Source organism: Pseudomonas sp. yb_9 (assembly GCF_043103635.1).
GTDB classification, from domain to species: Bacteria; Pseudomonadota; Gammaproteobacteria; order Pseudomonadales; family Pseudomonadaceae; genus Aquipseudomonas; species Aquipseudomonas monteilii.
Genome location: NZ_JBICKA010000044.1, coordinates 1 through 56167 on the forward strand (window position 1 = coordinate 1; position 56167 = coordinate 56167).

52 protein-coding genes and 3 pseudogenes (1 of these 55 cut by a window edge) are annotated in these 56167 nt (G+C 62.9%); 27 read left to right on the forward strand and 28 right to left on the reverse strand.

What is annotated here, in order from left to right:
- Together ACF8MI_RS11710 and ACF8MI_RS11715 are read left to right on the forward strand one after the other, a co-directional pair.
- Positions 1-342 (forward strand): annotated as a pseudogene (locus ACF8MI_RS11710) (hypothetical protein); the annotation flags it as partial.
- A gap of 92 nt (positions 343-434) precedes the next feature.
- Complete coding sequence (locus tag ACF8MI_RS11715) at positions 435-1331, forward strand: formate/nitrite transporter family protein (protein ID WP_104833302.1); 897 nt, start codon at positions 435-437, stop codon at positions 1329-1331.
- A gap of 3 nt (positions 1332-1334) precedes the next feature.
- Here ACF8MI_RS11715 and ACF8MI_RS11720 read toward each other — a convergent pair.
- Positions 1335-2018: pseudogene (locus tag ACF8MI_RS11720) on the reverse strand (MBL fold metallo-hydrolase).
- A gap of 130 nt (positions 2019-2148) precedes the next feature.
- On the opposite strand from ACF8MI_RS11720, the gene ACF8MI_RS11725 reads away from it, so the two are divergent.
- Both ACF8MI_RS11725 and ACF8MI_RS11730 read left to right on the forward strand, forming a co-directional pair.
- Positions 2149-3222, forward strand: coding sequence for a diguanylate cyclase (locus tag ACF8MI_RS11725; RefSeq protein ID WP_156867762.1), 1074 nt, complete (start codon positions 2149-2151; stop codon positions 3220-3222).
- Between the two features lie 51 nt (positions 3223-3273).
- The gene (locus tag ACF8MI_RS11730; RefSeq protein ID WP_200929147.1) at positions 3274-5859 is read left to right on the forward strand and encodes an EAL domain-containing protein; all 2586 of its coding nucleotides are present in this window, start codon (positions 3274-3276) and stop codon (positions 5857-5859) included.
- A gap of 86 nt (positions 5860-5945) precedes the next feature.
- On the opposite strand, the gene ACF8MI_RS11735 is transcribed toward ACF8MI_RS11730, so the two are convergent.
- The 8 genes from ACF8MI_RS11735 to ACF8MI_RS11770 form a co-directional block, all read right to left on the reverse strand.
- Entirely contained in the window at positions 5946-6272 is a 327-nt protein-coding gene (locus tag ACF8MI_RS11735; protein ID WP_016713809.1) for a DUF2025 family protein, read from the reverse strand.
- A 150-nt stretch (positions 6273-6422) separates the two neighbouring features.
- Positions 6423-7292 (reverse strand): HlyD family secretion protein, encoded by an 870-nt coding sequence (locus ACF8MI_RS11740; protein WP_060497837.1) that lies wholly within the window; start codon positions 7290-7292, stop codon positions 6423-6425.
- Between the two features lie 12 nt (positions 7293-7304).
- Positions 7305-7511, reverse strand: coding sequence for a DUF1656 domain-containing protein (locus ACF8MI_RS11745; protein ID WP_016713807.1), 207 nt, complete (start codon positions 7509-7511; stop codon positions 7305-7307).
- Positions 7498-9486 carry an FUSC family protein gene (locus ACF8MI_RS11750; protein WP_060497838.1) on the reverse strand — a complete coding sequence of 663 codons (1989 nt, stop codon included), beginning with the start codon at positions 9484-9486 and terminating at the stop codon, positions 7498-7500. The genes ACF8MI_RS11745 and ACF8MI_RS11750 overlap by 14 nt, the downstream gene beginning before the upstream one ends.
- Before the next feature lie 183 nt (positions 9487-9669).
- On the reverse strand, positions 9670-9786 hold the full coding sequence (gene ccoM, locus ACF8MI_RS11755; protein ID WP_008097462.1) for a cytochrome c oxidase subunit CcoM: 117 nt from the start codon (positions 9784-9786) through the stop codon (positions 9670-9672).
- A gap of 135 nt (positions 9787-9921) precedes the next feature.
- Entirely contained in the window at positions 9922-10083 is a 162-nt protein-coding gene (locus ACF8MI_RS11760) for a hypothetical protein (protein WP_016713805.1), read from the reverse strand.
- Positions 10084-10150: 67 nt separating this feature from the next.
- Entirely contained in the window at positions 10151-10480 is a 330-nt protein-coding gene (locus ACF8MI_RS11765; protein ID WP_016713804.1) for a hypothetical protein, read from the reverse strand.
- A gap of 62 nt (positions 10481-10542) precedes the next feature.
- On the reverse strand, positions 10543-11238 hold the full coding sequence (locus ACF8MI_RS11770) for a M949_RS01915 family surface polysaccharide biosynthesis protein (protein ID WP_060497839.1): 696 nt from the start codon (positions 11236-11238) through the stop codon (positions 10543-10545).
- A gap of 162 nt (positions 11239-11400) precedes the next feature.
- Between ACF8MI_RS11770 and rapA the strand changes: the two genes are divergently transcribed.
- Together rapA and ACF8MI_RS11780 are read left to right on the forward strand one after the other, a co-directional pair.
- The gene (gene rapA / locus ACF8MI_RS11775) at positions 11401-14247 is read left to right on the forward strand and encodes an RNA polymerase-associated protein RapA (protein WP_200929146.1); all 2847 of its coding nucleotides are present in this window, start codon (positions 11401-11403) and stop codon (positions 14245-14247) included.
- A gap of 229 nt (positions 14248-14476) precedes the next feature.
- Positions 14477-16741, forward strand: coding sequence for a bifunctional diguanylate cyclase/phosphodiesterase (locus ACF8MI_RS11780; RefSeq protein ID WP_104833304.1), 2265 nt, complete (start codon positions 14477-14479; stop codon positions 16739-16741).
- Here the strand turns inward: ACF8MI_RS11780 and ACF8MI_RS11785 are convergent.
- The gene (locus ACF8MI_RS11785; protein ID WP_104833305.1) at positions 16641-17528 is read right to left on the reverse strand and encodes an NAD(P)-dependent oxidoreductase; all 888 of its coding nucleotides are present in this window, start codon (positions 17526-17528) and stop codon (positions 16641-16643) included. The genes ACF8MI_RS11780 and ACF8MI_RS11785 overlap by 101 nt on opposite strands.
- Positions 17529-17697: 169 nt before the next feature.
- Positions 17698-18009: a DUF2288 domain-containing protein gene (locus tag ACF8MI_RS11790; RefSeq protein ID WP_060497842.1), complete on the reverse strand. Its 312-nt coding sequence runs from the start codon at positions 18007-18009 to the stop codon at positions 17698-17700.
- A 359-nt stretch (positions 18010-18368) separates the two neighbouring features.
- On the opposite strand from ACF8MI_RS11790, the gene ACF8MI_RS11795 reads away from it, so the two are divergent.
- The 7 genes from ACF8MI_RS11795 to ACF8MI_RS11825 all read left to right on the forward strand — a co-directional run bounded on the left by ACF8MI_RS11795 (position 18369) and on the right by ACF8MI_RS11825 (position 25933).
- Entirely contained in the window at positions 18369-19484 is a 1116-nt protein-coding gene (locus ACF8MI_RS11795; RefSeq protein ID WP_104833306.1) for a branched-chain amino acid ABC transporter substrate-binding protein, read from the forward strand.
- Positions 19485-19669: 185 nt separating this feature from the next.
- Positions 19670-20593: a high-affinity branched-chain amino acid ABC transporter permease LivH gene (gene livH, locus ACF8MI_RS11800; protein ID WP_003254876.1), complete on the forward strand. Its 924-nt coding sequence runs from the start codon at positions 19670-19672 to the stop codon at positions 20591-20593.
- Complete coding sequence (locus ACF8MI_RS11805; RefSeq protein ID WP_200929145.1) at positions 20590-21846, forward strand: high-affinity branched-chain amino acid ABC transporter permease LivM; 1257 nt, start codon at positions 20590-20592, stop codon at positions 21844-21846. The genes livH and ACF8MI_RS11805 overlap by 4 nt, the downstream gene beginning before the upstream one ends.
- The gene (gene livG, locus ACF8MI_RS11810) at positions 21843-22610 is read left to right on the forward strand and encodes a high-affinity branched-chain amino acid ABC transporter ATP-binding protein LivG (protein ID WP_013973920.1); all 768 of its coding nucleotides are present in this window, start codon (positions 21843-21845) and stop codon (positions 22608-22610) included. Before ACF8MI_RS11805 ends, livG begins: the two co-directional genes overlap by 4 nt.
- Entirely contained in the window at positions 22611-23312 is a 702-nt protein-coding gene (locus ACF8MI_RS11815; protein ID WP_003254879.1) for an ABC transporter ATP-binding protein, read from the forward strand. It begins immediately after the preceding gene.
- A gap of 235 nt (positions 23313-23547) precedes the next feature.
- Positions 23548-24222: a COG3650 family protein gene (locus tag ACF8MI_RS11820; RefSeq protein ID WP_028698538.1), complete on the forward strand. Its 675-nt coding sequence runs from the start codon at positions 23548-23550 to the stop codon at positions 24220-24222.
- 103 nt (positions 24223-24325) lie between these two features.
- A complete protein-coding gene (locus ACF8MI_RS11825) occupies positions 24326-25933 on the forward strand; it encodes an NAD(P)/FAD-dependent oxidoreductase (protein ID WP_016713793.1) in 1608 nt (535 codons plus the stop codon).
- 117 nt (positions 25934-26050) lie between these two features.
- Here the strand turns inward: ACF8MI_RS11825 and ACF8MI_RS11830 are convergent, their stop codons facing one another.
- On the reverse strand, positions 26051-26515 hold the full coding sequence (locus tag ACF8MI_RS11830) for a glycine zipper 2TM domain-containing protein (protein WP_060497846.1): 465 nt from the start codon (positions 26513-26515) through the stop codon (positions 26051-26053).
- Positions 26516-26661: 146 nt separating this feature from the next.
- Here ACF8MI_RS11830 and ACF8MI_RS11835 point away from each other — a divergent pair, with 146 nt between their 5' ends.
- Positions 26662-26895 (forward strand): hypothetical protein, encoded by a 234-nt coding sequence (locus ACF8MI_RS11835; RefSeq protein ID WP_104833309.1) that lies wholly within the window; start codon positions 26662-26664, stop codon positions 26893-26895.
- A gap of 42 nt (positions 26896-26937) precedes the next feature.
- On the opposite strand, the gene pdxH is transcribed toward ACF8MI_RS11835, so the two are convergent.
- From pdxH to dinG, 5 genes are all read right to left on the reverse strand, one after another.
- Entirely contained in the window at positions 26938-27585 is a 648-nt protein-coding gene (gene pdxH / locus ACF8MI_RS11840; RefSeq protein ID WP_016713790.1) for a pyridoxamine 5'-phosphate oxidase, read from the reverse strand.
- Between the two features lie 18 nt (positions 27586-27603).
- Entirely contained in the window at positions 27604-28584 is a 981-nt protein-coding gene (locus ACF8MI_RS11845; RefSeq protein WP_164524183.1) for an OmpA family protein, read from the reverse strand.
- A 99-nt stretch (positions 28585-28683) separates the two neighbouring features.
- The gene (locus ACF8MI_RS11850) at positions 28684-29829 is read right to left on the reverse strand and encodes a serine hydrolase domain-containing protein (protein ID WP_060497849.1); all 1146 of its coding nucleotides are present in this window, start codon (positions 29827-29829) and stop codon (positions 28684-28686) included.
- A 109-nt stretch (positions 29830-29938) separates the two neighbouring features.
- Positions 29939-32173: a beta-galactosidase gene (locus ACF8MI_RS11855; RefSeq protein ID WP_164524181.1), complete on the reverse strand. Its 2235-nt coding sequence runs from the start codon at positions 32171-32173 to the stop codon at positions 29939-29941.
- Positions 32174-32252: 79 nt separating this feature from the next.
- Positions 32253-34397 carry an ATP-dependent DNA helicase DinG gene (dinG, locus tag ACF8MI_RS11860; protein WP_019096578.1) on the reverse strand — a complete coding sequence of 715 codons (2145 nt, stop codon included), beginning with the start codon at positions 34395-34397 and terminating at the stop codon, positions 32253-32255.
- A gap of 98 nt (positions 34398-34495) precedes the next feature.
- Here dinG and ACF8MI_RS11865 point away from each other — a divergent pair, with 98 nt between their 5' ends.
- Entirely contained in the window at positions 34496-34960 is a 465-nt protein-coding gene (locus ACF8MI_RS11865; protein WP_200929144.1) for a CopD family protein, read from the forward strand.
- Between the two features lie 308 nt (positions 34961-35268).
- Here the strand turns inward: ACF8MI_RS11865 and ACF8MI_RS11870 are convergent, their stop codons facing one another.
- The 4 genes from ACF8MI_RS11870 to ACF8MI_RS11885 all read right to left on the reverse strand — a co-directional run bounded on the left by ACF8MI_RS11870 (position 35269) and on the right by ACF8MI_RS11885 (position 37895).
- A complete protein-coding gene (locus ACF8MI_RS11870) occupies positions 35269-36027 on the reverse strand; it encodes a hypothetical protein (protein WP_060497852.1) in 759 nt (252 codons plus the stop codon).
- On the reverse strand, positions 36020-36295 hold the full coding sequence (locus tag ACF8MI_RS11875) for a DUF1145 domain-containing protein (protein ID WP_060497853.1): 276 nt from the start codon (positions 36293-36295) through the stop codon (positions 36020-36022). The genes ACF8MI_RS11870 and ACF8MI_RS11875 overlap by 8 nt, the downstream gene beginning before the upstream one ends.
- Positions 36296-36393: 98 nt before the next feature.
- Positions 36394-37113, reverse strand: a complete 720-nt coding sequence (locus tag ACF8MI_RS11880; RefSeq protein ID WP_060497854.1) for an OmpA family protein — start codon at positions 37111-37113, stop codon at positions 36394-36396.
- An 89-nt stretch (positions 37114-37202) separates the two neighbouring features.
- On the reverse strand, positions 37203-37895 hold the full coding sequence (locus ACF8MI_RS11885; protein ID WP_016713781.1) for an OmpA family protein: 693 nt from the start codon (positions 37893-37895) through the stop codon (positions 37203-37205).
- Between the two features lie 159 nt (positions 37896-38054).
- Between ACF8MI_RS11885 and ACF8MI_RS11890 the strand changes: the two genes are divergently transcribed.
- Genes ACF8MI_RS11890 through ACF8MI_RS11905 form a run of 4 tightly spaced genes read left to right on the forward strand, consistent with a single transcriptional unit; the run spans position 38055 to position 39712 of the window.
- Positions 38055-38549 carry a DUF6231 family protein gene (locus ACF8MI_RS11890; RefSeq protein WP_060497855.1) on the forward strand — a complete coding sequence of 165 codons (495 nt, stop codon included), beginning with the start codon at positions 38055-38057 and terminating at the stop codon, positions 38547-38549.
- A 2-nt stretch (positions 38550-38551) separates the two neighbouring features.
- Entirely contained in the window at positions 38552-39028 is a 477-nt protein-coding gene (locus ACF8MI_RS11895; RefSeq protein ID WP_060497856.1) for a YchJ family protein, read from the forward strand.
- Between the two features lie 2 nt (positions 39029-39030).
- On the forward strand, positions 39031-39507 hold the full coding sequence (locus ACF8MI_RS11900) for an LEA type 2 family protein (RefSeq protein WP_060497857.1): 477 nt from the start codon (positions 39031-39033) through the stop codon (positions 39505-39507).
- 7 nt (positions 39508-39514) lie between these two features.
- On the forward strand, positions 39515-39712 hold the full coding sequence (locus ACF8MI_RS11905) for an SEC-C metal-binding domain-containing protein (RefSeq protein ID WP_009684590.1): 198 nt from the start codon (positions 39515-39517) through the stop codon (positions 39710-39712).
- Positions 39713-39743: 31 nt separating this feature from the next.
- Here ACF8MI_RS11905 and ACF8MI_RS11910 read toward each other — a convergent pair whose 3' ends face one another.
- From ACF8MI_RS11910 to ACF8MI_RS11925, 4 genes are read right to left on the reverse strand one after another with little or no spacing between them, the layout of a single operon-like run.
- Positions 39744-40646: a pyridoxal-phosphate dependent enzyme gene (locus tag ACF8MI_RS11910; RefSeq protein ID WP_200929143.1), complete on the reverse strand. Its 903-nt coding sequence runs from the start codon at positions 40644-40646 to the stop codon at positions 39744-39746.
- On the reverse strand, positions 40643-41854 hold the full coding sequence (locus tag ACF8MI_RS11915; protein WP_104833314.1) for an MFS transporter: 1212 nt from the start codon (positions 41852-41854) through the stop codon (positions 40643-40645). Before ACF8MI_RS11915 ends, ACF8MI_RS11910 begins: the two co-directional genes overlap by 4 nt.
- Positions 41851-42639: an alanyl-tRNA editing protein gene (locus ACF8MI_RS11920; protein WP_060497860.1), complete on the reverse strand. Its 789-nt coding sequence runs from the start codon at positions 42637-42639 to the stop codon at positions 41851-41853. The genes ACF8MI_RS11915 and ACF8MI_RS11920 overlap by 4 nt, the downstream gene beginning before the upstream one ends.
- Positions 42636-43349, reverse strand: coding sequence for a serine O-acetyltransferase (locus ACF8MI_RS11925; protein WP_060497861.1), 714 nt, complete (start codon positions 43347-43349; stop codon positions 42636-42638). Before ACF8MI_RS11925 ends, ACF8MI_RS11920 begins: the two co-directional genes overlap by 4 nt.
- 171 nt (positions 43350-43520) lie before the next feature.
- Here ACF8MI_RS11925 and ACF8MI_RS11930 point away from each other — a divergent pair, with 171 nt between their 5' ends.
- The 7 genes and pseudogenes from ACF8MI_RS11930 (at position 43521) to pdeM (ending at position 54566) form a co-directional block, all read left to right on the forward strand.
- Positions 43521-44861: a PLP-dependent aminotransferase family protein gene (locus ACF8MI_RS11930; RefSeq protein WP_060497862.1), complete on the forward strand. Its 1341-nt coding sequence runs from the start codon at positions 43521-43523 to the stop codon at positions 44859-44861.
- Between the two features lie 103 nt (positions 44862-44964).
- Positions 44965-47406, forward strand: coding sequence for a penicillin acylase family protein (locus tag ACF8MI_RS11935; protein WP_164524175.1), 2442 nt, complete (start codon positions 44965-44967; stop codon positions 47404-47406).
- A gap of 107 nt (positions 47407-47513) precedes the next feature.
- Positions 47514-48530 carry a ligase-associated DNA damage response exonuclease gene (locus ACF8MI_RS11940; RefSeq protein ID WP_060497864.1) on the forward strand — a complete coding sequence of 339 codons (1017 nt, stop codon included), beginning with the start codon at positions 47514-47516 and terminating at the stop codon, positions 48528-48530.
- On the forward strand, positions 48527-50185 hold the full coding sequence (locus ACF8MI_RS11945; RefSeq protein WP_200929142.1) for an ATP-dependent DNA ligase: 1659 nt from the start codon (positions 48527-48529) through the stop codon (positions 50183-50185). The genes ACF8MI_RS11940 and ACF8MI_RS11945 overlap by 4 nt, the downstream gene beginning before the upstream one ends.
- Before the next feature lie 100 nt (positions 50186-50285).
- Positions 50286-51401 (forward strand): succinylglutamate desuccinylase/aspartoacylase family protein, encoded by a 1116-nt coding sequence (locus tag ACF8MI_RS11950; protein WP_060497866.1) that lies wholly within the window; start codon positions 50286-50288, stop codon positions 51399-51401.
- 67 nt (positions 51402-51468) lie between these two features.
- Positions 51469-53919 (forward strand): annotated as a pseudogene (locus ACF8MI_RS11955) (ligase-associated DNA damage response DEXH box helicase).
- Complete coding sequence (gene pdeM, locus ACF8MI_RS11960; RefSeq protein WP_060497868.1) at positions 53916-54566, forward strand: ligase-associated DNA damage response endonuclease PdeM; 651 nt, start codon at positions 53916-53918, stop codon at positions 54564-54566. Before ACF8MI_RS11955 ends, pdeM begins: the two are co-directional and overlap by 4 nt.
- A gap of 6 nt (positions 54567-54572) precedes the next feature.
- On the opposite strand, the gene ACF8MI_RS11965 is transcribed toward pdeM, so the two are convergent.
- Positions 54573-54800, reverse strand: coding sequence for a hypothetical protein (locus tag ACF8MI_RS11965; protein ID WP_200929141.1), 228 nt, complete (start codon positions 54798-54800; stop codon positions 54573-54575).
- 94 nt (positions 54801-54894) lie between these two features.
- On the reverse strand, positions 54895-55461 hold the full coding sequence (dcd, locus tag ACF8MI_RS11970; protein WP_003258001.1) for a dCTP deaminase: 567 nt from the start codon (positions 55459-55461) through the stop codon (positions 54895-54897).
- Positions 55462-55789: 328 nt separating this feature from the next.
- On the opposite strand from dcd, the gene ACF8MI_RS11975 reads away from it, so the two are divergent.
- Positions 55790-55999 (forward strand): cold-shock protein, encoded by a 210-nt coding sequence (locus ACF8MI_RS11975; protein ID WP_003254922.1) that lies wholly within the window; start codon positions 55790-55792, stop codon positions 55997-55999.
- A 104-nt stretch (positions 56000-56103) separates the two neighbouring features.
- On the opposite strand, the gene apbC is transcribed toward ACF8MI_RS11975, so the two are convergent.
- A protein-coding gene (gene apbC, locus ACF8MI_RS11980) for an iron-sulfur cluster carrier protein ApbC (protein ID WP_060497870.1) crosses the window boundary here: on the reverse strand, positions 56104-56167 show its end. Its footprint extends 1031 nt past the window's final position; 64 of the gene's 1095 nt are visible here — the last part of the coding sequence; its start codon lies off the right edge, out of view; the stop codon is at positions 56104-56106.

Here is a 56167-nt window from a genome sequence, read left to right on the forward strand (position 1 = left end):
CCTAAACTTGGCTCAGCAATCTCAAATGACTATGTGATTTCTCGCATGGCCACTTGTGATGCTGATAATCTTTTTGACTACCAGTCCTTACTCACAAGCACCCACACGAATTGCTTGATTCGATTTGTTAAAGAGCGTTTGGTTAAGAGCTTTTCGTCTCAACCGAGGCGCGCATTCTACGCCTTCCTCATTTGCTGTCAAGCGTTTATTTTGAAGTTTTTTACCACCGCTTTCTTTCGAAAGCCAACAACTTCAAACACTTACCGCTTGCCCCGAAGCGTTCATCGCTGCGAGGAGGCGAATAATACGCGCTTTGAAATCAGAGTCAACACCTTGATCTGAAAAAACTTTCCGCGCGTGTTTTACCCCCACCTGGCAACTAATGAGAGCGCCACGGATCTGTAGAGAAACACCCCCCACGGAGCGTAGCGGCCATGAGCGATGCGCAAAGCGAGAAAACCCCGGGCCTGTCTGCAGATGAAGAGCAGGAGGTCAGCCACAACCAACCGCCCCGGGCGGCAGTGCTGCACGAGATGATCCGCTACCAGGGCGATCAGGAACTCGAACGTACCCTAGCCGCGTTGTGGTGGTCGGCACTGGCCGCCGGCCTGTCCATGGGGCTGTCGCTGATGGCCATGGGGCTGTTCTACGCACGCCTGCCGGAAGGAGAGAGTGCCCAGGTGGTCGCCAGCATCGGCTACAGCGCCGGCTTCCTCGCCGTGATCCTGGCGCGCCAGCAACTGTTTACCGAGAACACCCTCACCGCCGTGCTGCCCGTCATGACCTCCCCCACCCTGGCCAACTTCGGTCGCCTGCTGCGCCTGTGGGGTGTGGTGTTGCTCGGCAACCTGGCCGGCACCCTGCTAGTGGCCTGGGTCATGCTGGAGCTGCCGATATTCGACAGCAAGACGGACGTGGCTTTTCTGGAGATTGGCCGCAAGGTCATGAAGAACGACCTGAGCCAGATGTTCGCCAAAGGCATCGTGTCAGGCTGGATGATCGCCACCATGGTTTGGATGATCCCGTCCATGGAGCACGCCAAGGTCTGGATCATCCTGATGATCACCTACCTGATGGCCCTCGGCGATTTCACCCATATAGTAGTGGGCTCCGTCGAGGTGTCCTATCTGGTGTGGGCCGGCGAAGAAACCTGGCGCAGCTTCTGGCTGGAATTCGCCTTGCCGACCCTGGCAGGCAACATTATTGGTGGCAGCTTCATTTTTGCCCTGATCAGCCATGCCCAGGTACGCAGCGACAGTGGCAAGCCACCCTCGCAACTGCTGAAAGACGACCAAGCCCCGCGCCGGCGCAGCAAGGATGACCACAACTGAAGCTCAGCGTGCCGCCATCGTGCGCTCTTTGGCGTGGCCCCGCTGACGCACAGGCCGTGGCTGCCACCAGTTCTGCCCGGCATGCGGTGAGTCAAGGCTGACCGCTCGCCCATCTGCGGCGTGCTCAAGCGCACCTGGACCTGGTTGGCCAGCGTCAGTATGCGTTCGAAAGGCTCCTGCCAGCCGTGGGTAGACAGGTCGAACGTACCGTTATGAATCGGCAGCATCCAGCGCCCGCGCAAATCCAGGTGGGCCTGCAGGCTCTGCTCCGGCTGCATGTGTACGTTGGGCCAGACGACGTTGTAGGCGCCGGTTTCGATCAAGGTCAGGTCGAACGGCCCGAAACGCTCGCCTATCTGCTTGAAACCGTCGAAGTACCCGGTATCGCCACTGAAGAACACCCGCACATCGTCATCGATGATCACCCAGGACGCCCACAGCGTCCGGTTGCTGTCCAGCAGCCCGCGCCCGGAAAAGTGCTGTGAGGCTGATCAGGGTGGCCGGTCGGGTTTGCGGGGGCTTGCGCACGAACAGGTACTTGAGCCCGATGCGCAGCTTTTTCAGCACCCCATCCTGCGGCAACGATGCCTGGTTGTGAAAACGCCCATCCCGCTGTGGCGCCGGCTCGCCGGCTGCGTTGGCCAAAGGGATCATCAGCAACACTCCGAGCAACAGAAAAGCCTTCATGCTACCCCACAGTGATCAGATCAACCGTGAATTGGCTTCTAAGGTCATTTTTCGCCGATGAAACACTGTTCAACAATATTCATGCGCGTTATGCGATAAACGGTACCCCGATAGAATAGCGATGAACACGATGGACAACCGCAGCGGCAAAGGCCTTTCATTCGTCAAGCGCATCTATCTGCCGCGTGTCATCGGCCTAGGCATCGGTCTGTTCAGTGTCATGGCGGCCATTGCGCCGCTGTCTCCCCCCACCTGGGCATGGCTGCTGGTGCTGTTCAACGGGTTGCTGTGGCCGCACATGGCCTACCTGTGGGCAAGCCGCTCGGCGATGCCCTACCAGGCAGAGCAGCGCAACCTGCTACTGGACTCGCTGATGTGCGGGTTCTGGACTGCCGCCATGCATTTCAACCCGCTCCCCAGCGTGACGGTCCTTTCCATGATGACCATGAACAACGTCGCAGCCGGCGGCAAGCGCATGGTTTTTCGTGGGCTGCTGGCCCAGTTGGCCGGCATGCTTGTCTCCATCCTGCTGCTTGGCCCCGGCCTGCAGCTGACCGCCACCCCCCTGCAGGTGTACGCCTGCCTGCCAATGCTGACGCTGTACCCGCTGGTCCTGGGCTGGGTGTGCTACCAGTTGGCGATCAAACTGGCTGACCACAAGCGCCGGCTGAGCGCCCTGAGCCTCACCGACAGCCTGACCGGGCTGCTTAACCATGGCGCGTGGAAAGACCTGCTACTGCTGAAGTTCCAGGGCTGTAAACAACAGCAGGGGCACGCGGTCATCGCCCTGATCGACATCGACCATTTCAAGACCATCAACGATACCTTCGGCCACGTGGTCGGCGACTGTGTGCTGCGCCAGCTGAGCGCAGAGCTGCGCCGTAATCTGCGCGAAGGCGACCAGGCCGGGCGTTATGGCGGCGACGAGTTTTGTGTGATGCTGCCGGACACCAGCGAGGCCCAGGCTTGCCAGGCCATGGAGCGCCTGCGCGAACGGGTCGCCAACTACCGCAACCCACAGTTGCCGCACCTGCGCATCAGCCTGAGCATCGGCCTGTCCCCCTTCGAAGCCACCCTGGAGTCACCCGAGCACTGGCTCGACCAGGCAGACAAGGCGCTTTACACCGCCAAGCACGCAGGCCGCGACCAGGTCAATTTTGCCCGTGGCGAGGCTTCTACGCTCAAGCTGGCCTATCCTGATTGAACCTCCTTCCTGACTGCCTGGCGGGAGGCTGCCTGAAGGAGCCGCTGACGCATGGCCAGGACTGCCAAACTCCACCCCGCCAGCCCCACACCGCGCTTTCACGTGCGCCGCCTGATTGCCGGTTTCAGTGCAATTTTCGGCTTGGCCTGCCTGGTTACGCTGGGCGCACTGTTCAACATCGCCGCCACCCTTGATCACCAGGAACGTCAGCGTAGCGCCTTCCATGCGAACCAGGCGCTGCAGCAGCGACTGATCGCCTCGCGCCAGTTCTTGTCCAGCTATGCCGTGTGGGATGCTGCCTTCGAACACCTGGCGGGCCAGGTAGACTGGAAATGGGCCTATGAAGAAAAGAATGTAGGCGAGTCGCTGTACAGCGCCAGCGGCTACGAAGGGGTGTTCGTTGTAGAGGACAGCCGCACCACCTACGCGCTATTCAAGGGACAGCCCAGCCAGGCAGGTGCCAACACCTATATAGACGCGCCCCTGCAGCCGATCATCGACCAGGCCCGCGCCGCGGCCGTGCCACGGAAACAGACCACCCGTTACGTGCTGTTCAACGGCTGGCCGGCCGTGCTGACTGCCGCCGCTGTTCGACCGGACCGCGATGTCACTGAAAGTGAGGTACGCCAGGCCCCGGTGATGCTGTTCATCGACCAGCTTACCGAAGACAAGCTGACGCGGCTGGGCACCGGCGCCGGCCTTACCGGCATGCATGTGGACAAGGACAACAGGGGTGAGCACGGCCACTTGCGCATCGAGCTGGGCGATACCGGCTACCACTTGGCCTGGAACAGCCCGCTGCCCGGGCGCCAGCTGCTGTGGGCGGTCTTGCCGCCACTGGTAGGCGCGCTGCTGATGCTTGGCTTGATCATGCTGTACCTGTTCCGCCTCACCCTGCGCAGCTCGCGGGCAATCGGCCTTACACTCACTCACCTGCAACAGAGCAACCAGGCGCTGGAAGCCAGCGAGCAGCGTTTTCGCGCGGTGGCCGAATCGGCATCTGACTGGATCTGGGAAACCGACCGGCAACAACGCCTGACCTACCTGTCGCAACGCTTTGCCAACGTCACCGGCTACCCCGTGGACGACTGGCTGGGCCAACCGCTCAACCAGTTGCTGGCCTGCGATACCACCCCGCTCTCGCCTTGGCTGGACGCCCTGACCAGCGCCGACCCACAACAGTTGGCCAATTTGCGCTGTACCTACCGCGACCAGAATGGCCAAAACCGCTACTGCAGGATTTCGGCCCGCGCCATCTGGTATGACGACAAGCCCAGCGGCTTTCGCGGCACCGCCAGCGACATCACCGACGAAGTCGACGCCCACGCGCGCATTCAGCACCTGTCGTTGCACGACCCACTGACCGGCCTGGCCAACCGCAACAAGCTCGCCAGGCACCTGGAGCAAGCCCTGCTGCGTGGCACCGACTCGCCACCCTTGAGCCTGCTGCTGCTGGACCTCGACAACTTCAAACCGATCAACGACTCGCTCGGCCATGCTGCCGGGGATGCCGTGCTGCAAGAGGTGGCGACGCGGCTGCGCGATACCACCCGCGACGGTGACCTGGTAGCGCGTCTGGGCGGCGACGAGTTCATCGTGGTGCTAAGCGGCATGGACAACCGCAACGAAATCGACCGTTTCTGCGCGCGCCTGATCAGCCTGCTGCAACAACCCATCACCTTCGACAGCCAACCCCTGCATGTCGGTGCCAGTATTGGCGTCGCCCAAACCCGCACCCAGGGTTTCGATGCGGGCGAATTGATCCGTTGCGCCGACATTGCCCTGTACCAGGCCAAAGCCGATGGCAAGAATACCTGGCGCTACTTCGCTGCCGAGATGAACCAGCAGATCCAGTACCGCCGCCAGTTGGAAAACGACCTGCGCCGGGCCCTGCGCAATCAGGAGTTCGAGCTGCATTATCAGCCGCGCTACCGCCTCAGCGACCGACGTATCGTAGCGGTCGAAGCCTTGCTTCGCTGGCAGCACCCGCAGGAAGGGTTGCTGGGGCCGGACACGTTCATCCCGTTGGCCGAGCAAAGCGACATCATCGTCGCGCTGGGCCGCTGGGTGCTACGCGAGGCTTGCCGCACAGCCCATGACTGGCCAGCCGACATTCTGGTTTCGGTGAATCTGTCGCCCGCGCAGTTCCTGCGCAGCGACGTGGTAGCCGACGTGCGTGAAATCCTGCTGGAAACCGCCTTCCCGGCCCAGCGCCTGGAGCTGGAAATTACCGAGAACGTGATGCTCAACGACATCGAAGGCGCGCTGGGCACCATGCTGTCGCTCAAGGAGCTGGGCGTGCGCCTGAACATGGATGATTTCGGCACGGGTTACTCATCGCTGGGCTACCTGCGCACCTACCCGTTCGACAGCATCAAGATAGACAAGCGCTTCATCAGTGGCCTGAACAACAACGGCGGCAGCGACCGAGCGGTGGTTCAGGCCATCATCAACCTGGGCGAAGCGATGGGGTTGACGGTGACTGCCGAAGGCGTCGAAAGCGAACAGCAGCTCAAAGCCTTGGAGAACGACCGGTGTCACGAAGTGCAGGGCTACTACATGAGCCGGCCAGTGGACAGGGCCGAGCTGGAGGCGTTGCTACACCCTACATCCCAAGGCAACACACAGTCTCTGTAGGCGCGGGTTTACCCGCGAACACCGGCAAAGCCGGTGCCATACACCGGGTTGGGTTCTCGTGGGCAAGCCAGCTCCTGCAGGGGGCATCAGGGCTGTTGCAGGCTGCGCTCGGCCACGATCTCTGGCAGGTCCTGGCGGCGCAGGTAAGCACGCAGAGGCTCACCAATATTCAAGCGGTCATCCACATGCTGCTCCAGCAACAGCGCCAGCCGCTCACGACACAACGCCATGCGCTGCCCTTGCTCGGGCCGCCAGACAAACTCGTTGCACGGAGTAATGCTGTCGTCGGCCACGTCCATGCCGAACGAATCCTCGGAAAAACGCACAATATGGACACCACGCTTGCCATGAAAACCGACAAAGCCCTTGAGCTGGTCGGCAGCGTTGCAGATGTCCTGGGAAGTGATGGCCATGACGTAACCTCGCAATGATATCGGAAGATACGCACGCCTGGCGGGGGATGGGTCGCCTCTACCGGGCAACTCGCAAGCCGCAGCCTAACGCAGGTGCGCATGAACGCGCCATGGTTTTCAGCGCTCACCGCTCAGGGTGTAGGGTTGGAGCTACTGCCGACCCCGGTCCTCATGCACCTGCACACTGGCCGTCATCCCCGCACTCAGGGTCACCCCTTCCGGCACCTGGTCCAGACGAATCCTTACCGGTATGCGCTGGGCCAGGCGCACCCAGTTGAAGGTAGGCTCCACTTCCGGCAGCAGTTGGCTGTCCGGGTTGCTGTTGCGGTCGGTAATACCGCGGCTGATGCTCTCCACCTGCCCTTGCATCGGCTCACCCGCCCCCATCAGCCAGACTTTCACGTTATCCCCCACACGAATACGTGGCAGCTTGGTTTCCTCGAAGTACGCCTGGATATAGAAGGTTGAATCATCCACCAGGGCCATGACCGCTTCCCCGGTGTTCACATAGTTGCCTTCGGCCAGACGCAGGTTGGTGATATGCCCGCTGCGCGGCGCCCGCACTTCACTGCGCGCGAGGTTGATCCTGGCCACCTGCAACTGCGCCTCGGCTTCGTGCAACTCGCCACGGGCGATGGCCGCATTGATCTGGGCGTTTTCACGCAACTCGGCACTGATCGCCTCGGGCCCCAAGGCCGTGCGCCGGGCGGCTTCGCGTTCGCGCAGGCGCAACTGCTGGGCGCGGGTCTCGGTCACGGCGCTGGCCTGGTCGAACGCGGCCTGGAAGCGCTCACGGTCGATACTCATCAACAGGTCGCCCGCCTTGACCTGCTGGTTGTCATGGACCTTGAGTCCGCGTACCCAGCCGGACACGTCAGGCGCAATCACCACCACATCGGCGCGCACACGGGCGTCGCGGGTCCAGGGGGTAAGCATGTAGTACTGCCACAGCTGGTAGCCGGCCAACACGGCCAAGGCCACCACACACAGCGTCACCAAGGTACGTACGGCCGCACGCATCGAAACACTCCTTCATAAAGGCCCCAGCAGGCGTACCACCAGGAACAACACACAAACGAACAGCGCCGCATCAAACAGCGCCTCATGCCAGATCCAGCGCCCCAGCGGCGTGGCCTGCACCACCAGGCGCAACAGGCCGGTGAGCAGCAGCGCCAGCAACACATAAAGCAGAAACGGGCTGAGCAGCACGCCGCCCACTTCCCATTCACGTAACCCCATGGGCTTCCTCCTGCCAGCGGCACCACTTGCCCCAGCTTTTTTGCAGTTGCAGCACCGCACCTTCAGCCAGCCGCAACGGGTCGCTGGCAGGCAGCCGGCGCAGGGCAGCGATGAATTGCTCACTGGCGGTGTCCAGGCGCTGCCCGCGCCCGGCGGCAGGCCCTTTGGCCAGTACCGCCTCTACCTGTTGCAGGTACTCGCGCTCGGCACGCCCCAAGGGGGCCTGGGCGACCGCCAGGCACATGCGCAGGTGTACCAGTTCATCACCAATGTCCAGCCCATGCAGGCCGTCGTCCCAGCGCTTGCGCTCGTCTTCCGGTAATTCACTGGCATGCCGCGCCAGTTGCATCAGGCGGTCAGCCATCCGCCCGCCAAACCAGCTGTCGGCCCCACGCAGGTCGCGCCGGGTCAGGCGCACCAGGTCGCTCTGGGTGGCTGCGCGCAGTCGCCGGCCCAGCCAGGCCGGGTGGCGGAACACCAGCAAACGAAAGGCCATGACCGCTGCAGACACCCCCACCAACATGGCCAACGCACTGTTCAGCATGGACGCCACACCGAACTGCATGGCGTTGAGCGGCGACACCAACACGATGAAGTGCAGGCAATAGGAGGTGGCCGTGGCCCCGGTACGGGGGTGGGCCATGCCCAGCGCGCCAAGAAACAGCGGCACACCCATGGCAAGGCACAGCATGGCGAAGCTGCTCCATTGCGGCAGCACAATTTGCCCGACCAGAAACGCAGCAGGTATGGCCAGGAAAATCCCGCGCAAAAAACTCAAGCCAATCTGCGCGCCGTTCTCACGGCTGGCGAACAGGCTACAGACTACGCAGGTCAGCACCAGGCCACCCGGCGCCGAAGGCCAGGCCGTGGCCAGCCAGAACCCGCTCATTACCAGAAAGGCCAGCGCACTGCGCGAACCAAACAGCAAGGCCAGCGACCAGTCGCGGTGCGCAGCCAGGCCTTGGGACACATCCTTGGGCGCCCTGCCCGCCTCCACATCCTCCAGCGCCTGGCCGGCAGCCATAGCGTAATCCAGCAGCAGGGCCATGCGCGCCAGGCAGAAGTGCTCCGCCGAACTGATCTGCTCATCGTGTGCGGCATCCCAGATACGTTGGCGCAACAGCAACAGGCCGGGCGTGTCGGGTTTGCCCAACAGTGTGCGCACGTCGTGCAACCAGGGCGCCAGGTGCTCAGCCTCCCGCTCATCCAGTTGCCGCCACTGACGGCGCACCGAACGGGAGATGCGCAACAGCACCATCAGCTTCTGGCTGAGCCCACGAATGGCACGGGCACGCTGCCGGCCACGGTTGCCTTCGAACCAGGCATGTTCGCGCTGGCTGTCGATGGCCACGATACGTCCCAGGCTTTCCAGCAAGCCTTTGCGCGCCTCGTCCTCGCCACCCAGCATGGCACTGGCGGCTTGCAGACCGTTCTGCCAGGCCTGTCGGGCCTGCCCGCCCAGTTGCTGTTCCACGCGCATGGGCCAGAGCAAGGCACTGCTGGCGGTGGCGCAGAAAATACCCAGGCAGATCTCGGTGCAGCGCGCCACCGCCTGGTCGAACACCTGCAGTGGGTGGTCGATGGCCGGCAAGGCGATGATGGCGGCGGTGTAGCCGGCCAGCACGAAGGCATAGGCCCAGGCGCTACGCAGTTGGGTAGAGGCGGCGGTGCACAGGGCCAGCCAAAGGGCCAGGGTGAGCAGAAACAAACCTGGGGTCTGCGAAAACAGGCCAATGAACAGCACCGACATGACGGTGCCAACCAAGGTACCCGCCAGCCGCGCCAGGCCCTTCTGCACCACCATGCCCGACAGCGGCTGGGCGACGATGAAAGCGGTCATCAGTGCCCATGCCGGTTGCTCCAGGCCCCAACGCATCGCCAGCCACAACGCCAGGCCACCCCCGAGCAGGGTCTTGAGGGCGAACTTGAGGGCGAGGCTGCTGGGGGCGAACAGGGCCTGGAAGGTAATGGGCACGAAGCGGACCTTGCGGGGATGGTCTTGTAGAAAAGATAGACAATGGCGAGCAGGATAAAGCGGAAATGAATAATTAGCTAGCTAATCATCTTTATCGACGTGCAGCCAAAGCACACATCCCAGGCAAAAAAATGGGCGACCGAAGTCGCCCTAAATGCCTTGCGTGCTCGTGTACCCGGAAGGTCAGCGCGGCTTGCGCTTGTTCGAGTCCTTCCAGATGAAAATGCCCAGACCGGCAAAGAAGGCAAACATCAACCCGACCGTTACCACACCGGCGATAACCACGTTGTCGAAGAACATGCTGGTCTCCCCATTCGTTTGCCGTTGTCCGATGGGTGCAAGGTAACCAATGTGGCGGGGGGAAAAATTGATCGGGATCAATGGTGCCCGAGGCCGGGCACGCGAGGCGGGTGCAGGGTTGACCTGCGTCAAATTTCAGCGCTTCTTCGGCTTGCTCTTGGGTTTCTTTTTCTTGCTGCTGTTCAACGGCAGGGCCTGCTCGAATGCGTTGCGCATGTCGTTCAGGCGCTTTTCCTTGAGGTCGTGGACGCGCTTGGCGCGTTCGGCATCGAAATCGATGAGGTTGTCTTGGCTCATGGGTGGGCTCGACGATCAACTGAGACTTGCATGATGAGGCCAGCCGCAGGTGCTGACCAGCCCCCTGTCAGACTTCGATGTCCACCAGCAGCCCCTGGCGTACGTGTTCGCCCATCAACGGGGCCACCGGCACGGTGTTGTCGGCGTTGACCTCATCACCGGGCATGGCACTGTAGCGTTCCTGATCGCCCTTCTGCCTGCGTTGCTGCTGGCGACGCTGCTCATCGCGCAGCAACAGTGCCTGCTCTTGCGGGTCACGCTGGTGCTTGAGGTCGATGGCACTTTCGCCGGACGCAGGCTGCGTCGGCACCACCGGTTTGATGTCGGGGGTGGGTTTGACCGGGTCCTGTTGCGAGGTCACCGGGGCGGCACTGAGCGGAATGATCGGCGGCAGCATGGACGTTCTCCTGTGCCCCTGTATCGGCAGGTGCGGGTTTACCTTGATGTCATGGACAACATTTACTCGGTTTCGTCGCCAGGCTCGTCGTCATCTGGCGGGCTGGCTTCGCTCCAGGGCCGCTTGTAAACCTGCTGCCAGACTGCGTCCATATGGTCGCGCAATACCTGCGGCGCGGTTTTCAGCGACGCACTGTCCTCGCGCTCGCCACCGACCGGTTCCTCGCCCGCCGGGGTGATCAGCGACTGGCCGGTAATGGTGTAGCTGGCCTGCCCTTCGCGCATCTCGATGGCGATGTCGTGGGGGTCGATACCGCCGCCACAGAAGGCATGACTGGCTACCGTCACCTCGGCGACACCGTCCTTGTTCAAGTCGCTGACATCACTGACGTCGGTGTAGAAGTCGACGTCCAGGTCCAGCCCCGGGCAGGTGGTTTCCTGTTCGATCTGCCAACGCGCCTTGAATGCATCGCTTTCGGCAGTGCGCCCGTACAAGGTGGCCTTGAGTACCACCTTGTCCACTTCCTGTTCGCTTTCCGGGTCACTGGCCTGGCCATCGCTGCGGCTCAGTACCAGCAGGCCTTCACCGTCGCGGTCACGGTAGTGCACGCTCTTGATCGGTGTCTGGACGCCTAGCACTTCAAGCTGTTCCATCGGAATGGGGGGCAAGGTCTCGAAATTCTTCTGCTCGCAGGCACTCAGCAGCAGCAGGCTGCCCACGGCCATGGAAGCGCTCATCCAGCGGTGCTTGGCAGACATATAGAAGCGGTGCCCTCGTCGGCTGCGCAGTGCGAGGCGATGAAACAGCTAGACTGACTTACTTCCTGTTGTCGTTCGACACCTTTCGGTGCGTTCGCACTTTGGTCTGACCGGCCGATCCGTTAACATAATCGGCTTTTTCATCGCGGGAGTTCAGGCAGTATGGCGCAGCAGTATCAACCGGGGCAACGCTGGATCAGCGACAGCGAAGCCGAGCTCGGCCTGGGTACCATCCTGGCGCAGGATGGCCGCCTGTTGACCGTGCTTTACCCGGCCACTGGCGACACCCGCCAGTATTCCCTGCGCAATGCGCCGTTGACCCGCGTGCGTTTCTCGCCCGGTGACCAGATCACCCACTTCGAGGGCTGGAAGCTGACCGTGCGCGAGGTCGAGGACATCGACGGGCTCATGGTGTACCACGGCCTGGACGGGCAGAACCAGCCGCGTACCCTGCCAGAAACCCAGCTGTCGAACTTCATCCAGTTCCGCCTGGCCAGCGACCGCCTGTTCGCCGGGCAGATCGACCCACTGTCTTGGTTCAGCCTGCGCTACAACACCCTGCAGCACACCAGCAAGCAGATGCAGTCGGCACTGTGGGGCCTGGGCGGCTGCCGCGCGCAACCGATCGCCCACCAATTGCACATCGCCCGCGAAGTCGCCGACCGCAGCGCCCCGCGCGTATTGCTGGCCGACGAAGTGGGCCTGGGCAAAACCATCGAGGCTGGCCTGGTGATTCACCGCCAGTTGCTGTCGGGCCGTGCCAGCCGCGTACTGATCCTGGTACCGGAAAACCTCCAGCACCAGTGGCTGGTGGAAATGCGCCGCCGCTTCAACCTGCAGGTAGCCCTGTTCGATGCTGAACGTTTCATCGAGAGCGACGCCAGCAACCCGTTCGAGGACGCCCAGCTGGCGCTGGTTGCCCTGGAGTGGCTGGTCGACGACGAAAAGGCCCAGGATGCGCTGTTTGCTGCCGGTTGGGACCTGATGGTGGTCGACGAAGCGCACCACCTGGTCTGGCACGAAGATCAGGTCAGCGCCGAATATGGCCTGGTCGAGCAACTGGCCCAGGTGATCCCGGGCGTGCTGCTGCTCACCGCCACCCCAGAGCAGCTTGGCCAGGACAGCCACTTTGCCCGCTTGCGCCTGCTCGACCCCAACCGTTTCCACGACCTGGCCGCCTTCCGTGCCGAGAGCGAGCACTATCGCCCGGTCGCCGAAGCCGTACAGGAACTGCTCGACGAGGGCCGCCTGTCGCCCAAGGCGCACGCCACCATCCAGGGCTTCCTGGGTGCCGAAGGCGAAGCCCTGCTGGCCGCAGTCAGCGACGGCGATACCCAGGCCAGCGCGCGCCTGATCCGTGAGCTGCTCGACCGCCACGGCACCGGCCGCGTGCTGTTCCGTAACACCCGCGCGGCGATCCAGGGCTTCCCTGAGCGCCAGCTGCACCCCTACCCACTGGCCACGCCCGAGCAATACCGCGAGCTGCCGGCTGGCGAACACGCCGAGCTGTACCCGGAAGTGGCCTTCCAGGCCCAGGGTGAGGTAGCCGACGACGAACGCTGGTGGCGTTTCGATCCGCGCGTCGACTGGCTGATCGATACCCTGAAGATGCTCAAGCGCACCAAAGTGCTGGTGATCTGCGCCCACGCCGAGACCGCCATGGACCTGGAAGACGCCCTGCGCGTGCGCTCCGGCATCCCGGCGTCGGTGTTCCATGAAGGCATGAGCATTCTCGAACGCGACCGTGCCGCCGCCTACTTCGCCGACGAAGAATTCGGTGCTCAGGTGCTGATCTGCTCCGAGATCGGCAGCGAAGGCCGTAACTTCCAGTTCGCCCACCATCTGGTGATGTTCGACCTGCCAGCGCACCCCGACCTGCTCGAACAGCGCATCGGCCGCCTGGACCGGATCGGCCAGAAGCACACGATCCAGCTGCACATCCCGTACCTGCAGGACAGCCCGCAAGAGCGCCTGTTCCAGTGGTACCACGAAGGCCTCAACGCCTTCCTCAACACCTGCCCGACCGGCAACGCCCTGCAACACCAGTTTGGCCCGCGCCTGTTGCCGCTGCTCGAAAGTGGCGAGAGCAAGGCCTGGGATACGCTGGTGGCCGATGCCCGCAGCGAGCGCGAACGCCTGGAAGCCGAACTGCATACTGGCCGCGACCGCCTGCTGGAGCTCAACTCTGGCGGCGATGGCGAGGGCCAGGCGCTGGTCGAGGCCATTCTTGAACAGGACGACCAGTTCGCCCTGCCGATCTACATGGAAACCCTGTTCGACGCCTTTGGCATCGACAGCGAAGACCATTCCGAGAATGCCCTGATCCTCAAGCCAAGCGAGAAGATGCTCGACGCCAGCTTCCCGCTGGGCGACGACGAAGGTGTGACCATCACCTACGACCGTGGCCAGGCGCTGTCGCGCGAGGACATGCAGTTCCTCACCTGGGAACACCCAATGGTCCAGGGCGGCATGGACCTGGTGCTGTCCGGCTCGATGGGCAACACCGCCGTGGCGCTGATCAAGAACAAGGCGCTCAAACCGGGCACCGTGCTACTCGAACTGCTGTTCGTCAGCGAAGTGGTGGCACCGCGCAGCCTGCAACTGGGCCGCTACCTGCCGCCGGCGGCACTGCGCTGCCTGCTCGACGCCAACGGCAACGACCTGGCATCGCGCGTGGCCTTCGAAACCCTCAACGACCAGCTCGAAAGCGTGCCACGCGCCAGCGCCAACAAGTTCGTCCAGGCCCAGCGCGATGTGCTGGCCAAGCGTATCAGTGGTGGTGAAGAGAAAATCTTGCCGACCCACATCGAGCGCGTCGCCGAAGCCCAGCGCCGCCTGGCGGCAGAGGCCGACGAAGAGCTGGCCCGCCTGCTAGCACTGCAAGCGGTCAATCCGAGTGTGCGTGACAGCGAAATCAACGCCCTGCGCAAGCAGCGTGAAGATGGCCTGGCAATGCTGGAAAAGGCCGCCCTGCGCCTGGAAGCCATTCGCGTGCTGGTAGCCGGCTGATCACATCGGTCTCTTGTAGGAGCAGCCCATCGCGACACAAGGCCGCTCCTACAGAGATAGCACAAGGGCTAAATCCGTTATTCCTAGCTGCAATCACATTGATAACCAAATCATTGGAATCAATGTGCCATTAGTCAGGAAGGCTTAAATACTCCTTCCTATACTGCCTCTGGACAGTCTGCACAGGGTTGTAGCGCAGACGAGTGAAAACTCGATCAAGAGGCATTCCATGGAGTGGCTAGGGCTGCAACTGTTCGCCGACTTGCCGGCAACCGGGCGTATCGTCATTGATTGCCGCCATGAACCGTTCCTGGTTCTGCTCGCCTACTTCGTTGCCTGCGCGGCCTGCTTCGCCACGCTCGACATGGCCGAGCGACAATGCCACAGCCCCGAGCCCACTGCCCACCGCCAATGGAACATGCTCGGCGCGTGCTGCCTGGCCGGTGGCATCTGGGCCATGCACTTCATCAGCATGCTAGCGTTCCAGGCGCCGGTGGAAGTGCACTACGACGTTTCCCTGACCATTATTTCGCTGCTCATCGCCCTGGGCGTAGCCTGGCTGGCCATGCACAGCCTGGAACGCACACAAATGCGCACGCGTCACTTTGTGCAAAGCGCAGTGTTGATTGGCTTGGGCATCGTCCTCATGCACTTTGTCGGCATGGCTGCCATGGAAACCGGCGCCGTGCAGTATTACCAGACCGCCCTGCTGCTCGCCTCAGCTGCCATTGCCCTGCTCACCAGCCTGGCCGCGTTGTACCTCGCCCGTTACTTCCGTAATGGCAGCGGCACCCTGTACCAGGCCATGAAGTACGGCGCCAGCCTGCTGATGGCGACCGGTATCGTCGCTACCCATTTCACTGCGATGTCGGCCATGACACTGGTCATCCCGGCCGATACCGCACTGCGCCTGCCTTCTGGCGACAACAGCCTGCAACTTGGGCTGGGTATCGGCTTCATCACCCTGCTCATCAGTGGTGCCAGTATCAGTGCCGCATTGGCCGACAAGAAGTTGCAGAGTAAAGAGCACGACCTGCGCCGGGTCAGCGTGCTACTCAGCCAGCTGGACCAGGCCCGCGCCTCGCTGCAACAAGCGGCGCATTACGACGCGCTCACCAATCTGGTCAACCGCCGTGGCTTCAACCAGGTGTTCGCCGAGCGGCTGGCCGAACACCAGGCCAGTGAAAGCCGCCTGGCAGTGATGTTCCTCGACATCGACCATTTCAAGCGCATCAACGACAGCCTCGGCCATGCCGCCGGTGACGAGCTGCTCAAGGTGATCGCCAACCACATCAAGGCCGCCACCCGCAGCCAGGACCTGGTCGCGCGCTTCGGGGGCGACGAATTCTGCATCGTCACCAGCCTCAATAACCGCGACGAAGCCCGTCATCTGGCTCAGCGCATCATGCAACGAATGAAAGAGCCCATCGACCTGGGTGGCCGGCGCATGGTCATGACCACCAGCATCGGTATCAGCATCTTCCCTGACGACGGCACCAGCGTCGAAGAGCTGCTCAAACATGCCGACCTGGCCCTGTATCAGTCAAAGGACAACGGGCGCAACAGCCTGAACTTCTTCAACGACAACTTGAAGACCCAGGCCACCATGGCATTGCAACTGGAAGAAGAACTGCGCATGGCCCTGCTCGAAGAGCGCGGGCTCTGCGTCCATTACCAGCCCATCTTCGACATGCGCAGCGGGCAACTGGCCAAGCTGGAAGCCCTGGTGCGCTGGCAGCACCCGCAACATGGCCTGCTTGGCCCCGAACGCTTTATCGGCATTGCCGAAGCCAACGGCCTGATCATCGACCTCGACCTGTGGGTACTGCGCCACGCCTGCAGCGATCTGGCCCACCTGCAGCGCTATGGCTACGGCGACGTCAAGGTCACGGTCAACTGCTCGGCCGTGACCCTCAGCCATGACGAGCTACCCAACGAAGTGGAGAAAGCACTGTTTCACGCCGGGCTCTGCGCCCGGCAACTCGAGCTGGAAGTGACCGAGAACGCCCTCATGGGTGATCTCCAGCGCACGGTGAACCTGCTCAAGCGCGTTCGCGCCCTGGGTGTGGCGCTGTCGATCGACGACTTCGGCACCGGTTACTCATCTCTGGCCTACCTCAAACGCCTGCCGCTGGATGTACTGAAGATCGACCGCACGTTCCTGCAGGATGTGCCGGGTAGCCAAAAAGATCGGGAAATCGTCCAGGCGATTATCGTCATGGCACACACGCTGCACTTGCAGGTGGTCAGTGAGGGCGTAGAGACCACGGAGCAACAGGCGTTCCTCAAAGCCCACGGCTGCGACTATCTGCAGGGTTACCTGCTGGGTCGCCCGGTACCACTGGCCGAGCTGCGACCACTGCTGGAGCGGTTGCAGCGTCAGGACGGCATGCTCACCCCTTGTTACGGTAAAGTTCTACCAGGGTCGCCGGATCTTTATGCAGGTAACCCTGGCTACCGTGCAGGCGCATCAATTGCGCGGCGAGGCCACTGAGCGGCGTCGCCGAACCCTGCTCGCGGGAGAATTTGACCGCGCCATCAAGGTCCTTGAGCAGCGTGCGCACATGCCACTTGATCGGTTCGAAGCGGCTTTCGGCCATTTGCGGCGTCAGGATCTGCAGGGGCCTGGAGTCAGCAAAGCCACCGGCCAACGCTTCGGCGATCAACGTCGCATCCACCCCGGACTGCTCGGCCAACGCCACGACTTCGGCAATGACCAAGGCGTTGCACGCCACGATCATCTGGTTACAGGCCTTGGTCACCTGGCCTGCGCCCACCGCCCCCATATGCGTCACCCGCTGGCCAAGTACCTGCAACACCGGCCGGGCACGCTCAAGGTCAACCGCCTCGCCACCGACCATGATCGCCAGGGTACCGGCTTCGGCACCAGGTGTGCCGCCGGACACCGGGGCATCCAGCCAGGCCATGCCACACAGTGCGGCCAGCTCGGCAGCCATTTCACGGGTGGCGGTGGGCTCCAGGCTGGAGAAATCGATCAGCAACTGGCCACTGCGTCCACCCTGGGCAATGCCGTGTTCGCCGAACACTACCTCGCGCACCACAGCGGTATCGGCCAGGCACAGCAGTACCATGTCGCTGCCCTGGCACAGTTCGGCAGGGCTGTTGGCCAGGCGCGCACCGGCCTCGACCAGCGCCTCACACTTGTCCGGGCTGCGGTTCCACACGGTCAGCGGGTATCCCGCTGCCAACAGGCGTCGGCACATGGGCAGGCCCATCAGGCCGATGCCGGCGAATCCAAGCGAAGGTAGTGCAGTGCTCATCAATGACTCCCGACTATTCGAATTGTTTTACAGGTTGGCAGAGGGGTAGACACATTACGCATCCCGTAAACTGTTACCGCCACGCCGAATTGTTACTTCCCTCTACCCGCCTTGAATGCTTTCAAGCACCAATAAGGGGCCGCTGCGCATTTTTGCGCACCAAAAACGATCACGCCACGTCCGGGCCCTTCACCTGAATCACGATGAACGGCGAAACCACTACCGCCCAGATCTCTGGATCGCGGCTTTGCAGGTCCAGCGCTTGTTCGGCCGACACCGGCCCAACAGTGCCATCACTACGCCACTTGGCGAAGATCTCGCTGCGATTCTCGGCCATCGCCTCGGCAACGGTGATCAGGTCCAGGCTGGGATCGACCCAAATCAGGTCACCCTTGGCCCAGAAACGCTCCAGCGCTTTCCACTCGATGATTGCCGTCTCGCCAAGCAATTTGGCATAGAGGGTGCTTGTTTGATCAGTCATGGGTGGTATCCGCAAAAATCGGCCAATAAAAAAGGCCGGCATTTTTGCAGAAAAACCCGGTTTCAAATATGTAATTTGGTCGATTGACCCCGAAGTTGTGGGGTGGGGTCACAGATACAGGCAGTTTGATGGCGCCTTTCTGTATCTTTCTGTCGATCAAGCGACAACCCAGGAAACAGGCACTTTTCGACCGCTTTTCAAGCGCTCGAACAGCGCTCTACACTGTACCGGTACAGTTCCGGGACATGTTCCGGGGGAAGGTGGGCTTGCGCGTTGGCATGGCCACGCCGCAAATCCCGCCCGGTCTGTAGCCCTGGCCGCCAGGACTATAAGAATTACAACAGAATGAGTGGAGCACTATGATCAAGATTTCCAAGCTGTTCGCCGCAATGGTACTGGCCGGGGTAGCCAGCCATTCGTTTGCCGCCGATACCATCAAGATCGGGATTGCAGGCCCTAAAACCGGCCCTGTGACCCAGTACGGCGACATGCAGTTCATCGGCGCCAAGCAAGCCATCAAGGATATCAACGCCGCGGGCGGCGTCGATGGCAAGATGCTCGAAGCCAAGGAATACGACGACGCTTGCGACCCTAAACAGGCCGTGGCAGTCGCCAACAAAGTGGTCAACGACGGCGTCAAGTTCGTCATCGGCCACCTGTGCTCCAGCTCCACCCAGCCAGCGTCCGACATCTATGAAGACGAAGGCGTGATCATGATCACCCCGGCCGCCACCTCGCCGGAAATCACCGCCCGTGGCTACAAGCTGATCTTCCGCACCATCGGCTTGGACAGCGCCCAGGGCCCGGCCGCCGGCAACTACATTGCCGACCACGTCAAACCGAAAGTGGTTGCAGTACTGCACGACAAGCAGCAGTACGGTGAAGGTATCGCCACCGCGGTCAAGCAAACCCTCGAAAGCAAGGGCACCAAGGTTGCCGTGTTCGAAGGCCTGAACGCCGGTGACAAGGACTTCTCCTCGATCATCCAGAAGCTCAAGCAGAACAACGTCGACTTCGTCTACTACGGCGGCTACCACCCAGAGCTGGGCCTGATCCTGCGCCAGGCGCAGGAAAAGGGCCTGAAAGCCAAGTTCATGGGCCCAGAGGGCGTGGGTAATGACTCGATCTCGCAGATCGCCCAGAACGCCTCCGAAGGCCTGCTGGTGACCCTGCCGAAGTCGTTCGATGCCGACCCGGAGAACAAGAAGATCGTCGACGCCATCAAGGCTGACGGCAAGGACCCAAGCGGCCCGTTCGTGTTCCCTGCCTACTCGGCTGTCGAGCTGATCGCCCAGGGCATCAAGGCCGCCAAGTCCGAAGACACCGACAAGGTGGCCGCCGCCATCCACGCCGGCTCCTTCAAGACCCCGACCGGCACCCTGTCGTACGACGAGAAGGGCGACCTGAAAGACTTCAAGTTCGTCGTCTACGAATGGCACTTCGGCAAGCCGAAGACCGAAGTCTCCCCTCAGTAACTGCGTGACTAATAGCTGACCGAAGAAGCCCACTGTGCGAGCAGTGGGCTTTGTTTTACGAGGTTCATGGGCCCGATCCCCGCGATCCGGGGGCAGGCTCACCTGAAAATCTTAAAACCGTCACCCGCGGTTTCCTGGCCTACCCCCGCCAGCGAAATGCAAATCAGGTTTTTAGGAGCGCTGTAATGCCTGAGATCTACCATTTCTTCCAACAACTGGTTAATGGATTGACCATCGGCAGCACCTATGCCTTGATCGCCATCGGCTACACGATGGTGTACGGCATCATTGGCATGATCAACTTCGCCCACGGCGAGGTGTACATGATCGGTTCCTATGTGGCCTTCATCGCCTTGGCGGGCCTGGCCATGATGGGTATCCATTCGCTGCCTATCCTGATGACCGTCGCCTTCGTCGCGACGATCTTCGTCACCAGTGCCTATGGCTACAGTATCGAGCGCGTTGCCTACCGCCCCCTGCGCAACAGCAACCGTTTGATCCCGCTGATTTCCGCCATCGGCATGTCGATCTTCCTGCAGAACACCGTCTTGCTGTCGCAAGACTCCAAGGACAAGTCCATCCCCAACCTGATCCCCGGCAGTTTCTCCTTCGGGCCAGGTGGTGCTGAAGAAGTACTGATCAGCTACATGCAGGTCCTGGTGTTCGTGGTCACCCTGGTGGCCATGACCCTGCTTACCCTGTTCATCTCCCGTTCCCGCCTGGGCCGCGCCTGCCGCGCCTGCGCCGAGGACATCAAGATGGCCAACCTGCTGGGCATTAACACCAACAACATCATCGCCCTCACCTTCGTCATCGGTGCCGCCCTGGCCGCCGTGGCGGCCGTGCTGCTGAGCATGCAGTACGGGGTGATCAACCCCAACGCCGGTTTCTTGGTGGGCCTGAAAGCCTTCACTGCGGCGGTACTGGGTGGCATCGGCAGCATCCCGGGCGCCATGCTCGGCGGGCTGGTGCTGGGTGTGGCCGAAGCGTTCGGCGCCGACATCTTCGGCGACCAGTACAAGGACGTGGTGGCATTCGGCTTGTTGGTTCTTGTCCTGCTATTCCGGCCGACCGGCATCCTGGGCCGCCCGGAGGTTGAAAAAGTATGAACAGAAATCTCAAACAGGCGTTCTTCAGCGCCTTGCTGGTATGGGCCGTGGCCTTCCCGGTACTGGGCCTGAAACTGAGCATCGACGGCATCAGCCTGGTCGTGCACAGCCAGGGCTCGTTCACCATCAGCATCATTGCCGTGTGTTCGGTACTGATGTTCCTGCGCGTGCTGTTCGACAAGCAGTGGAGTGTGGTGATGGGCAGCCGTTCGGATCGCAAACTGATCCCGCCGGCCGTCAGCAACTACCTCACCCTGCCCAAGACCCAGCGCTATGTGATCATCGGTTTGATCGTTGCAGCACTGGTATGGCCGTTCTTCGGCTCGCGCGGTGCGGTCGACATTGCCACACTGATCCTGATCTACGTGTTGCTGGGCCTGGGCCTGAACATCGTGGTCGGCCTGGCGGGCCTGCTCGACCTGGGTTACGTGGGCTTCTACGCCGTCGGCGCCTACAGCTACGCCATGCTCTCGCATTATCTGGGCTGGAGCTTCTGGGTGTGCCTGCCGATCGCCGGCCTGATGGCCGCCACCTTCGGCTTCCTGCTTGGCTTCCCGGTGCTGCGCCTGCGTGGTGACTACCTGGCGATCGTGACCCTCGGCTTTGGTGAGATCATCCGCCTGTTCCTGCGTAACCTCACCGACTGGACCGGCGGCCCCAACGGCATCAGCAACATCCCCAAGCCGGAGTTCTTCGGCCTCACCTTCGAACGCCGCGCCGCCGAGGGCATGCAGACCTTCCACGAGTTCTTCGGGCTGGAATACAACTCGATCAACAAGGTGATCTTCCTGTACCTGGTGGCGCTGTTGCTGGCCCTGATGGCGCTGTTCGTCATCAATCGCCTGCTGCGCATGCCGATCGGCCGCGCCTGGGAAGCCCTGCGTGAAGACGAGATTGCCTGCCGTGCGCTGGGTCTGAACCCGACCGTGATCAAGCTCTCGGCATTCACCCTGGGTGCCTGCTTCGCCGGTTTCGCCGGCAGCTTCTTCGCGGCGCGCCAAGGCCTGGTGACGCCGGAGTCGTTCACCTTCATCGAGTCGGCGATCATCCTCGCCATCGTCGTGCTCGGCGGCATGGGCTCACAACTGGGCGTGATCCTCGCGGCCATCGTGATGATCCTGCTGCCCGAGCTGATGCGTGAGTTCAGCGAATACCGGATGCTGATGTTCGGTGCGCTGATGGTGTTGATGATGATCTGGCGTCCGCAAGGCCTGCTGCCTATGCAACGTCCACACATGGAGCTGCGTCGATGAGCCGCGAAATTCTGCAAGTCAGCGGCCTGAGCATGCGCTTCGGCGGCTTGTTGGCGGTGAACGGCGTAGGCCTGACCGTCAAGGAAAAACAGGTGGTGGCGTTGATCGGCCCGAACGGCGCCGGCAAGACCACCGTGTTCAACTGCCTGACCGGCTTCTACAAGCCCAGCGGTGGCACCATCCTGCTCGATGGCCAGCCGATCCAGGGCTTGGCCGGCCACCAGATCGCCCGCAAGGGCGTGGTGCGGACCTTCCAGAACGTGCGCCTGTTCAAGGAAATGACTGCGCTGGAAAACCTGCTGATCGCCCAGCACCGTCACCTCAATACCAACTTCTTCGCCGGCCTGTTCAAGACCCCGAGCTTCCGCCGCAGCGAGAAAGAGGCCATGGAGCGCGCGCAGTACTGGCTGGAGAAGGTCAACCTGACCGAGTTTGCCAACCGTACTGCGGGCACCCTCGCCTACGGCCAGCAGCGCCGCCTGGAAATCGCCCGCTGCATGATGACCCAGCCGCGCATCATCATGCTCGACGAGCCGGCTGCGGGCCTGAACCCGAAAGAAACCGAAGACCTCAAGGCACTGATCGCCTACCTGCGTGAGTCGCACAACGTCACCGTGCTGCTGATCGAGCACGACATGAAGCTGGTGATGAGCATCTCCGACCACATCGTGGTGATCAACCAGGGCACCCCCCTGGCCCACGGCACGCCGGAAGAGATCCGCGACAACCCTGATGTGATCAAAGCCTACCTGGGGGAAGCGTAAATGCTGAAGTTCGAAAACGTTTCCACCTTCTACGGCAAGATCCAGGCGTTGCACAGCGTCAACGTGGAGATCAACCAGGGCGAGATCGTCACTCTGATCGGCGCCAACGGCGCTGGCAAGTCGACCTTGCTGATGACTCTGTGCGGCTCGCCGCAGGCGCACAGTGGCAGCATCAAGTACCTGGGCGAAGAACTGGTCGGCCAGCCGTCCTCGCACATCATGCGCAAGAGCATTGCCGTCGTGCCGGAAGGCCGCCGCGTGTTCGCCCGCCTGACCGTCGAAGAAAACCTGGCGATGGGAGGTTTCTTCACCGACAAGGGCGACTACCAGGAGCAGCTGGACAAGGTGCTGCAGCTGTTCCCGCGCCTGAAGGAACGCTACATCCAGCGTGGCGGCACCATGTCCGGTGGTGAACAGCAGATGCTCGCCATTGGCCGGGCACTGATGAGCAAGCCCAAGCTGCTGCTGCTCGACGAGCCGTCGCTGGGCCTGGCACCGATCATCATCCAGCAGATCTTCGACATCATTGAACAGCTGCGCCGTGATGGCGTGACGGTGTTCCTGGTGGAGCAGAATGCCAACCAGGCGCTGAAGATTGCTGACCGGGCGTATGTGCTGGAAAACGGCCGGGTGGTGATGCAGGGCACGGGTGAAGCATTGTTGACTGACCCGAAGGTGCGCGACGCGTACCTCGGCGGTTGATGGACAAGGGCCTTCGGGCCCTTTTCTCTGCCTGCCAGAAATGTATCGCCAGTGCGGGCCTCTTCGCGGGCAAGCCCGCTCCCACAGGTACTGCACAGGCTCTGAATACTATGCAGAACCTGTGGGAGCGGGCTTGCCCGCGAAGAGGCCCGCACTGGTAACCATTAACTTGAGATCCGTCGCCAGCCTGCGTAACGTGACCAGCTCTTTGAAAAAGATCGCCGGAGCCCGCCCCATGCGCCTCACCCCCACCCTGCTGCTCACCGCCCTGCTGCCCCTGTTCGCAGGCTGCCAACTGATGGCTAGCCCGCCAAGCGACCCGAACATCGGCACCACGCGCATGCAGGGCGAACTGCGTGCCGCCGGTGGCCAGTTGCTGTTCAAGCCATGCAGCGAAAACCGCACCTTCGTGATCAACGATGTCGGTGCGACTGGCATCCTGCAAGAGGCCGCCAACCTCGCCAAGGACGCCAACGACAAGCTGTTCGCCGACGTGCGCGGGCGCCTTACCGGGAGCAAGCAGGCCAACAATGATGGCCAGCTGGAAGTGCGCCGCCTGTACCGCCTGGAACCTTCAACCCGCGCTTGTGACGACCCCAACTTCAAGCAGCTGACCCTGCGCGCCAATGGCCACGAACCGGAGTGGGACATCAAGGCCAGTGGCAAGGGCATGGTGCTCAACCGCGTCGGCCAGGAGCCCCTGCCCCTACCCTTCCTGGAAGAAGAAGTACCCGGCGGCGGCCTGACCCTGACCAGCGAAGCCAACAACCAGCATGTGGAACTGTGGGTCGCACCGCAGCGCTGTGTAGACAACGCCACCGGTGCCATCCACCACCTGCGTGCCGAGTTGCGCATCGACGGCAAGACCCTGCAGGGCTGCGGTTACTACGGCGGCGCACGCGACAACTGATCGCCGGGCGCTTTTATCCTGCCAGTCAGGGCGGCGAACAGCTTATACTTGGCGGTTTGTGTAAAGCCGCCGGCCGCCCATGGCCGGGATACTGGACCCTGCCATGCTACGAATCACCGAACTGAAGCTGCCCCTGGACCATCCCGACGAAGCCCTGCGTGAAGCCATCGTCCAGCGCCTGGGCATCCGCGACGAGCAACTGCTCAGCTTCAACCTGTTCAAGCGCAGCTACGATGCGCGCAAGAAGAACAGCGAACTGCTGTTCATCTACACCATCGACCTGGAAGCCAGCAACGAAGCCGAATTGCTCAGCAAGTTCGCCGACGATCGCAACATCGGCCCGGCGCCGGACGTCACCTACAAGTTCGTCGGCCAGGCCCCGGCAGGCCTGCAGGAGCGCCCGATCGTGGTCGGTTTCGGCCCCTGCGGCATCTTCGCCGGCCTGCTGCTGGCACAGATGGGCTTCAAGCCGATCATCCTTGAACGTGGCAAGGAAGTACGCCAGCGCACCAAGGACACCTGGGGCTTGTGGCGCAAAAGCGTACTCAACCCCGAGTCCAATGTGCAGTTCGGCGAAGGCGGCGCCGGCACCTTCTCTGACGGCAAGCTGTACAGCCAGATCAAGGACCCGCAGCACCACGGCCGCAAAGTGCTGGAAGAGTTCGTCAAGGCCGGTGCGCCCGACGAGATCCTGTACATCAACAAACCACACATCGGTACCTTCCGCCTCACCGGCATGGTCGAGCAGATGCGTCAGGACATGATCGCCCTAGGTGCCGAAGTACGCTTCCAGCAGAAGGTGACCGACCTGTTGGTCGAAGACGGCCAGCTGACCGGCGTGGTGCTGGAGAGCGGCGAGCAGCTGCATTCGCGCCATGTGGTCCTGGCGCTGGGCCACAGCGCCCGCGACACCTTCCGCATGCTGCACGCCAAAGGCGTGTACATGGAAGCCAAGCCATTCTCGGTCGGTTTCCGTATCGAACACCCGCAAACGCTGATCGACAAGGCGCGCCTGGGCAAGTACGCCGGCCACCCGAAACTGGGCGCGGCCGACTACAAGCTGGTGTACCACGCCAAGAACGGCCGTTCGGTGTACAGCTTCTGCATGTGCCCGGGCGGCACCGTGGTTGCGGCTACCAGCGAGCCGGGCCGGGTGGTGACCAACGGCATGAGCCAGTACTCGCGGAACGAACGCAACGCCAACTCCGGCATCGTCGTCGGCATCGACCCGGAGCGAGACTACCCGGGTGGCCCGCTGGCCGGTATCGAGCTGCAAGAGCGCCTGGAAGCCCATGCTTATGTGATGGGGGGCAGCAACTACCAGGCGCCTGCGCAATTGGTAGGCGACTTTGTAGCGGGTCGGCCCTCGACCGCGCTGGGCAGTGTCGAGCCATCCTACAAGCCGGGCGTGACCCTGGGCGACCTTGCGCCGAGCCTGCCGGACTTCGCCATCGAGGCAATCCGTGAGGCATTGCCGGCATTCGACCGGCAGATCAAGGGTTACAACCTGCATGACGCGGTGTTGACCGGGATCGAGACACGTACCTCGTCGCCATTGCGGATTACCCGGGGTGAGGATTACCAGAGCCTGAACCTGAAAGGCCTGTTCCCGGCAGGTGAAGGGGCCGGCTACGCGGGCGGGATCCTGTCGGCGGGTGTCGATGGCATTCGCATTGCCGAGGCAGTGGCACGGGATATGCTCGGCCTTTGAATCTGAATGGCCTGTGAGAGCCTCTTCGCGGGCAAGCCCGCGAAGAGGCCAACTGCAAGCATCAAAAAACCCCGACTGGCATGCGCCAGGTCGGGGTTTTGTTTTACTGCGCTACGGTCAGTGCGAAACGCGGCTGGTACCGTCAACGGTCATGATGCGTACACGGTCGCCCACGCGGAAGATTTCGTTCTCCTGCACGGCCTGAACGTAGGCGCGCATGCTGCCATCGTCCTCACGTACGGTGATCTCGACGCCTTGGGTGCGCGTCAGGCCTTCCTCGGCAGCGGACCCGGCCAGGCCGCCGGCAACAGCACCGATAACAGCTGCCACGATACTGCCACGACCACCGCCTACGGCACTACCGGCAACGCCACCCACGATGGCGCCAGCGCCACCACCGATCGGGGTCTTGGTACCCTCGATCTTGACCGGGCGCAGGGATTCGATGGTGCCCATGCGCACGGTTTGCACGCGGCGGGCTTCGTCACGGGAGTAGCTATCACCGGTCAGGCTTGAGGCACAGCCCCCCAGCAGCAGCGACAGGGTGGTAAAAGTCGCCATCAGCAAAGCGGATTTACGCATAGGTAAAGTCTCCATAAGTCAGGTGCTCATTAGACGCTGCACATTGACGGCTGTCACGGTACAAACGTAATAAAATTGTTTTCATTCAGCCAGGGTACAGCCGCCGGGCTGTGTCGAAGGCCTTTCAAGTGAGACCAAGGATAGCCATGGATTACTTCATCGTCGTGGTCACCACCGTTGCAGGGCTGTATTTTCACGGGTGGTTGTATGTGCGCATGCGCCGCTGGATGGACCGTGACCTGGCGTTGTCATTGGCGGGGGCGGATGCGGGGAAGCGCGCGTATATGCTGCAGCGGCTGGAGCAAGCACGGGTGGAAAAGGTGGGGCGCAAACAGTTGCCAGGATGGTTGGAGCGGGAGGCTGCGGGGTATGTGGGGTAGCCTCCGGTCAAGTATTGGGGCCGCTTTGCGGCCCCAACGTTTTCAGGGTGCCAGACGCTCGCGCTGCCATTGCCCATCGACCAGCCGATAGTTCAGCCGGTCATGCAGGCGGCTCGCCCGGCCCTGCCAGAACTCGATGCGCTCAGGCAGCAAACGGTACCCCCCCCAATGCTCAGGGCAATGTGGCTGGGTGTCCGAGAAGCGCGCCTCAGTTGCCTTGACCAGCCCCTCCAGTTCTTCACGCCCGGCAATCACCCGGCTCTGCGGCGAAGCCCAGGCCCCCAGGCGGCTGCCCAGCGGGCGCACCTGGTAGTAGTCGTCCGACTCCTTGGCCGTGACCTTTTCCACCCGCCCCTCAATGCGCACCTGGCGCTCCAGCGCCGGCCAGAAGAAGGTCATGGCTGCAAAGGGGTTGGCTTGCAGCTGCTGGCCCTTGGCGCTGTCGTAGTTGGTGAAGAAGGTAAAGCCACGCGTGTCGAGCCCCTTCAGCAGCAGCACACGGCAATGCGGGCGGCCTTCGCCGTCGACAGTGGCCAGGGTCATGGCGTTGGCTTCCACCGGTACCTGCTCGGTTTTCACCGCATCGGCAAACCACTGGTGAAACAGGGCGAACGGCTCCCCCGGAGCCTGGGCTTCGGCCAGGCCATCACGGGTATAGTCGCGGCGCATATCGGCCAGGGATTGGGTCATTGCTGCGTTCCTTGACGATCAGTTGGTCTTCGCAGGGCTGTTGGCAGCTACTTTCTTGTCAGTGGTAGCTTTCTTGGCGGCTGGCTTGGCCGGCGCGGCTTTTTTCTTAGCGGTGGTCTTGGCTGGAGCCTTGGCCTTGGCTGCTGTTTTTTTCGCCACTGGCTTCTTCGCGGCTGGCTTGCTGTCGGCGGCCTTGGCAGCCGGTGCCTTGGCATCCTGAACCGCAACCATCGAAGCCGGCGCAGGTGCCGGGCCGGCCTGCTGATATTTGGCCAGCAGTGCGACCATGGTGTTCTGCGGGGTCAGCAACATCTCAACGCGGCGGTTCAGGGAACGGCCTTCGGCGCTGTCGTTGGCGGCACGTGGCATCACCGAGCCCATGCCCTTGAGGGTCAGGCGGTCACGCTGCAGGCCGCTGAGGCGGAAAATGGCCGATACCGACGCGGCGCGCTCCAAGCTGAGCTTCTGGTTGGCAGCTGCAACACCGCTGCTGTCGGCGTGGCCGAGCACCAGCACGGCAGTTTTCGGGTCACCCTCGACGGCCTTGGCCACTCGGGTGATCGGGCCGAGTGTCATGGGCAGCAGCATGTTCGGGCGGTCAGGGTTGTACGAGCTGTCTACCGGCAGAGTTACCGCCAACACATTGTCGCGACGCTCCAGCTCCAGCTTGCTGTCCTTGATGGCTTCGCGCAGCTTGGGCTCGTACTCGTCCAGCCAGGCCTGAGTGGCCTTCTGGTCGATCTTCGGCACCACAGGCCCTTTGGCTTGCTTGTCATCACCACCGAACGGCCACCACCAGCGGCTGGCGCTTTCAGACTTGGCATCGGCTTTGGCCACGTTCTCAGTGACGGCTGCCTTCACTTCCTGCTCGGAGACCTTGTCCGAACCGAAAGGCCACCAGCTGGAGCCACCTGCCTTGGAGCCTTCCGGGGAGTGGCTGGCACAGCCGGTAACGGCGGTCAGGCACAGGGCGAGTGCTAAGGTTTTATGTGAAGACATCAGCGATACACCATGAAATTAAAAGAAATTTTGCCCACACACAAAGGGCGTTGGCATTGAGGATAGTCAAAGGGCTGGGGCAATACCCGCATTACCCGATCAAAGGCAACTGGCAAGGACACGCACCAGCTTCTGGGCTCGTGGGTCCATCAGCACATAAGGGCCGAGGGTATTGACCACGAAGCCGAACGCCACATCGTGCTCCGGGTCGGCAAAACCGACCGAGCCACCGGCACCGGGGTGGCCAAAGGCACGTGCGCCGAGGCCGAAGGTGGCATTGGCCACATCGGGCTGGTCGAGCATACAGCCGAGGCCGAAACGGGTCTGGGTGAGCAAGGTACGGTCCTGGCCCAGGCTGTGTTCACGGGTCAGTTCATCGAGCAGTTCGGACTCGAGCAGGCTGCCGTCCAGCAGCCCGGCATAGAAACCCGCCAGGCTGCGTGCATTGCCATGGCCATTGGCCGCCGGCTGCTGCATACGCCGCCATTCCGGCTTGTTGGTGCTGGTCAGGATGGCTGGCGGGTTGGTGAAGGCACGGGTCGACAACGCCTCGGGCTCACGCATGGTCACCTGCAACAGGCGCTGCGCGGCGGCATCCCCGGGGTTGCCCTTGCCACGGGCGATATGCGCCACGCGGTGGAACGCTTCATCTGCCAGGCCAACATGGAAGTCCAGCCCAAGCGGGCGGGCGGTGCGGGCCACGATCGAGTCGCCAGGACCACGGCCATCGGCACGACGAATCAGTTCGCCGATCAGCCAGCCGTAGGTGATGGCGGCATAGCCGTGTTCCGTACCTGGAGCCCACCAAGGTGTCTCGGCGGCCAGGGCATCCACCATGGTCTGCCAGTCATACAGGGCTTCGGCTGGCAGCAGTTCACGGATGGCAGGCAGGCCGGCACGGTGGCTAAGCAGTTGGCGCAGGGTGATCGACTGCTTACCCGCTTGGGCAAACTCGGGCCAGTAGTTGGCCACTGGCGCATCGAGGGCCAACTTGCCCTCGCCCACCAGTTGCAGGGCAGTGACGGCGGTGAAGGTCTTGGTACAGGAAAACAGGTTGGCGATGGTGTCGCTGTGCCAAGCCTGTTGCCCGTCCTTGTCGGCGCTGCCGGCCCACAGGTCGATGACGGTTTCGCCACCCACCTGGATGCACAGCGCGGCGCCACGCTCCTGGGGATCATCGAACAGCGCGGCAAAGGCTTCGCGCACGGCTTCGAACTTCAGCTCATAGTGACCCTGGATCTGCACCCGCTGTACCCCGTACGACCATGTTCAAAAAAGGTGTGCATTGTTTCAGTAGTTGGGTGTTTTGCAAACTGGCTTGGGCCAAATGGTCGCGACGAACGGTAACCTGCACTCAAGGCGCCGGCTTTTCCAGCTGGGTACGCAGTTGGCTCACGGCCTGCAGGTTGCTCTTGCGCACAGCGTCGACAAACCCTGGGTAGGGCATATCCGTAATCGCGACCAATCCCAGGTGCCCATTCTCGCCGTCGAGCAGGCGGCCGCTAGCTGGCTGATCGAGGTACTGGAACCAGTGGACACCCACGATCATCGGCTGCGCCAGGGCCGCCTTGAGGAAGTTGCCATAGGCCGGGCCACGGTCCTCTTCCCGCGCCACCTCCAGCGGCCCTGGCCAGAACGGCCCGCGATCGCGCGAACCGAACTGGAACTCGGACACCAGCACCGGCTTGTCGAGCTCGGCCAGGCGGGCGAAGTCGTAGCCGTCCTGCGGCTTGAGGGTATAGAAGTTGAAGCTGAGCACATCGCAGAATTCGGCACAGGCCTTGACCGCCTCCGGCGTGCTGACCGCATAGCGGCCACCCAGCAGCAGGTGATTGGGGGCATGCCATTTCAACGAGTCGGCAATGGTCTTGAAGTAAGTCTCGGCGAACACCTGCTGGAAGTGCTGGTAGTCGCGCTCGATTTCCGGGTATTGCGGGTTGGGTAGCGGTGCCTCGAAGCCCGGGTCTTCCATCAGCTCCCAGGCGGTCAGTTCGATGCCCCAGGCCTTGGACAGCCCCTCCTGGTTACGGTACTTGTCGCGCAACTGCTTGAGGAAGGCGCGTTTGGCCGGTACGTCGGTGGTCAGGCGCAAGGTGCCATAGGCCAGGCCATAGCGGGCTTTGGGGTCGTTACCGGGGGCAGCCCACGCCAACTCGTTGTCGGCAAAGTAGCCGATCAGCCAAGGGTCGTCGCGGTGATCGCGGGCGGCAATGGCCACGGCGCGCTCTGTAGCCATGGCAAAACGTGGGTCGAACGGGTCGGGCATACTGCCCCACCAGTCCATGCCGGTGCTGATGCTGGCGTAGTCTCCCACGATCGACAGCGGCAAGGTGTAGGGCATCCGCTTGGCCTGGCCCAGGGCAGGCTCGCTCCAGTTGCCGATCGTGTTGAACCCCCAGGCCTGCAATCGGTCGAGCGCATGCGCCTGCCAGCGGGCAGCATCCAGTACCAGCGGCGGGCAGTTGGCTGGCTGCCCTTCCAGGGCCGGTGGGCAGGGTTTACCGTAGGTACGCTGCAGGTTGGCAGCATAGAAGTCGAACCAGCGCCCTTGCTTGAAATTGCGCCCTTGCGACGAGGCATTGCCATCGTCGTTGTTGCCTTCGCCATAGAATGCCGCCAATGCCTCGCCCTCACCCGGCAATGCCTTGAACATGCCTTCACGGCCGGCGACGTAAGTACGCCCGCCGTCTGCAGCTATCGCATTTACCCCCAGGGAGTAGAACGGGTGCCCCTCGGGCGTTACCAGGTACCAGCGGCCATCACGCTTTTCGGTACGGAAAAACCCTTTGGCCTCGAACGCCGGCCCGGCAACAAGCCCGCCGTAGCTGTCCAGTTGCTGCTTGTCACGCTCAGCCAGCCAGCCCTTGAGCTGTTGCTGCTCGCGCTTATCGGCCGCCTTGAGTTGATCGTCATTGGCGACCTTCTCTGGCCAGCTGGCGCGGGTGGACTGGCCGTAGGCATCGATCAACTCGTGGTAAGCCGCCTGGTAGGCCTGGTCGTCATCCTGGATGCCCACCCGTTCGATCAGCAGGTTCTGCGCCACCTTGGGGTTGGGGATGCTCAGGCTGACCGAGGTCACCTGCTTGAGGTCAACCGCGCCAGCGCTGCTGGTCAGTAGCAGCCGCTGGCCGCCATGGTTCCAGGGCATGGGAGGGCCGGCGCGCATGCCCTGGCTCAACGGCGAGCTGGCCGTCAGTGGCACCATCACCGTTTGCGCAGGGCCGGCCGGCAGGTCGATGCGGCTGGTCAAGGTGCGGCCATCGCTGCCTTGCACCGTAACATCAACAGTCAGTGCCCAGTCCATGGCACTTTGCAGGCGCAAGGTGAGGAACTGCCCGGCCGACCAGTCCCACACCCCGCCTTGCGGGCTCAGACGCAAGGTCGGTCGCGGGGCCGGGTTGAACACCACACGGCGCAGCACCTCGCCCTCGGCCGTTTGCTCCGCGTTGTACTGCGGCATGCCTGCATCTTCGGTCGCCACGTTGACCACCGAGGCCGGGCGCACGAAGCTGAACAGCGTCTGTTGCCCGGCCAGCAAGGGCGAGCTGAACAACAGGGCGAAAACGGCGGGCAGGGTACGGCGGACCATAAGGCTGGGGCTCTCCTTCAGGGCCGTCATGGCCCAAGACTGAGTAATGGACAACGCGCCGGAGCAAGTGCTCCGGCGGTCAGGAAATCTCCCGCCGGAACGGCGGCAGCGCATTGAGAATAGCCTTGCCGTAGCGCTGGGTGACCAGGCGCCGGTCGAGCAAGGTGATGACGCCGCGATCCTGCTCGGTACGCAGCAGGCGGCCGCAGGCCTGGATCAACTTCAACGAGGCGTCGGGCACGGCAATTTCCATGAACGGGTTACCACCACGAGCCTCGATCCACTCCGACAAAGCGGCTTCCACCGGATCGTCGGGCACGGAGAAAGGTATTTTGGCGATGACCACATGCTCGCAGTACGCACCTGGCAGGTCGACACCTTCGGCAAAGCTGGCCAGGCCGAACAACACGCTGTGCTGGCCATCATCGACCCGCGCCTTGTGCTTGTTCAGGGTTTCCTGCTTGGAGAGGTTGCCCTGGATCAGCACCAGCTTGCGCCAATCACGATCCAGGCCGTCGAACACATCCTGCATTTGCTTGCGTGACGAGAACAGCACCAGCGCGCCACGGGCATCCTCGACGATGTTTGGCAGTTCACGGATGATCGCCGCCGTATGCGCCGCCGCATCGCGGGGGTCGGCCTGCAGGTCGGGAACCCGCAGCAGGCCGGCATCACCATGCACGAACGGGCTGGGCACCACGCAGGTGACGGCATCGCGCGGCAACCCCGAGCGCATGCGGAAACGATCGAACTTGCCCAGCGCGGTCAACGTCGCCGACGTGACCAGTGCACCGTGAGCAACACTCCACAGGCTACGGCGGAGCATTTCGGCGGCGAGGATGGGGCTGGCGTTAACTTCGATGTCGAACAGTGCGCCACTCTCGGCCAGCGTCAGCCAGCGAGCCATGGGCGGGCTGTCTTCCGGGTCCTCGGCGGTAAAGGCCGTCCACAGTTCCCAGTTGCCTTGGGCACGGGTGACCAGGCTGCCAAACAGCGGATACCACTCTTCGGCCTGATGGCTGGCGATGCCGATATTGACCTCGCCGTCCATGCCCTCCTTGAGCAGGTCGGCCAGGCGGGTGAACAGGTCGTTGAGACGGGCAAAGCCCTTTTTCAGTTCGATGCCCACTTCGCGGATCTGCTCTGGCACCACACCGCCCTCGAAGCGGTAACGCGGGCGTTCGCGGCCTTCGGTATCCTCGCTGGGGCGGAAGTCTGCCACCTGCTCGCACAGGGTGAACATGAACTGCTGTTGGGTGCGCACTTCCCGCGCCAGCTCCGGCACCTGCTCGATGTACTTGCCAAGGTCACCGGGCAGCGGGTGCTGAGCCAACAGTTTGGTCAGGTTCTTGGCGGTCTGTTCCAGCCAGTCGGCGGTGGAGCGCAGGCGCGAATAATGGGCGAAATGACCGATGGCCTTGTCTGGCAGGTGATGGCCTTCGTCGAACACGTACAGGGTATCGCGCGGGTCGGGCAACACCGCGCCACCGCCCAGGGCCAGGTCGGCCAGCACCATGTCGTGGTTGGTGACGATCACATCGACCTTGCCCATGCCTTCGCGGGCCTTGTAGAACACGCACTGCTGGAAGTTCGGGCAGTGGCGGCCTGTGCACTGGCTGTGGTCGGTGGTCAGCCGTGCCCAGTCCTGGTCTTCCAGGGCCTCGGGCCAGCTGTCACGGTCACCGTCCCAGCGGTTGCCAGCGAGCTTCTCGATCATGCTGTTGAACAGCTTCTGGCTGCGCTCGTCGACTTCGATGCGGAAGCCTTCTTCCTCGAACAGCTGGGCGGTGGCCGACTGGGCATGGCCTTCCTGCAGCAGGATGTCGAGCTTGGACAGGCACAGGTAGCGGCCACGGCCTTTGGCCAGGGCGAAGCTGAAGTTGAGCCCGCTGTTGCGCATCAGGTCGGGCAGATCCTTGAAAACGATCTGCTCCTGCAGGGCCACGGTCGCGGTGGCGATCACCAGGCGCTTGCCGGCGGCCTTGGCGGCCGGGATGGCTGCCAGGCTGTAGGCCACGGTCTTGCCGGTACCGGTGCCCGCCTCGACTGCCACCACGGCAGGCTCGCCGGCACGGCGGCCTTCATCGTCGCAGGCGATGTCGCCAAGCACCTTGGCCACTTCGGCGATCATCAGGCGCTGGCCATAGCGCGGCTTGAGGCTCTTGGCTTCGAGAAAACGCGAATAGGCGCCCTGGATGGTGGCTTTGAGTTCGTTGCTGATCATGGTCTGCAGGCGCCCGAAGGGCTGGATATATTTTCAGTGTTTCACACGGGGCGGCTATCATACCCCGCTATTGCCCATTATGCCGCATGGAGATCCGGATGCTTGCCTTTGCCCTGCCCTACACACTGCATGTTCTGGCTGCCCTGGTATGGGTCGGCGGCATGTTCTTCGCCTGGCTAGTGCTGCGCCCGGCAACGGTTACAGCCCTTGAAGGGCCTGCGCGCCTGCGCCTGTGGGTGGAAGTTTTCCGACGCTTCTTCGGCTGGGTCTGGCTGGCCGTGGCGATCTTGGCGATAAGTGGTATCGGCATGTTGCACATGCGCTTCAGCGGCTTGGAGACTGCGCCCAAGTACGTGCAGGTGATGATCGGCGGTGGGATCGCCATGTTTGCCTTGTTCATGCGTATTCAGGCGTTGCTGTTGCCCGAGCTGAAGACGGCGGTGCAAGCCGAGGACTGGCCGACGGGTGCGGCAGTACTCGGGCGGATTCGGCGGATCGTGGGGATCAATCTGCTGCTGGGGCTGGCTGTGGTTGCAGTGGCCAGTTCGCGCCTGAGGATCTGACAGCTGATTTGTGCGGTGGGGCATAGATCGAGCGCCGCCCGCGCGGCGCATCGCGAGCTGCGCTCGCTCCTACGTTTGTTTCGGGCCAATTAATCCTGCGCGATTTACACGCGGACGCCTTGGTGCCTGGCTCGATAGTGCGCCGTACAGACCAGGCGGTCGCGCGCCCCTGCCACAGGCGTAAGTGGCCTGAAACAAACGTAGGAGCGAGCACAGCTCGCGATGCGCCGCGCGGGCGGCGCTCGATCGCATAGGCGCTGCAAACGCCCCGGCGAGCACTTCGCGGCCGAGAGGCATCTCAAAAAGGTTCACAAGCGCTGCAGGATCAACTCACCCGCGGCCCCCGCCAACCCTGGCTGGCCCGGCTGCCCCGGCCGGCCATTGGCCCCGGCGTCGGTGCTGTACACAAGGCAACCTTTACTCGCTCCGCCTTTACCCGCCTTGCCTGCCGCCCCGGCCTTGCCCGGTGCGCCGCCATCCAGGCGCACCACAATGTGCTCCTGCGGGAACCCTTGCGGCAGGCTCAGACGAATGCGCCCACCCGGGGCACCATCGTGCCCGTTGCCGCCATTATCGCCATTGGCACCGCGACTGGCCTGGCCCCATGTGCAACCACCTGCCTGGCCATTGGCACCATCAAGCCCCACGTACCCCGGCGCACCGGCGCCGCCACGGGCATCGATCGCCACCCGCTCGGCATCCAGCTCAGCCAGTTTCAGGTCCAGACTGCGGCCCGAGCGGGCTGGCCGCTGGTAGCTACCGGCGGCCCCTGGAGCACTGAACTCACTGCCTTCGCCCAACCTGGCGCTGCGCGCCTCGATCAGCAACGGGCTATCGGAAGGTGCAATGGCGATACGCGCATCACGCCCCAGTTCCAGCTGATCGACCTTCAATTGCGCAAGCGAGGCAGGCAGCAGCAGGGTTGCCGAATCAGCGACACGCAAGTGCGTGAAGTGCACGCTGGCCGATTTGTCGGGCAGGCGCAGCATGGAATTGGCGGCGACTTCCAGGCTTTCTGCCTGAGCCAGGGGAGTGGCCAACATGGCCAGCAACATCAGATTACGCATTTCGAGGCGCCTCCTGCGCACGGGGAATGGACATGACATGGAAGATACCCGTCAACAGGATCTGCAATCGGTCGAACCAGCGGTGGCTGCGCCCACGCAGGCTGCCATTGAAGAACAGTACTTCGAGCAGGTGCAGGCCGAGCAGGAAGATACCAGCGGCATTGATCAGCAGATTGAAGGGCAAAGGTTGTGGCAACAGCTGATTGAACAACACCACACCCCAGAAAGCGACCGTCAGGACCTTGCCCAGGCCCAGGATGAACTTCATACCCCGCCCCTATCAATTGTTGTTATGTCGAGACGGCCCGATCGAGCGGGCCGTGCGCCCCACATTAACTGCAATGCCAAGGCAGGCGCCAGCACCGCTCAGTTGAGGTGCAGCTCCACCCGTCGGTTGCGCGCGCGGCCTTCCTCGGTTTCGTTGTCGGTGACCGGCTCGCTTTCCCCACGCCCCTGGCTGGTGACCTTGCCGGGCTCCAGGCCCTGGCTGATAAGGTACTCAGCAACACTGCTGGCACGGCGCTCGGAAAGCGCCTGATTGTAGGTGTCGGAGCCCACGCTGTCGGTGTGCCCGATCACCGCGACCTTGGCTACCGTCGGTGAGTTGAGCTTCGCCACCAGGCCTTGCAGCCGTTGCTGGGCCGCCGGGGTCAGGTCGGCGGAATCGAAGGCGAACATCACCGCGCCGTTGTCATCCAGGATGATGACTTCAGGTGCCGGTTCGGGTGCGGTAGCAGGGGGGGCTGCCGGATACACCTTCAACGGGCAACCCATGTGGTCGACCGCCGTGTTGGCTGGGGTGTCGGGGCAACGATCGCGGCGGTCGAAAACACCATCGCCATCTTCGTCACCGTCCTGGGCATAGCAGATCAGCCCCCCGGTAATGGCGCCCAGGGCGCCGCCACCTGCGGCCCAGGCAGAACTTTCGATAGCGCCCAGGCCGCCACCGACCAGGCCGCCCAACAGGCTGCAGATGGGCCAGGTCCTTTGGTTGAGGGGCGCGCTGCCATCGCTATGGGTAGCGCAGCCCGCGAGCAGGCTGGCAGCCACCAACAGCGGCAATGCCGCCTTCGACGTCACACTCATGCTGAATGCTCCTGTGTCATTGGCCACAAACGGCTGACCGGCATCAACACGCGCCCGTGCCACCGCTCAAGGCACGGGCGCATGCCGTGTTACCGCTGGATCTTGATCTCGGTACGACGGTTCATGGCACGCCCTTCGGCCGTGGCATTGTCAGCCACCGGTTGGGTTTCACCGGCACCGACCACCGAAACGAAGCTGCTGCGCGGTACGCCGCTCTCGACCAGGTAATCGGTCACCGAGTGGGCACGACGTTCGGACAGTTTCTGGTTGTAGCTGTCGGAACCGACGCTGTCGGTGTGGCCGCTGACACTCAGGCGGGCGGATGGCGCTTCCTGTTTGAGGCGCGTGGCAATGGTGTTGAGGCGCTCTTTGTCGCGGGCGGTCAGCTTCGCAGAGTCGAATTCGAAGTGCACATCGCGGATGACGATGACCTCTTCTTTCTGCACCACCACTTCCTCGACCACGGCTGCCGGCTCAGGCGGGCACCCGTTGGCATCGACCTGCACCCCACGCGGGGTGCCAGGGCACTTGTCACGGCTGTCCGGCACGCCGTCGCCATCCTCGTCGCCATCTCCATGGGCCCAGCAGTAACCCGCCGCCAGGCCACCGCCCAGCAACGCGCCCCAGCCAGCCCAGCTGGAACTTTCAATAGCGCCCAAGGCGGCGCCGCCTACACCCCCGACGGCGGCACATTTCGGCCAGTCGGTTTTTTGCAAACCTGCACAACCAGTCAACACACTGGTGAGCAGTACCAGGGGTATCGCTGTGCGTACTATGCTCATTTCATTGCTTCTCCTAGGGGGAATCGGCATAAGGCCGATCTCTGGGAGTAAAGACCGCGCATTCCAACCCTGCCAGCAATAAGCCACGTCGCGGTCACATGCCTCTTTGCCCGCAGGCTGCGGCCCGCTAGTCTTGGACGACTTGAACGAGGATTGGCAATGACCGAAGGTTTCTCCCAACGTACGCCGCAGCAGGCTTTGGCAGCCCTGCTGGAGCGCTTCACCCCGCAACGCCTGCTGCTGGTGGGCACACGCTTCCCAGCGCTCGACGCCTTCGCCGCGGCACACCCGCAGGTGAGCATCGCCACGGCGGCCCCTGGCCCGCTTCCGGCCGAACTTGCGGCCCAGCGTTTTGACTTGGCGGTGCTGGTGGACTGCCTGGAGCACCTGCCCAAACGCACGGGCCTGGAACTGCTCGGCGGCATCCGCAACCTCAATGCCAGCCGGGTTGCCGTGCTGGCCGACCTGGCCGCCTGCGGCTGGCAAGACACCGACTTTTTCGCCCTGGCCCTGTCGGCCAGCGAGAAATTCTGCCGTGACCAACAGGTATTGAGCCTGTTCACCTATGATCTACATGACTACAAGCAGGTCCCGGACTGGCTCAACGCCAGGTTCTGGGCCAACCCTGAAAACTTCGGCAAGTACTGGTGGTGATGATGAGTGTCTCGGTCTGCCCTTGTGGCAGTGGCAACCTGCTTGATGCCTGCTGTGGGCATTACCATGCCGGCACCCCGGCACCCGATGCCCAGGCGCTGATGCGCTCACGCTACAGTGCCTACGTGCTGGGCCTGGTCGACTACCTGGTGGCCACCACTTTGCCCGCGCAACAAGCCGACCTGGACCGTGCCGCCATGGCCGCCTGGAGCGCCCAGAGCACCTGGCTGGGCCTGGAGGTAGAAAGCGCTGAAGTACTCGGCGGCCAACCGGAACACGGCTTTGTCACCTTCACCGCACGCTGGCACGACCAGGAGGGCGACCACCAGCAGCGTGAACGCTCGGCGTTCGTCCAGCATGCCGGGCGCTGGTACTTCATCGACCCTACGGTCGGGTTGAAGGCCGGGCGCAACGACCCCTGCCCCTGCGCCAGCGGGCAGAAGTTCAAGAAATGCTGCGCCAGTTACGTCGGGAGCTGAACATGAACGCCCGCGCCCGTCTGCTGCTGCTCGGTACACTGATGGCATGGCTGGCGGGCTGCAGCAGTTGGGGCGGTGAAGACTGGCGCGAACCCGAGGTGCGCCTGGTCGAAGTCGAAACGGTCAAGGCCAGGTTGCTGGAACAGGAGTTCGTGCTGCACCTGCAAGTCGACAACCCCAATGACAGCCGTCTGTTCATCCGCAACCTGTCGTATGCCGTGCGCCTGAACGACCTGCTGCTGGTGCAGGATGAAACCAGCGTATGGCGCAGCGTGGGCGGGCATGCCCAGCGTACCTTCAAGATCACCGCGCGTACCAACCTATGGCAGCACCTCAAGCCGCTGGCCAAGCTGCTCAGAAGCAAGCAACCGCTGCACTACACCCTGCAGGGCGAACTAGCGACCGGGCTGCTTATCCAGCGGGACCTGCACTTATCGCGCAGTGGTGAGATAATCCCCGGCGATAACATCCCGGAGTAACCCTGCAATGTCCCAGCAACCCCACGTTCATGGCCCTGACTGCAACCACGACCATGATCACCACCATGACCATGGCCATGTTCACGGCCCGCACTGCAACCACGGCCACCAGGAGCCGGTACGTAACGCCCTGAAGGACGTTGGCCGTAACGACCCGTGCCCATGCGGTAGCGAGAAGAAGTTCAAGAAGTGCCACGGCGCCTGATCTGACGTTGCCCCCTGCTGAGGGCCTTGGCCTATGCGGCCTTGCGCCGGGTCGCCCCCAGCAGGTCCTGGTACCACAGGCCGGCGTCATAGGCGATGGTCACCACAGTGGTCCTGGCATACCGCGGATGCTGGGCCATGCGCTGAGCAACAGCCAGGCAGGCGGCAGCGGTATTGCCCACGAAAATGCCACTTTGCATGTAGAACCAGCGCTGCGCAGCCAGCATCTCTGCGTGTTGTACCTGGGCCCGCTCGTCCACCAGCGACCAGTCCATGAAGGGCGGGCAAACCCCCACCGCCATGCCTTCGAAGCGATGGTCGGCAAACACACCTGTCCTTGAGTCACACCCACAGGGGTCGACCAACACCGTCGACACCTCGAAACCGTGATCTTTCAGCCCCAGCGTAATGCCCGTGAAGCTTGCACCCGTACCCGCACAGCCAACAAACAGGACTTCCCGCCCTGCCCCAGCGTTGGTCAGTTGCACGGCCAGCTCGCTGGCCGTCTGGTAACGGTGGGCCTCGATACCCACCGGGTTGTTGAACTGGTCGGTGTAGAAGTATGACTTGCCCAACGCGACCTGGTTATCCAGGTGGTGCATGACCACATCCTTGGGGGTGGCACCGGCCATCAGCATTTCCTTGCCGATCAGCCGGGCACCGAAACACTCGAGCAGATCCCGCTTGGTCTGGCTGAAGCTCAGCCCGACCGCCAGCTCCACCGCGACCTGGTACTTGTGACAGGCCGCCAGCAAGCCGAAGCCGAAACTGCCACCGGTTTTCTCGATGACGGTTGTCACACCGGGAATGATGTCGCCGTTGCTTACGGCATGCTCGACGATGCGCCGGGCCGCCCGGTATTTGTGGCTTCCCCCCGGGTTGTTCATTTCCAGCTTGGTGTAGATGCGATCGCTGACACTGATGAGCTCGCTCATTTGCGGCTACCTTCCATTGAAATATGCAGGCAGGCCTTGTTCTGCAGCAGGCCGGCAGTGGCAACCAGCAGCCCGATGCACAGGGCCATGCAGATGGCGTTGGTGCCATCCCAGCCGACCGTGCTCAGCAACAGCGAAGGGCTGAACGCGCCGAGGGTGGCGAAGATGGCAATGGCCAGGTCGTTCTTGCCCTGCATCTGCATCGCTGCCGGGCTGTTCTGCAGCGACTGGGCCAGCAAGGCGCCGCCGCCTACATACGTCAGGTTCCAACCCAGCCCGAGGGCAATCAGTGCCAGGGTCATCATGGCGTAGCTGTGCGACCAGATATTCAGGGCCGAGCAGCCGATCAGCAGGGCCAGGCCCGCGCAAATGGTGGTCCTGATACCCAACCGCTGGATGATCGCACCGGTGAAGAACGACGGAGCAAACATGGCAATCACATGCCACTGGATCGCCAGGCGTACGTCCGAGAAGTCCTCGTGCATGTGCTTCATGTGCATCGAGGCCTGGATCATCAGCAGGTTCATGATCCCGTAGCTCAGTGCAGCAACGCCCATTGCTACCACCACACTCGGGCTTAACGGCTCGGTGCGTGGGCGGGCCGACTGGGCGGCGCCGTTGACCGTGGTGGTCACACCGCCATCGTCTGGCAGGCAAAGGGCAATCAGCAGTGACAGCAGCGCCAGGCCGACAAACGCGGCATAACAGAGCGAAAACAGTGGATAGCCGCCCACATCTCGCAGCCACTCGGTAAGCGTCGGCCCGACCACCGCGGCGATGACGCCCCCCGCCACAACCAGGGAAAGGGCTTTGGGTTTCAGGGCCTGAGACAGATTGTCGGTGGCCGCGAAGCGGTTGAAGTTGGCGAAGGCGATATACACACCCAACGCAGAATGGCTAAGGACCAGGGTTGCAAAATGCTGGTGCTCCACAGCCAGAAAGCCGCTGACGCCCGACAATGCCAAAGGAATCGCGCCCAGCATGAAAGCCTTCTTGCGGCCGATGCGGCTCATCAGCCTGGAGACCGGGTAGGTTGCCAGCATCAGGCTCAGAAACTGAAACCCGTACGGCACCGTGGACCACGCGGCATCAGGCGCCAGCGCCGCGCCGACAATGGCGGCCATGGTCACGGACATGACCGCGGTGGTCAGGTTGATCGACTGTGCGGTGAAATAGAGGTACGTGCGCCGCGGTAACGTGCTGTTCATAGTGCGTGCCCGTGGTAGGTGGACAGGTCGATTTCGGCATCGGGGAACGCGCAGATCAGCCGTTCCTTACCTTTGCCCAGGCGTTTGCGCCTGACGCTCAGGCGCCCGATACGCCCTGGTGAATCGAGGTGTGTGCCACCGCACGGAATTTCGATGCCGTTGTAGGTCCACAAACGTGCGTCTTCCAGGCCCTCGACCGCGTAGTGCTCGATGGGTGCATCGCAGCCGATCAGTTCGTTGGCCCGCCGCTCTATTTCATCCACCTCTTCGGCCGTGAAAGCGTCCTCGACCAGGAAGTCGAAACGTGCCGAATCCTCTTTGATGTGGCAGCCGATGGTCCATTGCTGCAGCTCTTCACGCAGCCCGATAGCAGCGGCATACAGAAAGTGACTGGCACTGTGAGACAGCGTCAGCCGTTCGCGCCGTTCGATATCGATGGTGATGCGGGCCGGCATGCCTGGCGTGACGTCATCCAGCAAGTGCAGGTCATCAGGGTGCAGGCTGTGAATAATGATGCCGCCCAGTTTCCCGCCCTTGAAACCTTCGAGGCGAATCGGGCTGCCATACAGTTTTTTCACCCAGACAAACCGCACAGTTCCCACCGGTAATTCAATGGTGCCGAAGTCCGCTTCCTGGCCGCCACCTTCCGGGTAAGCCACGGTACTCTGCAATTCAATGCCATCACTGTGCACGCGTGCTACTTGCGTATCAACGCCGGCCAGGTACTGGTCTTTGTAATACAGCTTTTCGGTATTGCGTAACACTTCATAGTTCAGAGCGCTCATGATTCCAGTACCACCTGCAATGATGTTTTAACCTGTACCCGGGCAGCAGCGGGAACATCTTTGGTAATAATGCAGCCCGGCCCGATAAATGCGCCGTCACCCACATGGATAGCGCCCAGCACACTGGCGAACGCGCCGATTTGTACCCGGTTGCCCAAGGTCGGGTGCCTGGGACTTGAAGGGTTGCCGCTGATACCACGGGCGCCCAGGGTGACGCCGCCCAGCACGTAGCAATCGTCACCAATGGTCGAGGTTTCGCCTATGACGGTGCCCATGCCGTGATCGATGATGAAGCGCGCGCCAATACGGCTGCGGAAGTGGATCTCCGCCCCGGAGAGCATTTTGCCGCGCCTGGAGATCATGGCCGCCAGGCATTGACCGCCGGCACCATAGGCAGCAGCGGTATTGGTGTAGATCCAATGGGCGAGCCGATAATGCAGAACGGCAGAATAAGAGGTGTACGTTCTTGCAATGAATACCAGGTCGCGGCCAGCTGCCGGATCTTTCAGGGCAAAGGCCTGCAAATCGGCATGGGCTTGTTCGGTGACACACTGAATAACCGAAGTTTCTTTTAACGCTTCGAATTCTTCAACTGAACAACACTCCAACAGCGCCGATGTAACAAGGTTCCTTACAACCTTGAATGTTTCCGGTTCATCAGGCACAGGTAGCCTGGCAATGACGGCTGATTGCATATCCATAGAGTGCATGGGCTCGATATCCAGTTGTCTGGTTGAACAGACGCTTAAGGTGTTGCCTTTGCGGGCAACCAACACTTCCGACAAGGGAATAGTGGCATGTACTGGCCATTTGAAAACGAACAGTCGACAAGCATTTCCGTTAACTGTTAGGCTTTTTTTTCTAACGGTTTGAGACCTGCCATGAACGCCAGCAGCCTTCATCACCAGTTAAGACAACGCCTGGATGCAGGGGAGTGGCTGCCCGGGCAGCGCATGCCCTCCATCCGGAAACTGACGGCTGCGGTCGACTTCAGTTACCACGACGTTGTTTCGGCCTACGCCCAGCTGGTCAGCGAAGGTGTGTTGACGGCTTCACCGGGCAGGGGCTACTTCGTCGCGACCCGGTCACGGCAAACCAGTGTGATCCACGAGCCCGACTGCATGGCGGGCGACCCGCTCTTCAAGCTGCTGCAAGGTGGCCAGCACTACACCAAGCTGGGCAGCGGCTGGCTCCCCCCCGCCTGGCGTGACACCGAGCTGCTGGCCAAGGCCATTCGCCGCACGGCGCGGCTGGAGCAAAGTTCGCTGGCCGAATACGGCGACATCCAGGGCTACTTGCCCATGCGCAAACAGCTGTGCGTACACATGAAACGGCTGACCCGTGTCGATGTTCGCCCCAACCAGTTGCTGACCACACTGGGCGCTACACAAGGCCTGGACCTGGTTGCGCGGCTGCTGATCAAGCCAGGCGACCACGTTTTCGTCGACGAGCCGGGTAACGGCAACCTGATCAAGCTGATCCAGCTGGCGGGCGGGCACGTTGTCGGCATACGGCGAACCCAGGACGGGCCGGACGTGGAAGAGATGAAAACCTACTTGGCCAGGCACAAGGTCAAGGCATTTTTCTGCAACAGCACCTTCCACAACCCGACCGGCAGCAACATCAGCCCGCACAACGCCTTCAGCGTCCTGCGCCTGGCGGTAGAGCACGAGTTCTTCGTGGTCGAGGACGATGTGTATGGCGACTTCAGCCCGGCCGTACGCCAGACCTTTGCCGAACTGGACAACCTTGACCGGGTTATCTACATCGGCAGTTTCTCCAAATGCCTGTCAGCATCGCTGCGCGTGGGTTTCATCGCCTGCTCCCAAGACCTGATCGAACCGCTGACACGCCTGAAACTGCTGACCTGTGTTGCCGTACCGGCGTTTTGCGAACGCTTTGTCAACACCATATTGTCGGATGGCACCTATGCCCGGCACATGAATGATGTGCAGCAGCGCCTGATCAGGCAGCAGGTCCAGACCCAGCGGCTTCTGATCGAGCGAGGCTGGCAGTTTGAAATCGCACCGCAAGGGGGGATGTTCCTCTGGGTCTACCACCCGGACCTGCCAGACCTGCAACCGCTGGTGCGCAAACTGGAACAAAACAAGATCCTGCTGATGCCCGGCTCGGCGTTCGCCGTTACCCGTGACTACCGGCGCTATGCCCGCATCAATTGCACGCACTTTTCCGAGACGTTGGCAGACCACTTCAACGTTTGAGGCAGCGCTGGCAAATAAACCGACCTGGGACCTTGCATGGCGCCTGCGCGCTTACTACCTTAGCGCCTTTCGAAACCCGCCACGCCTTGCAGGAGCCCTTGTCATGGCCGCCCCCGCCTTTCCTCCCTTCCGCCCGCGGTTCGCAACCGCTGCCACGCTGCTCGGCATGCTCGGGCTGGCCGGCTGCCAGACGGGCGGCTACCAGGACAGCGTGCCACCGACCCGTGGCGTGCAACCGCTCAAGGGCCTGGCGCAGAATGTTTCAGTACGCCGCAATGCCATGGGTGCGCCACTGATCGAAAGCAGCAGCTTCCATGATGCGCTCTTCAGCCTGGGCTATGTGCATGCCGGAGACCGCATCGAGCAGATGGTCGCCATGCGCCTGCTGGCCCAAGGCCGCCTGGCCGAACTGGCCGGCAGCGAAGCGCTGGACATCGACCGCCTGATGCGCGCGGCCAACCTCAAGCAAAGCGCCGCCCAGCAGTACGCCGACGCCTCGCCACGGCTCAAGCGCTTTTTCGAAGTGTACGCACGCGGGGTCAACGCCTACCTGTTCCGCTATCGCGACAAGCTGCCGGCCGGCCTGGCCAGCAGTGGCTATCGCCCGGAATACTGGAAGCCCGAAGACTCGGCGCTGATCTTCAACCTGTACGCGTTCAGCCAATCAGTGAACCTGCAGGAAGAATTGAGTGCCCTGACCCTGGCGCAGAAAGCCGGCAGCGACAAGCTGGCCTGGCTGCTGCCAGGCGCCCCGGACGAGCCATTGGCCGAAGGCGAGGTGGACAAGCTCAAGGGCCTGAACCTGGCCAGTCAGCTGCCTGGCCTGCCAGCGCTGGCAGCCGCCAGCCAGAAACTGGCCGACCTCGACCTGCTCGGCAGCCCGGGCTCGGCCAACCTGGCCCTGGCCCCGCAGCGCAGCCGCAGTGGCAAGAGCCTGCTGGCCAGCGACAGCCGCGCTGCCTGGGCCCTTAGCCCGATACAGATCCACACCAGCAAATACCAGGTTGCCGGCCTGTCGTTGCCGGGTTTGCCGATCGTGCTGGCCGGTTACAACGGCAAACTGGCCTGGAGCAGCAGCGCCGTGATGGCCGACAACCAAGACCTGTTCCTGGAACAACTGCGTCGTCAAGGCAGCCAGCTGAGCTACCTGGCCGACGGCAAATGGCTGCCGGCCCGCGCCCGTAGCGAAACGTTCTTCATCCGAGGCCAGCGCCCGCTGCGCGAGGTGATGTATGACACCCGCCACGGCACCCTGCTGTCCCAGCCAGACAACGCCAGCCTGGGCCTGGCGCTGAACCTGCCGCAGTTCAAGGGCGACCGCAGCCTGGATGCGCTGTTCGACCTGACCCGGGCCAGGAATGTGGAACGCGCCTTCGACAGCACCCGCGAAGTGACCGCTGCGGCCCTCAACTTTGTCTTCGCCGAGCCGGAGCACATCGGCTGGCAAGTCAGTGGCCGCTACCCCAACCGCCGCGAAGGCCAGGGCCTGCTGCCCTCGCCGGGCTGGGACGGGCGCTACGACTGGGACGGCTATGCCGACCCGATGCTGCACCCGTACGACCAGGACCCCACCGCTGGCTGGATCGGCCACGCCAACCAGCGCAGCCTGCCGCGCGGCTACGGCATGCAGCTGTCCAGCACCTGGTACTACCCCGAACGCGCCGAACGCCTGGCCCAGTTGGCCGGCAATGGCCGTCACGACAGCCGCAGCCTGATGGCCCTGCAGAACGACCAGGTAACCCTGCTGGCCGACAAGCTCAAGCAGATGTTCGACGCCCCCGGCATGGCCCAGCCCTTGAAGCAGGCGATTGATGCCCTGCCCGCCGCCCAACGGGACAAAGCCCGCGACACGCTGGCCCGTCTCAAGGCCTTCGATGGCCGCCTGAGCCCGGTGTCGGCGGATGCAGCGCTGTACGAGCTGTTTCTGCAGGAGGTAACGCGGCAAACCTTCCTCGACGACCTGGGTCCGGAATCCGGCCCGGCCTGGCAGGCGTTCGTGAGCAATGCCCGCTTGTCGTTCTCGGCCCAGGCCGATCACCTGCTGGGCCGCGACGACAGCCCGTTCTGGGATGACCGCAACACCCCACAAAAAGAAGACAAGCCTGCCATTCTCGCCCGCAGCCTGGCGGGAGCAATGGACGCCGGGATCGCGCAACTGGGCGCCGACCGCCGCGCCTGGCAATGGGGCAAGCTGCACCAGTACCGCTGGCCAGCACCGGCCTACCATGGCCTGGGCGAAGCCATCAGCCGCTCACCGCTGGCTGCAGGTGGCGACTTCACCACCCTGGCCCTGACGCCATACGCCTGGGGCAGCGACTTCGACACCCGCCTGCCGGCCTCGGCGCGGATGATCGTCGACTTCGGCCAGGCCGAACCCTTGCAGGTGCTGACCAGCAGCGGCCAGTCCGGTAACCCGGCAAGCACGCACTACAGCGACGGGCTGGATGCCTGGTTCAAAGGCCGGTTCATGAGCCTGCCGCTGCAGCAGCAGAACTTCGGGCGGGCGTATGGCAGCCAGCGGCTCACGCTGGTACCTGGCAAATAACGGGCATCGCCTGTTTTGGGGCTGCATTGCAGCCCCAGCCATTTCCGGTCGAACTTCCTTCCTCCTGCATGGCTCATAACTGGTAACTCCAAACCAGCGCCCGCGCCATGGACCTTGTCATCGCCCGCCCCGAAGGCCTCTACTGCCCGCCCGGTGATTTCTACATCGACCCTTGGCGGCCCGTGGACCGCGCCGTGATCACCCATGGCCACGGTGACCATGCACGTACCGGCAATGGCCATTATCTGACCGCCAGCCCAGGTGCAGGCATTCTGCGTAGTCGGTTGGGCCAGGGCATCGATTTGCAGACCCTGCCCTACGGTGAGCGCCTGCTTCACCATGGGGTGACCCTGAGCCTGCACCCGGCCGGGCACGTGCTGGGTTCGGCACAGGTGCGCCTGGAGTACCAAGGTGAAGTCTGGGTCGCGTCCGGTGACTACAAGGTAGAGCCCGATGGCACCTGTACGCCTTTCGAACCCGTGCCGTGCCACACCTTCATCACCGAGTCGACGTTCGGCCTGCCCATTTATCGCTGGCCCAGCCAGGCTGAGGTCTTTGCCGACATAAACGCCTGGTGGCGGGCCAACAGCAACCAGGGCAAGGCCAGCGTGCTGTTCTGCTATGCCTTCGGCAAGGCCCAGCGGATTTTGCATGGGCTGGACGCCAGCATCGGGTCAATCCTTGTACATGGCGCCGTCGAGCCGCTCAACCGGGTGTACCGGGACGCCGGTATCCACCTGCCCAAAACCCTCTACGCCGGGGATATACCGCGCAACGACCCACTGCTGCGCCAAGCGCTGGTCCTGGCCCCCCCGTCGGCCAGCGGCAGTAGCTGGATGCGCCGCTTCGGCGAGTACAGCGATGCCTTCGCCAGTGGCTGGATGCTGCTGCGCGGCACCCGCCGGCGGCGCGGTGTGGACCGGGGCTTCGTCCTCTCGGACCATGCCGACTGGCCCGGCCTGCTGTGGGCAATCGGCCAGACCGGCGCCGAACGGGTGATGGTCACCCACGGCTCGGTCAACGTGCTGGTGCGCTACCTCAACGAACAAGGCCTCGATGCCCGCGCCTTCGCCACCGAATACGGCGACGAAGACGACGTCGTCACGGCCGAACCCACACCATGAAAGCCTTCGCCACGTTGTACCTGCGCCTGGATGCGACCACGTCCAGCAACGCCAAACTTGAGGCCCTGCGCGACTATTTCGCCAATGCCCCCGCCGAGGATGCCGCCTGGGCCGTGTACTTTCTGGCCGGCGGGCGCCCGCGCCAGCTGGTGCCCACTCGCGTGTTGCGCGCACAGGCAACGGCTCAGGCCGGGTTGCCGGACTGGCTCTTCGAAGAAAGCTATCAGGCAGTGGGTGACCTGGCCGAAACCATTTCGCTGTTGCTACCCATACACGCCGATGGCAGCGATGAAGGCCTTGCCACCTGGGTGGAGCAGCATTTGCTGCCCCTGCGCGGGCTACCGCCTGAGCAGGTGCAGCAGCGCCTGCAGCCGCTCTGGGCGCAGCTGGATCGCCCCAGCCTGATGCTGTGCCTGAAGCTGATCACCGGCAGTTTTCGCGTGGGCGTATCGAAGTTGCTGGTCACCCGCGCCCTGGCGCAACTGGCCGGGCTGGACGCCAAGCGCGTGGCCCAGCGCCTGGTCGGTTACACCGACATTGGCCATCGCCCTACCGCAGCCAGCTACCAGAAGCTGATCGCCCCGGAGTCCGCCGATGAGCATCGCCAGCGCGGCGGCCAGCCCTACCCATTCTTCCTGGCCCACCCGCTACAAGCCTCTACCGATCAGTTCGATACCCTGCTCGGGCCGCCAGGCAACTGGCAAATCGAGTGGAAGTGGGACGGCATTCGCGCCCAGGTGGTCAAGCGCGAGGGCCAGCTGTGGGTGTGGTCGCGCGGCGAAGAGTTGGTGACCGAGCGCTTCCCCGAACTGCACACCCTGGCGCAGACGCTCCCCGATGGCGTGGTGCTCGACGGCGAGATTCTGGTCTGGAAACCAGGTGATACGGGGGCTGAACTGGCCGTGCAGCCTTTTGCCCTGCTACAGCAGCGCCTGGGGCGCAAAACGCTGGGCAAGAAATTGCTGACCGACGCGCCGGTGGTGTTGCAGGCCTACGACCTGCTGGAGTGGCAAGGCGAAGACTGGCGCAACCGGCCGCAGCACGAGCGCCGCAGCCAACTGGAACGCTTGGTCGATGCGCACCCGCTTGCCCCCGTGCTGCTGTCGCCGCTGCTGACAGGCCCGGACTGGGCCGACCTTGCCCACCAGCGCGAACAGTCGCGCAGCCTGGGTGTCGAGGGCCTGATGCTCAAGCAGCGCGAGGCCCTTTACGGCGTGGGGCGTACCAAGGATATGGGTACTTGGTGGAAGTGGAAGATCGACCCGTTCAGCGTCGATGCCGTGCTGATCTATGCCCAACGCGGCCACGGCCGGCGTGCAAGCCTGTACAGCGACTACACCTTCGCCGTATGGGACGCACCGGCCGGCACCCCGGGGCGAGCATTGGTACCCTTTGCCAAAGCCTATTCGGGGCTCAGTGACGAAGAAATGCGCAAGGTCGATGCCATTATCCGCAAGACCACGGTGGAAACCTTCGGCCCGGTACGCAGCGTAACGCCTACGCTGGTGTTCGAACTGGGCTTCGAAGGCATTGCCTTGTCCAGGCGCCACAAGAGCGGTATTGCCGTGCGCTTTCCGCGCATGCTGCGCTGGCGGCTGGACAAGCCGGTGGAAGAGGCCGATGACCTGGCCACCTTGCAGGCACTGCTGGCCTGAAAAGGTGGCGACTCCATTGAGGCGCAACGCTGAAAACTATGCTTCTATCAGTGTGCCGACCTGTGTCGCAGACCGTATTCGCCACGCATCCAGGACCACCATGCACCATTCAACCCACGACCTGCTCTCACCCGTTCCGGGCATCACCCGCCAGTTGCACAGCTTCCACTTCGGCCCTCGCAGTGGCGGCAAAGTCTATATCCAGGCCTCCCTGCATGCCGACGAACTGCCCGGCATGCTGGTGGCATGGCACCTCAAGCGCTGCCTGACAGCACTGGAAGAACAAGGCCGCCTGCAGCGCGAGATCATCCTGGTGCCGGTGGCCAACCCGGTCGGCCTAGAGCAAGTGCTGCTGGATGCACCGCTGGGGCGCTTCGAGCTGCAAAGCGGCGAGAACTTCAACCGCAACTTCGTCGACCTGTCGGACAGCATCGGCGACCAGATAGAAGAACACCTTACCCAGAACCCGGCGCACAACGTCGAGCTGATCCGCGAATACCTGCGTCGTGGGCTGGACGCGCACCCGGCCCGCACACCGCTGCAAGCCCAGCGCCTGATCCTGCAGCGCCTGGCCTGCGATGCCGACATGGTGCTGGACCTGCACTGCGACTTCGAGGCGGTCGAACACCTGTACACCACACCCGATGCCTGGCCACACATCGAGCCGCTGGCCCGCTACCTGGGCGCCCAGGCCAGCCTGCTGGCCACCGACTCGGGCGGGCAGTCGTTCGATGAGTGCTTCAGCCTGGTCTGGTGGCAGTTGCAGCAACGCTTCGGCAAGCGCTTCCCGATCCCGCTGGGCTGCTGCTCGGTAACTGTAGAACTGCGCGGCCAGGCCGATGTCAGCCATGACCTGGCCAGCAAAGACTGCCAGGCGATACTCGACTTCCTTACCCACGCGGGCGTTATCGAAGGCGCCAGCCCTGCCCTGCCACCCTTGCCCAGCCCGGCCACGCCGCTGGCTGCTGTCGAACCGGTAGTGACGCCACTGGGCGGGTTGCTGGTGTATCACGCCAAACCCGGACAGTACCTGGAAGCCGGGCAGTTGATTGCCGAAGTCATCGACCCGCTCAGTGATCGGGTAACGGCAGTGCGCAACAGCCAACCGGGCCTGCTATATGCCCGCAGCGTAAGGCGCATGGCCACTTCTGGTATGGTCATCGCCCATGTTGCTGGCGAGCAGGTATGTCGCAGTGGCTACCTGCTGGGCAACTGATTCGGTAAAACCATTGCACCTGGCGGGCGGTCTGTAGAAGCACAGCCTTCGAAGGACCACTCGCCTCATGCCCGCTGCCACCGACCTTGCCAATGCCTGGTTTGCCAGGCGTGGCTGGAAGCCATTCGCTTTCCAGCGCCGCGTTTGGGCTGCTGTGGCACGCGGCGAATCCGGCCTGCTGCACGCCAGTACCGGTGCCGGCAAAACCTACGCCGTGTGGCTCGCCGCGCTTCGTGCGTTCAAGCCCCAGCCCCAAGGCAGCCAACCGGCGCCATTGCAGGTGGTGTGGGTGACGCCCATGCGCGCCCTGGCTGCCGACACCGCACGCGCCCTGCAGGTGCCCGTGGATGAACTGGCGCTGCCGTGGAGCGTTGGGGTACGCAGCGGTGACACAGGCAGCGCCGAACGAGCCCGACAGGCTCGGCGCCTGCCAAGTGTGCTGGTCACCACACCCGAGAGCCTGACGCTGCTGCTGACGCGCGCGCAGGCCCGCGAAGATTTCGCCACCCTGCGGCTGGTGGTGGTGGATGAATGGCACGAACTGCTGGGTAACAAGCGCGGGGTACAACTGCAGCTGGCCCTGGCCCACCTGCGCCACTGGCATGCAGGCCTGCCGACCTGGGGCCTCTCCGCCACCCTGGGCAACCTGCAACATGCGCTGGACGTTCTGCTGCCGCAAGGCGGCCTGCTGGTACAGGGCCGACAGGACAAGGCGCTGCAAGTCGACACCTTGCTGCCAACAGCGATCGATCGCTTCCCCTGGGCCGGGCACATGGGCCTGAAGATGCTCGACCAGGTCAGCCGGGAAATCGAGGCCAGTGCCAGTTGCCTGGTGTTCACCAACACCCGCGCCCAGGCCGAGCTCTAGTACCAGGCCCTGCTTGAAGCCCGCCCTGACTGGGCCGGGCTGATCGCCCTGCACCATGCCTCGCTGGCCCGCGATACCCGCGACTGGGTGGAACGTAGCCTCAAGCAGGGCAGCCTGAAAGCGGTGATCTGCACGTCCAGCCTTGACCTTGGCGTGGACTTTCTACCCGTGGAACGGGTGCTGCAAATCGGCTCGGCCAAAGGCATCGCCCGCCTCATGCAACGGGCCGGGCGCTCCGGGCACGCACCGGGGCGGCGCTCGCGAATCACCCTGGTACCTACCCACAGCCTGGAACTGGTGGAGGCAGCTGCAGCCCGACAAGCACTGATGGCCGGGCACATCGAAGCCCGCTGCTCGCCGCAACTGTGCATGGACGTGCTGGTGCAGCACCTGGTCAGCATGGCCTTGGGCAGTGGCTTTCGACCCAAGCAGCTACTGGCCGAAGTGCGCAGCACCTGGGCCTTCCGCACGTTGCGCGACAGCCAGTGGCAGTGGGCGCTGGACTTCGTCTGCCACGGTGGCAGTTCACTTTCCGCCTACCCGGATTACCAGCGCGTCGAGCCCCAGCCCGACGGCGTTTACCGGGTTGCCAGCGAACGCCTGGCACGGCGCCACCGCATGAGCATCGGCACCATCGTCAGCGACGCCAACCTGCAACTGAAATACTGGAGCAAGGGCGGCGGAGGCAAGACGCTGGGCAGTGTCGAAGAAGCGTTCATCGCCCGCCTGCGTCCCGGCGACACGCTCGTGTTTGCCGGGCGGGTGCTGGAACTGGTACGCGTGGAAAACATGACCGCCTATGTGCGCCGCAGCACCGCACGCAAGGCTGCGGTGGCACGCTGGAACGGTGGGCGCATGCCACTATCGAGCGAACTGGCCGATGCCCTGGTCGAGCAGCTCGATTCTGCGGCCCATGGCCGCTTTGACGGCCCGGAGATGCGAACCGTGCGCCCGCTGCTGGCGTTGCAGGCACAGTGGTCGGCGTTGCCAACCACCGGCACGCTGCTGGCCGAGACTTTCAAGTCCCGCCAGGGCTGGCACGTGTTCTTGTACCCCTTTGCCGGGCGCCTGGCCAACCTGGGCCTGGCCAACCTGATTGCCTGGCGGGTCAGCCGCGTACAACCGCTGTCGGTATCGATTGCCGTCAACGACTACGGGTTCGAACTGCTCAGCCCTGCACCGGTGGACTGGACAACGCACCTGCCAAAAGCGCTGGGTACCGAGCACTTGCTGGAAGATGTGCTGGCCAGCCTGAATGCAGGGGAAATGGCACTGCGGCGTTTTCGCGAAATTGCCCAGATTGCCGGGCTGGTGTTTGGCGGGTACCCAGCGGCACAGAAGAGCACTCGACAGATCCAGGCATCCAGCGGGTTGTTCTATGAAGTATTTCGCAAGCATGACGCCGGTAACCTGCTACTCGGCCAGGCACGGGACGAAGTGCTGGGCGAGGAGCTGGAGATCGAGCGGCTGCGTCGGCAATTGCTGAAAATGGCCAGCCTGAAGCTGGACCTGCAGGTATTGAAGCGACCGGGGCCGCTGGCCTTCGCTTTACTGGTAGAGGGCATGCGCGAGACGCTGAGCACCGAGAAGCTGGCAGACCGGATTGCGCGAATGGTTGCAGAACTGGAACAAGCGGCAGGCAAGGCATGAGTCACCAGCCCATCGAACACGCAGGCCAGGTGCTCTGGCTGCTTGCCGACAAGGCCATCTATTGGCCCAGCCGCCGAGCATTGCTGGTGGCCGACGTACACATCGGCAAGGCTGCCAGCTATCGTGCCCTGCACCAGCCTGTGCCGCGAGGCACCACAGACGCAACGCTCACCCGGCTGGATGCCTTGCTGGCAGCCCATGACTGCGACCAGCTGATCGTCCTCGGGGACTTCCTGCATGCACGCACTGCCCGGGCGCCAGCAACGCTGGCCAGGCTGCATGCGTGGCGGCAGCGCCACGCGCACCTGAACATTGTACTGATACGCGGTAATCATGATCGTAACGCAGGCGATCCACCTGCATCGCTTCGCATTGAGGTCAAGGACGAGCCCTGGATACTGGAACCTTTCGCGCTCCAACACGAACCAGCACCTCACCCGGCTTACCCAGTGCTGGCCGGCCATGTGCACCCGGTCTTTGTGCTACGCGGCACGGCCCGCCAGCGCCTGCGACTGCCGTGCTTCCTGATCGACGCTCACGTCAGCCTGCTGCCGGCATTCGGCGAGTTCACCGGCGGCTGGAAGATCGCGCCATCCGGCACCAGCCGGGTATACCTGGCTGGTGCCGGGCGCGTCTGGCCGCTGTAACGGCGCTCAGGCGACAGGTACTGGCGGCGGCTCATCCGGCAAGGTCGGCTCGCCCGGCTCCATGGGTGGCCTCTCGCCAGGCTCTGGGGGCCGCGGGGTATCGGGGTCAGGCTGATGGGGCACGCCCCCCGCCTGCATGGGCAGCGGGTGCGCCAGCAATGACCAGGGCAACAACCCCACGTGGTTGGGCTGCAGGCCTGCCAGCTTGGCACTGATTGCGGGATGGAGTTTCATTGGCTGCTCCTGACGAAAGCCGATGCACATCATGCGCACCGGCGTTACTTTGTTGGAGTGCCAAAGGCGCGAGTAATTCCCCGCGCTTGTCGGCTCAGGTACGCGGCAGGGTGACGCCGCGCTGGCCCTGGTATTTGCCGCCACGGTCCTTGTAGGACACTTCGCATTCTTCGTCAGACTGAAGGAACAGCATCTGTGCCACGCCTTCGTTGGCGTAGATCTTCGCCGGCAGCGTGGTGGTGTTGGAGAACTCCAGCGTCACGTGGCCTTCCCACTCGGGCTCGAGCGGGGTGACGTTGACGATGATGCCGCAACGGGCGTAGGTGCTCTTGCCCAGGCAAATGGTCAGCACGTCACGCGGAATGCGGAAGTATTCGACGGTGCGCGCCAAGGCAAAAGAGTTTGGCGGGATGATGCACACGTCGCTCTTGATGTCGACGAAGCTGCCGGCATCGAAGTTTTTCGGGTCGACGGTAGCCGAGTTGATGTTGGTAAACACCTTGAATTCGTCGGCGCAGCGGACATCGTAGCCATAGCTGGAGACGCCAAAGGAGATCACCCGGCTGTCTTGTTCGCCGCGCACCTGGCGCTCGACGAACGGTTCGATCATGCCGTGTTCCTGCGCCATGCGGCGAATCCACTTGTCCGATTTTATGCTCATGGCGGGGGTGTCCTGAAGAGTTGCGTGGTGAAAATCGTGACGCGCATCTTACCGGTCCCGGCGCCCAGGTTAAAGTTCTATGCCTCATCCCGCGCCGGGCGGGGGCTGCAGCCGCCGTCGATCCGAATTTGCTTAAAGCGCCTTCTGACCATTGGCAGGTTGCGGAAAGTGGGGTAAGGTGGCGCCACTGTGCTGCACGTGACACCGAGAATCTCTAGTTTGATGCACGATCCTGATCGGCCCATCGCTGAATTTTCTGCTCTCTTTGCGCTCAGTCCCGGGCAGGGTTTTTCCTGACCGTTATCAAATTGTCCAAGGAGACAGAAAAATGTCCAACCGTCAATCCGGTGTTGTTAAGTGGTTCAACGATGAGAAAGGCTACGGCTTCATCACCCCTCAGTCGGGCGACGACCTGTTCGTGCACTTCAAAGCCATCCAAGCTGACGGCTTCAAAACCCTGAAAGAAGGCCAGGCTGTTACTTTCGTCGCTACCCGCGGCCAGAAAGGCATGCAGGCTGAAGAAGTTCAAATCGCCTAAGTCGATCTAGCTTCTAGCTTTCAAAAAAACCCGCCTTCTGGCGGGTTTTTTTATGCCTGCCTGAAAAACCGAGTTACCCGCGAAGCAGGCAACTCGGTTTCAGGTCAGTCTTCGCTGATGGTAATGCTCGGCATCGCCGGCGCCGCCGCCTCTTGCAGCACAATCCGC

Bases quoted from the DNA above. Each gene is read 5' to 3' on its own strand.
- ACF8MI_RS11715 (WP_104833302.1), top strand. From the start codon at position 435: ATGAGCGATGCGCAAAGCGAGAAAACCCCGGGCCTGTCTGCAGATGAA.
- pdeM (WP_060497868.1), top strand. From the start codon at position 53,916: ATGAGTCACCAGCCCATCGAACACGCAGGCCAGGTGCTCTGGCTGCTT.
- ACF8MI_RS11875 (WP_060497853.1), bottom strand. From the start codon at position 36,295: ATGAAGTTCATCCTGGGCCTGGGCAAGGTCCTGACGGTCGCTTTCTGG.
- ccoM (WP_008097462.1), bottom strand. From the start codon at position 9,786: ATGTTCTTCGACAACGTGGTTATCGCCGGTGTGGTAACGGTCGGGTTG.
- ACF8MI_RS11825 (WP_016713793.1), top strand. From the start codon at position 24,326: ATGCTACGAATCACCGAACTGAAGCTGCCCCTGGACCATCCCGACGAA.
- ACF8MI_RS11740 (WP_060497837.1), bottom strand. From the start codon at position 7,292: ATGCGTGCGGCCGTACGTACCTTGGTGACGCTGTGTGTGGTGGCCTTG.
- ACF8MI_RS11770 (WP_060497839.1), bottom strand. From the start codon at position 11,238: ATGTCTGCCAAGCACCGCTGGATGAGCGCTTCCATGGCCGTGGGCAGC.
- ACF8MI_RS11870 (WP_060497852.1), bottom strand. From the start codon at position 36,027: ATGCGTAATCTGATGTTGCTGGCCATGTTGGCCACTCCCCTGGCTCAG.
- ACF8MI_RS11735 (WP_016713809.1), bottom strand. From the start codon at position 6,272: ATGGCCATCACTTCCCAGGACATCTGCAACGCTGCCGACCAGCTCAAG.
- ACF8MI_RS11730 (WP_200929147.1), top strand. From the start codon at position 3,274: ATGGCCAGGACTGCCAAACTCCACCCCGCCAGCCCCACACCGCGCTTT.
- ACF8MI_RS11805 (WP_200929145.1), top strand. From the start codon at position 20,590: ATGAACAGAAATCTCAAACAGGCGTTCTTCAGCGCCTTGCTGGTATGG.
- ACF8MI_RS11890 (WP_060497855.1), top strand. From the start codon at position 38,055: ATGACCGAAGGTTTCTCCCAACGTACGCCGCAGCAGGCTTTGGCAGCC.
- ACF8MI_RS11900 (WP_060497857.1), top strand. From the start codon at position 39,031: ATGAACGCCCGCGCCCGTCTGCTGCTGCTCGGTACACTGATGGCATGG.
- ACF8MI_RS11965 (WP_200929141.1), bottom strand. From the start codon at position 54,800: ATGAAACTCCATCCCGCAATCAGTGCCAAGCTGGCAGGCCTGCAGCCC.
- ACF8MI_RS11865 (WP_200929144.1), top strand. From the start codon at position 34,496: ATGCTTGCCTTTGCCCTGCCCTACACACTGCATGTTCTGGCTGCCCTG.
- ACF8MI_RS11910 (WP_200929143.1), bottom strand. From the start codon at position 40,646: ATGAGCGAGCTCATCAGTGTCAGCGATCGCATCTACACCAAGCTGGAA.
- ACF8MI_RS11785 (WP_104833305.1), bottom strand. From the start codon at position 17,528: ATGAGCACTGCACTACCTTCGCTTGGATTCGCCGGCATCGGCCTGATG.
- livG (WP_013973920.1), top strand. From the start codon at position 21,843: ATGAGCCGCGAAATTCTGCAAGTCAGCGGCCTGAGCATGCGCTTCGGC.
- ACF8MI_RS11915 (WP_104833314.1), bottom strand. From the start codon at position 41,854: ATGAACAGCACGTTACCGCGGCGCACGTACCTCTATTTCACCGCACAG.
- ACF8MI_RS11920 (WP_060497860.1), bottom strand. From the start codon at position 42,639: ATGAGCGCTCTGAACTATGAAGTGTTACGCAATACCGAAAAGCTGTAT.
- livH (WP_003254876.1), top strand. From the start codon at position 19,670: ATGCCTGAGATCTACCATTTCTTCCAACAACTGGTTAATGGATTGACC.
- ACF8MI_RS11940 (WP_060497864.1), top strand. From the start codon at position 47,514: ATGGACCTTGTCATCGCCCGCCCCGAAGGCCTCTACTGCCCGCCCGGT.
- ACF8MI_RS11845 (WP_164524183.1), bottom strand. From the start codon at position 28,584: ATGTCTTCACATAAAACCTTAGCACTCGCCCTGTGCCTGACCGCCGTT.
- ACF8MI_RS11925 (WP_060497861.1), bottom strand. From the start codon at position 43,349: ATGCACTCTATGGATATGCAATCAGCCGTCATTGCCAGGCTACCTGTG.
- ACF8MI_RS11855 (WP_164524181.1), bottom strand. From the start codon at position 32,173: ATGGTCCGCCGTACCCTGCCCGCCGTTTTCGCCCTGTTGTTCAGCTCG.
- ACF8MI_RS11905 (WP_009684590.1), top strand. From the start codon at position 39,515: ATGTCCCAGCAACCCCACGTTCATGGCCCTGACTGCAACCACGACCAT.
- ACF8MI_RS11795 (WP_104833306.1), top strand. From the start codon at position 18,369: ATGATCAAGATTTCCAAGCTGTTCGCCGCAATGGTACTGGCCGGGGTA.
- ACF8MI_RS11765 (WP_016713804.1), bottom strand. From the start codon at position 10,480: ATGCTGCCGCCGATCATTCCGCTCAGTGCCGCCCCGGTGACCTCGCAA.
- ACF8MI_RS11760 (WP_016713805.1), bottom strand. From the start codon at position 10,083: ATGAGCCAAGACAACCTCATCGATTTCGATGCCGAACGCGCCAAGCGC.
- ACF8MI_RS11830 (WP_060497846.1), bottom strand. From the start codon at position 26,515: ATGCGTAAATCCGCTTTGCTGATGGCGACTTTTACCACCCTGTCGCTG.
- dinG (WP_019096578.1), bottom strand. From the start codon at position 34,397: ATGATCAGCAACGAACTCAAAGCCACCATCCAGGGCGCCTATTCGCGT.
- ACF8MI_RS11975 (WP_003254922.1), top strand. From the start codon at position 55,790: ATGTCCAACCGTCAATCCGGTGTTGTTAAGTGGTTCAACGATGAGAAA.
- rapA (WP_200929146.1), top strand. From the start codon at position 11,401: ATGGCGCAGCAGTATCAACCGGGGCAACGCTGGATCAGCGACAGCGAA.
- ACF8MI_RS11820 (WP_028698538.1), top strand. From the start codon at position 23,548: ATGCGCCTCACCCCCACCCTGCTGCTCACCGCCCTGCTGCCCCTGTTC.
- ACF8MI_RS11895 (WP_060497856.1), top strand. From the start codon at position 38,552: ATGAGTGTCTCGGTCTGCCCTTGTGGCAGTGGCAACCTGCTTGATGCC.
- ACF8MI_RS11880 (WP_060497854.1), bottom strand. From the start codon at position 37,113: ATGAGTGTGACGTCGAAGGCGGCATTGCCGCTGTTGGTGGCTGCCAGC.
- dcd (WP_003258001.1), bottom strand. From the start codon at position 55,461: ATGAGCATAAAATCGGACAAGTGGATTCGCCGCATGGCGCAGGAACAC.
- ACF8MI_RS11745 (WP_016713807.1), bottom strand. From the start codon at position 7,511: ATGGGGTTACGTGAATGGGAAGTGGGCGGCGTGCTGCTCAGCCCGTTT.
- ACF8MI_RS11945 (WP_200929142.1), top strand. From the start codon at position 48,527: ATGAAAGCCTTCGCCACGTTGTACCTGCGCCTGGATGCGACCACGTCC.
- ACF8MI_RS11790 (WP_060497842.1), bottom strand. From the start codon at position 18,009: ATGACTGATCAAACAAGCACCCTCTATGCCAAATTGCTTGGCGAGACG.
- ACF8MI_RS11815 (WP_003254879.1), top strand. From the start codon at position 22,611: ATGCTGAAGTTCGAAAACGTTTCCACCTTCTACGGCAAGATCCAGGCG.
- ACF8MI_RS11835 (WP_104833309.1), top strand. From the start codon at position 26,662: ATGGATTACTTCATCGTCGTGGTCACCACCGTTGCAGGGCTGTATTTT.
- ACF8MI_RS11780 (WP_104833304.1), top strand. From the start codon at position 14,477: ATGGAGTGGCTAGGGCTGCAACTGTTCGCCGACTTGCCGGCAACCGGG.
- pdxH (WP_016713790.1), bottom strand. From the start codon at position 27,585: ATGACCCAATCCCTGGCCGATATGCGCCGCGACTATACCCGTGATGGC.
- ACF8MI_RS11935 (WP_164524175.1), top strand. From the start codon at position 44,965: ATGGCCGCCCCCGCCTTTCCTCCCTTCCGCCCGCGGTTCGCAACCGCT.
- ACF8MI_RS11885 (WP_016713781.1), bottom strand. From the start codon at position 37,895: ATGAGCATAGTACGCACAGCGATACCCCTGGTACTGCTCACCAGTGTG.
- ACF8MI_RS11930 (WP_060497862.1), top strand. From the start codon at position 43,521: ATGAACGCCAGCAGCCTTCATCACCAGTTAAGACAACGCCTGGATGCA.
- ACF8MI_RS11950 (WP_060497866.1), top strand. From the start codon at position 50,286: ATGCACCATTCAACCCACGACCTGCTCTCACCCGTTCCGGGCATCACC.
- ACF8MI_RS11725 (WP_156867762.1), top strand. From the start codon at position 2,149: ATGGACAACCGCAGCGGCAAAGGCCTTTCATTCGTCAAGCGCATCTAT.